The organism is Micromonospora qiuiae (genome assembly GCF_016863555.1).
GTDB lineage: Bacteria > Actinomycetota > Actinomycetes > Mycobacteriales > Micromonosporaceae > Micromonospora > Micromonospora qiuiae.
In genome coordinates this window covers 1-49895 of record NZ_BOPC01000010.1, presented here as the reverse complement: position 1 = coordinate 49895, position 49895 = coordinate 1, and the positions used below count along the sequence as shown (strand labels likewise).

Genomic DNA, 49895 nt, shown 5'->3' with positions numbered 1-49895 from the left:
CCCCTACTGCCGGACTCACTCAGTACCGGTCGATACCGCGACAGTGTCTTCTACAGCGTCATCGACTCCGAATGGCCCACCCGTCCGCGACAAGCTGATCGCCGTCATCCAGTAACCCGGCGTACCGTGAAGCCCACCACCGGGACCCGCGTAGGCGCCGCCACCAGGGCCGGCAATGCTCGTCCGCGTCGGCCCGCCTCATCGCGTTGCCTCGCCGCGAACTGAACCTGCCGTGCCGCGCCCACCAGTACGAACGACGGCCTGGAGATCAGTTCTCCGGGCGGTGACTCACCGTGTGGTGATCAGGCGGCGGATGCCGTAGGCGGCAGCGCCGGCAGCCAGGACCGCGGCGCCGGAGACCACTGAGGAGATCGGCAGGGCGAAGGCGAGCGTCAGGCAGCCGGCCAGCCCGACGATGGGGATGATCCGGGGTGGGGGGTTCTCCGCCCGCGTGAGGGTCCAGGCCGAGGCGTTCGCGATGGCGTAGTACGCGAGGACGCCGAAGGAGGAGAAGCCGATGGCCGACTGTAGGTCAGTGGTCAGCGCCAACACCGCGACCACGGCTCCGACCAGCAGTTCGGCACGGTGGGGCACCTTGAACCGAGGGTGCACGGCCGCCAAGGCGTGGGGCAGGTGCCGGTCGCGGGCCATGGCCAGGGCGGTGCGCGACACGCCGAGGACGAGCGCCAGCAGAGAGCCCAGCGCGGCCATGGCGGCACCGGCGCGTACCAGCGGCGCAAGCCATTGCACGCCTGCGGCGTCGACGGCGTCGGACAGTGGTGCCGCCGCGGCCGCCAGCTGTTGTGGCCCGAGCACCAGCAGCGCCGCGACGGCCACGATGCCGTAGACGCCAAGGGTGATGCCCAGCGCCAGCGGGATGGCGCGAGGAATCGTGCGGGCCGGGTCACGAACCTCCTCGCCGAGCGTGGCGATGCGCGCGTACCCGGCGAAGGCGAAGAACAACAGGCCCGCCGCTTGCAGGATTCCGACGATGCTCGCGTCCGCGCCGGCATTCAGCCGAGTGATGTCCGTTTCGCCCAGGCCGAGGGTAGCGATCACCACCACGGCCAGCACCGCCAGGACAGTTGCGACGATCACCCGCGTCAGCAGGGCGGATTTCTCGATACCGACGTAGTTCACCGCTGTCAACGCCACCACGGCGGCCACCGCCACCGCATGCGCCCGGTCGGGCCAGACGTAGAGGCCGACGGTGAGCGCGATCGCCGCACAGGAGGCGATCTTGCCGACCACGAACCCCCAGCCCGCCAGATAGCCCCAGAAGTCCCCGAGCCGTTGCCGGCCGTAGACGTAGGTGCCACCCGAAGCCGGATAACGCGCGGCCAACCGTGCGGACGATGTGGCGTTGCAGTACGCGACCACCGCCGCGAGTGCGAGGCCGACCAGGAGGCCGGGACCGGCCGCCCGCGCTGCCGGAGCCAGAGCGGAGAAGATGCCCGCGCCGATCATCGCCCCGAGCCCGATCACCACCGCATCGGACATCCCCAGCCGCCGCCGCAGTTCTTCGTGATGGGGCTGCGACTCGGACATCACCGACCACCTATCAGAGTATTCAATCAAATTGGTTTGATGTATTCTGCGATCATGGCGTCGTCGAGTCAAATCCCCCCGGCGTTCGTACGCTTGGCCGCCCATCCGCTGCGGTGGCGGCTGCTGACCGAGCTCGCGGAGAGCGACTACCGGGTCCGGGAGCTCGTGACACGGGTGGGTGAGCCGCAGAGCCTGCTCTCCTACCACCTGCGGCTACTCCGAGACGGTGGACTGGTCACCGCCACCCGCAGCAGCTTCGACGGCCGCGACACCTACTACCACCTGGACCTGGACCGCTGCGCGGACGCACTGGCCGATGCCGGAGCCGCACTGCACCCGGCGCTGCGCAGGGGGCCGGCACCATGTGCACCTCCCGTTGACCCAGGGCGATCCCCTCGCGTCCGCGTGCTGTTCGTGTGCACGGGCAACAGTGCTCGTTCGCCGATCGCTGAGGCCCTGCTACGCCACCGCACCGGCGGCCGGGCCGAGTCGGTCAGCGCTGGCAGCCGCCCCAAGCCCCGCCTTCATCCCAACGCCGTCCGGGTCCTCCACGACGATTTCGGCATCGACATCGCCGGCCAACGCCCCCGGCACTTCGAGACGGTGGCCGGTCGCCGCTTCGACTACGTGATCAGCCTGTGCGACAGGGCCCGCGAGGTCGTTCCTGACTTCCCGGAGCATCCCCGGCGCGCGCACTGGAGCATTCCCGACCCCGCCGCTGCCGGCGACACCGACCAGGCCAGCTACCCCGCCTTCCACCACGCCGCAGCCGACATCGACACCCGCATCAGGCACCTGCTGCCCGTCCTCAGCGCCAACCGCTCATGAAGGAGACTCAGCCGTGACCGCATCCGAGCAGTACGCCAGCGTTCGCTATCTCGTTGATGACGTCCAAGCCGCCGTCGACTTCTACACCGCCCATCTCGGCTTCACCCTGAACACCAGCGCCGCGCCCGCCTTCGCCGACGTGGTACGCGGCCCGCTGCGACTGCTGCTGTCCGGGCCGGCCAGCTCCGGTGCTCGTGCCACCCCCACCGATGCCACCACCGTCGGCCGTAACAGAATCCACCTGACCGTCGACGACCTCGACGCCGAAATCCACCGACTGCGCGCCGCCGGGCTAGCATTCCGCAGCGGCCTGATCACCGGCCCTGGTGGGCGCCAAATCCTGCTCACCGATCCCGCCGGCAACCTCATCGAACTGTTCCAACCCGCCCACCGGCCTCAGTGAGTGCCGAGCTGAGAGCCGCTGTCGTTTTCGTCCAAGACTGCCGCCGTGGCCCTGATCTAGCGTGAACCCAACAGCCTGTCCGAGCACGAGGAGACAGCAGATGCGTAACCTGGTCTACACCGGTTTCATGTCGCTCGACGGTGTCGTGGACTCGCCCGGCGGCGGTCCGCAGGAGGAGCACCGCAGCGGCGGGTGGGTGTTCAAGGACCTTGAGTTCGTCCCGGAAGCCTGGTCGCTCAAGGGCGAGGAGCTCGCCGACACGACGGCCCTGATGTTCGGCCGCCGCAGCTACGAAGCGTTCGCGCCGGTCTGGCCCGGTTCGGAGGACCATGCCGCCTACAAGGAGTTGCCCAAGTACGTGGTGTCGACCACGCTGTCTGAGGACGCCCTCGTCGACGGGTGGGGGCCGACGACGATCCTGCGCTCGACCGAGGACGTCGCCGCCCTCAAGGAGGGCGAGGGCGGCGCGATTTTCATCCACGGGAGCGCGGAGCTGGCCCGACGGCTGTCGGATGCGGGCCTGATCGACCAGTACAACCTGCTCGTCTTTCCCGTGCTGCTCGGTGCCGGAAAGAGCCTGTTCGGTCGGGCTGACCGGGACAAGCACCTGCTGACGCTGCGGGAGTCGGAGAGCTACTCGAACGGGATCCTGAAGCTGATCTACGACGTCAAGCGCTGATCCAGGTCGAGGGCGATCGCGCCGCCGACGCCCTCGCGCAACTGCCTGACGGTGCGTCCGACGTAGCAGCGCAGCGCCCGGGCCAGGTGCGGCTCGTCGAAGTAGTCGAGCTTGGCGACGACGTCGGCGGCCGGTTCGCCGGCAGCCAGCAGCTCCGCTGCCGTGCGGGCCCGCTCGATCTGCCGGACCGCGCCCTGCGTGAGTCCGGTCGCGGCACGGAACCGGCGTTCGACGGTACGCCCCGAGACGTCCGGTCGGTGACCCCGCAGCACCTCGGTGACGAGCGGGTCACGGACCACGGTTCCGGCCCGGACGAGACTGTCGACCAGGGCTTCGGCGTCGTCGGGGCCGGGTGTCTCCCAGCGCGCGTCGTCCAGCCGGAACGTCCGACGCGTGGTGTCGGGAAGCCTGATGCCGCCGTCGACCAGCACCGGCGTGGGCACGGCCCGTAACGAGGTGCCCACGGCGAACTCGATGCCGGTAAAGGTCGCGCCTTCCGGCACCGGCACCGTGTCGGTCCGGGTCTCGGGGCCGGTGATGCCCGCGTACGCCCGGCCAGCCTGCTCCCAGAACACCAGGCCCCAATGCACCCCCGCGACGGACGTCATCGCAGTGACCTGCTCGCTCGTGCATGTCCACACGGTGTCGACCCACGGCGAGTCGGACCGACGCACCTCGAACCGCAGCCTCACCGGGTGCCGCCAACGGTCGGGGCAGCGGAGATCTCCAGGAGCGCGCCGAGGTGCTGGAACGCCTCGGGCTTCACCCTGTACCACACCCAGGTGCCGCGGCGCTCCGAGTGGACCAGGCCAGCCTCGCGCAACACCTTGAGGTGGTGGGAGATGGTCGGCCCGGACAGGTCGAACGCCGGGGTCAGGTCACAGACGCAGATCTCCGCCACCGACGCGATCATCGACATCAGCCGCAGCCGCACCGGGTCACCGAGGGCTTTGAACATCGGTGCGACCGCCGCCGCCTGATCGGCGTCCATCGGGCGGACGGCGATCGGGGAGCAGCAGGCGACCGCGTTGGAGCTCACCACCGGCGGCTCTTGTTTCGACATTTCTCTAGGTTGACAGATGTCAAAACAGGGTGCAACAGTGGGGTCGCTGCTTCGAAAGCCATCTAGGCAAGGGCGTCGAGGCTCACCAACCACATCCGTCGAACCGCCCGGAGGAGATCATGTCTCGCGTCCAACTCGCCCTGCGCGTGTCCGACCTCGAAGGCTCCGTCGCCTTCTACTCGAAGCTGTTCGGCGTCGAGCCGGCCAAGCGTCGCCCCGGGTACGCGAACTTCGCCGTCGAGAACCCACCGCTGAAACTCGTGCTCATCGAGGGTGACGCCGACCAGCCCACTGTGCTGGACCACCTGGGCGTGGAGGTGTTCAGCACCGACGACGTCGACGCCGCCACCAAGCGCCTCACCGAATCCGGCCTCATCACCCTGGAGGAGAACGACACCGAGTGCTGCTACGCCCTCCAGGACAAGGTCTGGGTGCGCGGCCCCGGCAACGAGCCCTGGGAGGTCTACACCGTCAAGGCCGACGCCGACACCCTCACCAAGACGGCTGAGGGCGCGTGCCGCTGCGGTGAACCGAACGACGCCGGGCAGGAGAAGGAACCGGCGGCCAGCGGAACCGCAGCACGCTGCTGCTGAACGCGGAAGTGCGCGCCGGGCGGCAGTGAGCGGATCGTCCGACGAAGACCGGCGGGTGTCACGGCACCTGGTCGAAGGTTTCCGGCACGGTCAGCCAGGTGGTGTGGCGCAACGGCCAGAACAGTACGAAGGCTCGCCCGACCACGGAGTCCAGCGGGATCGTGGCTGCCTCGATGTTCTGGCCGTGGCTGTTGTAGTTGGCCAGCGAGTCGCCGGAGGCCTCCCGGTGGTCGCCCATCACCCACAGCCGTCCTCTCGGGACCGTGATGTCGAACTTCTCCGGGGCCATCTTGTTGCCCGGGTACACATACGGTTCGTCCAGTGGGTGGCTGTTGACCTGGATCCGGCCCTGCGGGTCGCAGCAGACGACGCGGTCGCCGGGCACTCCGATCACCCGCTTGATGAGGTCATCTCCGTCCGGGAGGCTCGGCCAGCTCTCGGGATTCTTGAAGACGATGATCTCGCCCCGTTCGGGTGCCCGGAGGCCGTAGACGAGCTTGTTGACCAGGACCCGGTCGTCGCGCTCCAAGGTGTGCTCCATCGACCCGGAGGGGATGAAGAAGCTCTGCACCACGAACTGCCGCACCAGGATCGCCACGACGATGGCCACGGTCAGCAGGATCGGCAGCTCCCGCCAGAACGAACCCTTGCTGCTCTTGGTCTGCTCGTCAGTCACGCGCACAAGCTACCCAACGATGCTGAGTGTTCATCGATAGAAGACCTCCTCGGCCATCGTGACGCCGCCGCGAACATGGGCACACGCCCCAGCATGCGCAAGCGCATATCCGGGGAACACACATGCGGATCAGGGGGTCGGGTTCGTCAGCGGGTTCCGGCGCCGCTCGGCCATGCCGGCCCCTTCCACGTCAACAGCAAGATCGTTCGATCCGCCCAGGACAGGCAGGCCGGGGCCAGCCAGCACCGGGGTGGACGGGCGGGCGGCTCGGACGGGAGGGGAAGGTGGGCTACGCGGAGGTCAACGGTGTCCGGCTGTGGTACGAGACGCACGGTTCGGGACGGCCGCTGGTGCTGCTGCACGGCGGGTTCGGCGCCGTCGAGACGTTCGCCGCGATCCGGCCCGCGCTCGCCGAGCGGCGGCGGGTGATCGGCGTCGACCTGCAGGGCCATGGGCGCACCGCGGACGTCGACCGGCCGTTGCGGTACGAGTCGATGGCCGACGACATCGCCGCGCTGATCGCCAACCTCGGTCTGGCCGAGGCCGACGTGTTGGGCTTCTCCCTCGGCGCCGGGGTGGCCCTGCGGCTGGCGATCCAGCACCGGGAACTGCTCCGCAGGCTGGTGGTGGTCTCCGCGCCGTGCCGCCGGCAGGGCTGGTTTCCCGAGGTGCTCGCCGGGATGCCGGAGCCCGACGAGGCGGCCGGTGAGCGGATGCGAGGCATCCCGTCGCATCAGCTCTACCAGCGCCTCGCGCCCCGCCCACAGGACTGGCCGAGGCTCTGGGCCAAGACCGGCGAGCTGCTGCGCCGCGAGTACGACTGGTCGCGGGAGGTGGCCGCGATGACCACCTCCACCATGCTGGTCTACGCCGACGCCGACTCGGTGCGCCCGGCGCACATGGTGGAGTTCTTCGGCCTGCTGGGCGGCGGGCACCGGGATGCCGGCTGGGACGGCCGGGACCGCCCCGCCGCCCGGCTCGCCGTGCTGCCCGGCCTGACCCACTACGACATCGTCGACTCGCCGGCCCTCCCCGCAGCGGTCCTACCCTTCCTGACCCACTCCTCCACCCCACCCACCTGACAATCTCGCAGGTCAGCGGCACTTTGAAGATCAACCACTGCGGCTGACCCCATGACCGCCGGAGTGGGATGGGCGCGGGCGGGGGTCAGAGGGGCAGGCGTTCGGCCAGCCAATTGAGCACCGCCTCGGACTGGGCTCGCTGGAATGCCCGGACGGTGGGGATGCCCGGCGGCGATGGCCGGCGGGCCCGATCAGTGAAGAAGCCGGCCAGACCGGCGTAGAGACCGGTGATCGCGTCCGGGTCGGCGTCCGCGATGACCGGCAACCGGCGCAGCAGGGCCTCGGTGTCGTGTCCGCCATGCAGGCGTACGTCCACCAGCAGCATCGCGGTGTCCAGCCAGGCAGGCCCACGGGACGCCCACGGCCAGTCGACCACGGTGACCCGGCCGGCCGCGTCGACCAGCAGGTTGTCGGCGCGGACGTCGACGTGGCAGAGGGTGTCGCCGGCCAGCGCGGCGAGGCCGTGCTCCGCCGCCGCGACGAGATCGTCCAGGTGCGCCCGGGCCCACGGATGCAGGTCGCGCGGCGGATCCTCGGCGATCCGACGCCAGCCGGCGAAATCCCCGGCCAGGTGCTCGGCGATGGTCGGTACGTCCGGCACCGGTGCGGGGGTCAGCGCCGCGGCCATCGACTCCAGCGCCGCCAGCACGGCGGCCAACTCGTCGGCCTGCCACGGGGTGGCCGGGTGTCGCCCGTCGACATCGGTGAGCACCAGGGCCACCCAGTAACCGTCGTCGTGGCAGCCGAGCAGCCGAGGAGTCGGTGCGTACGCCGGCAGCGCGGCGGTGATGCGTGCCTCGGCGCGATGCATCACCGGGGTGTCCGGGTTCTGCGCCGGGCTGGCCGCCTTGACGAAGGCCCGCCGGCCACCGGCGGTGCGGACCCGGTCGGCGGTGCCGGGGGAGTAGCCGCCCGGCTGCGACACGGCCGCCACCACCCGGTCTCCGAGGATCTTCTCGACGGCGGACCGGACATCCCGGGGCAGTTGCCACCAGCGGAGACGATTCTTCGTACCCACCTGCACACCGTCAACGGTGCCGACACCGGTGGCCCACGGCAACCGATTCCTGCCCGGACGTCCGGTTCCGGACAGCCCTTGACACCAGCCGGGACAGCTCCGGCACGGCCGGGCGGAGGAGTGTTCGTGGCCGCAGCGGGGAAGCACCGGGGCGGACACACCTGGGGAGGTACGACGGATGACGCGTGCCGGACTGACCATCGGCGTGCTCGGCTCGTACGGTGGGCGCAACCTCGGTGACGAGGCGATCCTCACCGGACTGCTGACCGACCTGCGGCAGCAGGAGCCGACCGCCCGGATCATCGTCTTCTCCCGCAACCCGGAGCACACCCGGCAGGAACACCCGGATGTGGAGGCGGTGCCGTGGGAGGGGGTCAGTCGCAGCGACTCCGCCGCCGTACTGTCTCAGCTGGATCTGCTCATCCTCGGCGGCGGCGGCATCCTCTACGACAAGGAGGCACGCCGTTACCTGCGGGTCGTCCGCGTCGCGCAGGAGCGCGGCCTGCCGTTGCTGACGTACGCGGTCGGCGTCGGGCCGCTCAGCGAAGCGGTGGACACCGGCATGGTGCGGGAGACCCTCGGCGGGGCCACCGAGGTGACCGTACGCGACCAGGAGTCGCGGATGGTGCTGGAGGAGGCCGGCCTGCTCAATCCGATCACCGTCACCGCCGACCCGGCGTTCCTGCTGCAACCGGAGGAGTTTCCGGCGAATCTGCTGCGCGAGGAGGGCGTACCGGACGGCAAACGGCTGGTGGGGATGAGCGTACGGGAACCGGGCCGGGCCGCCGAACGGCTCGACGTGGACGGCTATCACCGGCTGCTGGCCCAGATCGGCGACTTCCTGGTGCACCGGATCGACGCCCATGTGCTGTTCGTGCCGATGGAGCGCGACGACATCCGGCACTCGCACGGCGTGCTGTCACACATGATCGCGGCGGAGCGGGGGCGGATCCTGCACGGCACCTACTCGCCACAGCAGGTGCTGGGGCTGATGAGCCACTTCGACCTGGCGGTCGGCATGCGGCTGCACTTCCTGATCTTCGCCGCGATGATGGGTACGCCGTTCCTGCCCCTGCCGTACGCCGGAAAGGTCTTCGACCTGGCCCAGCGGTTGGGGGTGCCGGCGCTGCGAGGCGTGGAGCGGGAGGTCGAGGGTCCGCTGCTGGCCGAGGTGGACCAGCTGTGGGACGAGCGCGAGCAGCGGGCCGAGTACACCGCGCAGCGGGTGGCGCAGGTGTGCGAGGAGGCCCGGAGCACCTCGCGGGTGACCGGGGCGGTGCTGGAGAGCCTCCGCGGTCGTTCCCTCGCCGAGGTCGGCGCCTGACCGGGTGCGGGAGCGTGCCAGCAGTGGCCCGCCCCGGATTCAGCCCGCCTGCCCGCGCCAGCAGTAGCGCCACCGCTGCCGTTCGGTGTCGATCGACTCCAGTTCGTAGATCTCCGCCTCCGCCAGGCCCTGCGCGCCCGGCCGATGGTGAGTCAGCGGGGGCCGGCCGTTCGGGTCCAACCCGACGGTGACGAGCTGCCCGTCCGCCGAACCACCCACCAGCGGGATCTCAACCGTTCCTGCCATGCGCTCATCCTGCCCCGCCCGCCGCCGTCGCGCAGCGGATGTGGCGGTGCGCCGGGCACTGGGCGTCAGGGCGCAGGGAGGAGCCCCGGTGGGTACTCCATGCCGTCGTGGGTGCAGGCCGCCGCGGCTACCCGGGCGGCGTACCCGGCGGCTTCCCGCCACGTCGCCCCGCGCAACCGGGCTGCGATGACCCCGGCGACGAACGCGTCCCCCGCTCCGTTGGTGTCGATCACCGGGCCGGGTGGCGTGGCCGCCGGCACCCGACTGACCTCGCCACCCAGATGCAGGTCAGCGCCGTCGGCGCCGTGGGTCACCAGCACGGGCCGCGGCGCCAGCGCGGCGGCCAGCGCGCCCGCCCGGTCGCCCAGCGCGGCGCCGCTGACCAGCACCAGCTCGGCGAGATCGGCAAAGGGGCGATGGTACGGGTTCTCTCCGTCCCAGTCGTGCAGGTCGGTGGAGGTGCCCACCCCTTCGCCCAGCACCTCACGCAGGGCGGGCAGCAGGCCCCGGACCCAACCCATGATCGACAGGTGGACGTGGGCCGAGTCGTGGGACAGCGCCGCCAGTTGCGCGGTCGGGAACGGCGCGGGCCCGCCACCGGCCCGGGGATCGTACAGCGACATCCGGCGGCCGGCGGGGTCGACCAGGTTCACCGATCGCCGGGTGCCGGCCGGGTCCTCGGCCAGCACGGGGGTGATCCCGGTGCGGGCCAGCGCCGCCCGGACCACATCACCGGCCGGGTCCGTGCCGATCGCGTCGACCACCGCCACGCGCAGCCCCAGCGCGTGCGCGGCGAGCGCCACACCGGCACCGGTGTTGCCGATCCGCAGGTCGATCGGTTCGACGGTGACGGAGTCGACCACCGGCAGCGGCAGACCGGGCACGCGTACCCGTACGTCCACCCCGAGGCCGCCGATCACCAACAGGTCGCACATGGCGCCGACCGTAGCCGGTCGCCGCCGCCTATCCTGGCCCGAGTGTTAACAGGGGGCCCTTCCTCTACCTCAGGCGTTAAAAGGGGGCCCTTCCTTACGGTTGGGGGGCGCGTGCTGGTCGTGCACGGGATGTGGTTGGCCGGGCGCGGGCTGGCCGTCTGGGCCGAGGACAGCACCCGGCCGCCGCAGGCTCCACGCCGGCCCGGCCGGGCGCCCCGGGAACGTCCGCACCCGTTCGCCGCCGAGCACGCCACGCTGGTCGCCGCGCTGGCCGGGGCCGCCGAACCGACGGACCTCGGTACGGCGTTGCTCACCCTGCCCACCCGCGCCGGCTCGCCGCTGGACTCGCCGGAACTGGTCCGCACCACCGAGGTGGCGTCGGCCCGCGGCCCGGTCACCCTGGCCGGCTGGCGGGTGCCCATCCTGGGGTACGCCCCGGACGTCGCGTTGCCGCTGCTGCGAGCCCTCGACGGGCTGACCGTCGCGTCCGGCGCGAGCCTGCGGCATTTGGCCGAACTCGGTGCTTTCGCCGTCGACCTGGCCACCCGTGGCCGGGTCCTGCCCGGCCTCGCCGACCCACCCGACCCGCCGCACCCCGCCGCCGGATCCGGACCGGCGCCCGGTGCTGTACCGGCACGCCGCGCTGTCTCGGCCGGACCGGCGCGTCGCGCTGTCTCGGCCGGACCGGCGCGCCGTGCCGCCGAGGCGGGCGGGGACGGCGTGCCGGCGAGCGCGGTGTGGCGGCCGCTGCTCACCGGGACCGACGCCGCCTGGGCCCGGGCGCTGGCGCTGGCCCTGCCACCGGCCACCCGCGCCGTGGTCGAGGCGGAACTGTCCGGGATGCCCACCGCCGATAGCGCACCGGATGCCGCCCACCCTCGCCGGAGCGGCCGGTCCCACCGTGACCGGAGCCGCCCGGCCGGAGGCGCCTCCCGCCCCGCCGACGCACCGGGGCTGCTGGTCGCCGACGCGCTCGACGCGCTCACCGACGCGGCGGTGCGGGCGGCCCTGCCGGAGGCCACCCTGGCCCGAGGGGTGCGCAACACCGGCGCGCTGGTGCCCTGGCTGGGCGCGCTGACCGGGCTCCGCCGCGAGTTCACCGCCGACCCGGCGGCGCTGCACACCCTTCGCCAGGAGTTGGACGCCTGGCAGCGCGACGCCGCCGGCGGGTCGGTACGAGCCAGTTTCCGGCTGGTCGAGCCCGCGACCGAGGAGATCGACGGCCCGTTCACCGTGCTCCCCGCCGACCTCGGCACCGCTGTGGCAACCCCGGACACCTGGCGGGTGCAGTTCGGCCTGCGCGCGGCCGACGAGCCGGGCCTGCACGTCGACGCCAGCGAGGTGTGGCGCGGCGCGGGCCTGCCCGCCGCCGGCGACAATCCACAGGAGACGCTCCTGGCCGAGCTGGGCCGGGCCAGCCGGCTCTGGCCCGAACTGGACGCGGCGCTGCGGACCGCCACGCCGGAGGCACTGGAACTGGACACCGAGGGTGCCCACCGGTTCCTGCGCGAGGGGGCGCCGATGCTGCACGCGGCGGGCTTCACCGTGCTGCTGCCGTCCTGGTGGCGACGACCCTCGGCGCGGCTCGGCGCGCGGTTGCGGGCCAGCTCCCGTCCCGCGCCCGGCACCGTCACCGGTTCCGGCGACCGGGTCGGACTGGATGCCCTGGTCGACTACCGCTGGGAGGTGGCGCTCGGGGACCAGCCCCTGACCTCGGACGAACTGGCCCGGCTGGCGGAGCTGAAGACCCCGCTGGTGCGGCTGCGCGGCCGCTGGGTCGAGCTGGACCCGAAGCGGCTCGCCGCCGGGCTGCGCCTGCTGCGTTCCAGCGGCGAGCTGACCGTCGCCGACCTGCTGCGTATGGGGCTGACCGACGGCGAACAGCCAGACGCCCTGCCGGTGCTGGAGGTGACCGCCGACGGGGCGCTGGGCGACCTGCTCGCCGGGTCCGTGGAGCGTCGGCTCGACCCGCTGGCCGAGCCGTCCTCCTTCCACGGCACGCTGCGGCCGTACCAGCGACGAGGGCTGGCCTGGCTGGCGTTCCTCCAGTCGCTCGGCCTGGGCGGGGTGCTCGCTGACGACATGGGACTCGGCAAGACGGTGCAGCTGCTGGCCCTGCTCGCCGCCGACCCGCCGGAGGCGGGGCCGACCCTGCTGGTCTGTCCGATGTCGCTGGTCGGCAACTGGCAGCGGGAGGCCGCACGGTTCACTCCGGAGTTGCGCGTACACGTGCACCACGGCGCGCAGCGGGCACGGGGCGAGGGTTTCGCGACCGCCGTGCAGACGGCCGACCTGGTCCTCACCACCTATTCGGTGGCCGCCCGGGACGCGGCCGACCTTGCCGGCGTCGACTGGCACCGGGTGGTGCTGGACGAGGCCCAGGCCATCAAGAACGCCGCCACCCGGCAGGCCGAGGCGGTCCGCGCGCTGCCGGCCCGGCACCGGATCGCGGTGACCGGTACGCCGGTGGAGAACCGGCTGGCCGACCTCTGGTCCATCATGCAGTTCGTCAACCCGGGGCTGCTCGGCCCGGCGGCGACGTTCCGCAAGCGGTTCGCCGAGCCGATCGAGCGGCACGGCGACGCCGAGACCGCGCAGCGGTTGCGCCGGATCACCGGGCCGTTCGTGTTGCGCCGACTCAAGACCGACTCGTCGATCATCTCCGATCTTCCCGAGAAGCTGGAGATGGAGGTCTTCTGCAACCTCACCGCCGAGCAGGCGGCGCTCTACCGCGCGGTGGTCGACGACATGCTGGCGCGGATCGAGGCCAGCGACGGCATCGAGCGGCGGGGACTGGTGCTGGCCACCATGACCCGGCTCAAGCAGGTCTGCAACCATCCCGCGCAGCTGCTGCGCGACGACTCCCCGCTCGACGGTCGCTCCGGCAAGCTGGCCCGGCTGGAGGAGATCCTCGACGAGGTCCTCGCTGCGGGGGAGAAGGCCCTGCTGTTCACCCAGTACGCGGAGTTCGGCGGGATGCTGCGCGGACATCTGTCGGCCCGGTTCGGCCGGGAGGTGCTGTTCCTGCATGGTGGGGTCGCCAAGGCCGACCGCGACGACCTGGTCGCGCGGTTCCAGTCCGACGACGGACCCGCCCTGTTCGTGCTCTCCCTGAAGGCCGGCGGGACCGGGTTGAACCTGACCGCCGCCAACCACGTGGTGCACGTCGACCGGTGGTGGAACCCGGCGGTGGAGGACCAGGCCACCGACCGGGCGTTCCGGATCGGACAGCGTCGCCGGGTGCAGGTCCGCAAATTCGTCTGCGCCGGCACAGTGGAGGAGAAGGTCGCTGCGATGATCGCCGACAAGCGAGGGCTGGCCGCGTCGGTCGTCGGCACCGGCGAGCAGTGGATCACCGAGCTTTCCACCGCCCAACTGCGTGAACTGTTCACCCTGGAGGCCGGGGCGGTGGCCGAATGACCCGCCCGACCGGCGCCGGGCGTACCGGCGGTGCCGCTGGCGCCGGAAGTACCGGCCGTGCCGCTGGCGCCGGGCGTACCGGCCGTGCCGCTGGCGCCGGGCGTACCGGCCGTGCCGCCCAGGACGCCAGCGCCGCCTCGGGCGACGACGCGACGCAGTGGGGGCGGTTCGCCGACTACGGTCCGCCGCGCCGGGTCGACGGCGGGTTGCGGGCCCGCAGCGCCCGGGGCGCGATCGGGGTGTCCTGGTGGTCCCGCCGGTTCCTGGAGGTGCTGGAGTCGTTCGCGCTCGGCACCCGGCTGACCCGGGGCCGGTCGTACGCCCGCGCCGGCCAGGTGCTGCAGATCGACATCGCTCCCGGTGCGGTGAGCGCGCTCGTGCAGGGCTCGCGGGCCCAGCCGTACCGGGTCCGGATCGCCCTGTCGCCGTTCCCGGCTCGGCTGTGGAGCCGCATCGAGAAGCAACTGGCCGCCCAGGCGTTCTTCAGCGCCCGGCTGCTCGCCGGTGACCTGCCGGCGGAGTTGGAGGAGCTGTTCGTGGCCGCCGGTGCGCCGCTGTTCCCCGCCACCGTGACGGAGCTGGAGCAGCACTGCTCGTGCCCGGATTTCGCGGTGCCCTGCAAGCACCTCGCGGCCACCTTCTACCTGCTCGCCGAAGCGTTCGACGCGGACCCGTTCGCTCTGCTGCACTGGCGCGGACGGAGCCGGGCCGAGCTGCTCGACCGACTCCGCGAGCTACGCGGCGCCGGTGCACCCGCGTCGGATTCCGGCGGGCCTCAGGGTCTCGGCAGCCAGCGCCGAGGCGACTGCCCCGACGAGGGCTCCGCCGACGGCGAGCCGGTCAGCGGCACGCCGGCCGGATCGCGGTCGGCGCATCAGATGGCGCGAGCCGGGACGAGGTCGGCGCAGGCCGCGCCGGCCGGTGCGGTCCGAGCCCTCGCCGACCTGCCCGACGCACCGATCGCCGGTGCCGTCGACCGGTTCTGGCTGTCGCCGGTGCCGCTGCCGGACCGCCCACCGACGTTGGCGAGTCGCCCGGACCTGCTGCTTCGGCAGCTCGGTGCGCCCGCGCCGGCGATCGGCGGTCCAGGTCTGCTGGAGCGCCTACGGCGGGCCTACCAGCAGCTCGACCGGTGACCGGACGGGCGGTTACAGCCAGCGTCGCCGGAACCGCCACATGAGCGCCGCGTTGGTCAGCAGCACCATGGCGCAGACCGCGCCGGCCAGCCGCCCGAACAGCACGGTGGTCGCCGGCAGCGACGCCCACAGCACGATGGTCAGCAACAGCAGCCATCGGCCGTGCCGGAGCCGGGCCCGCTGGTCGAGCCGGGCGAAGAACGCCGGATCGCTTTCTCGCAGGTGGCGGGTGATCTGCTCGAATCTACGCTGATCCTCTTTGCTGAGCATGTGCCTTCCCCTCACGCGTTCAGCAACGGTGCGGCGGAATACCCGCTGGGGTCGGAGCTCACGCGCTCTTCCTGGTGCTACTTGCGCCAGGGCGAGAAAACTCCGCCGCCCCAGGTCGGGTGCGGCGGTGCGGCGGGGTTCGAGTTTGCCGGTGCGGCCGTTCGGTGCCCGTGGGCGGGAAAGCCCGTCTGCTTCGCCGGTGCGGCCGGTCGACGTCCGTGGGCGGGAAAGCCCGTCTGCGACCACCGGTCGGTGCCCGTGGGCGGGCAAGCCTGTCTGCGGCCGTCGTTCGACGCCCTGGGCGGGAAGGTCGTCGGCGCGCTGCGGCGGCCGTCGAACGCCTGATAGCGCGGTCCGTACCCGGACCGGCCCTTGTCCGCCGGGGTCCGCTTCCGGCAGCCGGGTCACCTGGCCCGGGTCACCTGGCTCGACGGGGCAGCGGCAGGTGACCCGGGACCAGCGCGGGGGCCAGCGCGATCCCGGCATCGCGCAGGGCGTCGATCAGGGTGGTCTGCACCAGATAGGAATCCGGTAGTTGCCAGCGGGCCTGTTCCGGCGCCACCGCCCAGCGGACCTGCCCCTCGGGCAGTCGGGTGGGCGGCGCGGCGACCCACGAACCGGGGCCGTGCCGCACCACGTGCAGGCAGTGTTCCAGCTCGGGGCGCAGCGGGTCACCCGGACGGACCAGGAACATCCAGCGGGCCGTCGGCGTGACCAGCACCGGCCCGCGTACGCCCGGACCGACGGGATGCGTGCGCACCGCCTCCAGCACCCGCTGCCCAAGGTGGGCGGGCACCTCCAGCACGTCGAAGGAGTGGCCGGTGGGCAGCAGTACGCCGTGCGGGCGGGACCGCCACCAGGTGGCCACCCGGGCGGGATCGGCGCTGGCGGCGTGCTCCCAGTCCTCCAACGCGGGATGGCAGCCGACGGTCGGGCAGCCGGCTCGGCCGCAGACGAACCGGCTGCGTGCCAGGCAGGCACCGGGCGTCACCGGCCAGCCGTGCATCGCGTACCGCACCGCGACCCGGCGCAGCCGTACCCGCTCCAAAGGTGACAGCGGTGCTACACGCGGCCCGACGTTTGCCCACATTGGCGCCATCTCCCCTCGCCGAGCCGCCCTGGTGCGGCTCGCATGTCGAACACCGTCACTGCCCCGGTCCGCGATCGTTCATTTGGGCAAGGTGACCAATGCAACTTGCATGAAGGTATGAGCATCAGCCGTACGGCTGACGCACAACCTGTGCGACCAGTGAAAACACGAGATACGGACGGATCGACGCGCCCGCTGAACGGCCCCCATGCGCCTGGCCGAGGCGGCGGCAGGGGAGGACTGACGAGATGGACGAACTGCCCATCGGACGGCGGGTGGCCTACTGGCGGGGCCGGCGGAAGATGTCGCAGCAGGTCTTCGCCGACCGACTGGGCAAGTCGAAGAGCTGGGTTGACAAGATCGAACGAGGCGTACGGCGGCTGGACAAGTTCTCCGTGCTCTACGAGATCGCCGACATCCTCCAGGTGGACGTGCAACTGCTGCTCGGCAAAGACCCGGAGCGGCGCACCGACACGCTCAACTGCATCGACCAGTTCGAGGTCGAGGAGATCCGGGCGGCCCTGGAGACGTACGACTCCGTCAGCGCGTACTTCAGCACGGCACCGTGTCCGCCACCGCTGGCGGACACCGACAAGGCGGTCACCCACGCCTGGCTGACCTACCAGTACGGCCGCTACGGGATGCTCACCCGAGCGCTGCCCAAGCTGCTGCGCGACGCCCAGGCGGCCGACGTCGCCTACGCCGGCGGTGACCAGGCACAGCGCGCCGCCCACCTGCTCGGGCAGGTCTACCAGATCGCCTCCTCGGTGCTCCGCAAGCTCGGCGAGTGCGAGCTGGCCTGGCTCGCCGCCGACCGCTCCATCGCGGTCGCCCAGCGCGCCGACGACCAGTTGCTCGCTGGCGTCGCCACCACCCGGGTCTGCAACGCCCTGGTCGCGATGGGCCGTGCCCGGCCGGCGCTGGAGCTGAACGTAAACATCGCGAACCGGCTCGCCCCCGGTGGCGCCAACGACAGCCGTCCGGAGCGCCTCTCGGTCTACGGGATACTCCTGTTGCAGGGAGCCATGGCCGCTGCCCGCATCGGTGACACCTCCACCGTCGACGACCTGCTCGGCGAGGCCCATGCGGCGGCGGCCGAGCTCGGCAGCGACCAGAACCACTACTGGACCTCGTTCGGGCCCACCAACGTGGAATTGCACCGCGCGGCGGCGGCCGTCGAGCTGGGCGACGGTGGGCGGGCGATCGAGGTGCACCGGCAACGGATCGAGGAGGCACGGCTCGACGCGCTGCTGCCCGAGCGCCGGGCGCACCACCTGCTCGACCTGGCCCGAGGCTTCGCCCAGATCGGTGACGTGGCCAACGCCGGCGAGATGCTGCTGCGCGGCGACCGGCTGGCTCCGTCCGAGATCCGCTGTCGACCGATCGCCCACGAGGTGATGTCGGACATCCTGCGTCGCACACGTGGTGCGCCGCCTTCACTGATTGCAGAGTTAGCTGAGCACATGGGAGTAGGAGTATGACCATGGGACCGGTCTGATGACCGGTTCGCACCGCCATGACGGGCACCGCGAAGTGCTTTACATCATCGCCTGCGGCTCGCCGCTGGCCCGAGACGTCGGCCGGCTCGTCGAGCTGGCCCAGCAGGACGGTTGGGACGTCTGCGTGGTCACCACGCCCGACGGCGCCAAGTTCGTCGACCGGACCGCGGTGGCCCGCCAGACCGGCCACCCGGTGCGTACGCACTACAAGAACCCCGGTGACCCGGACGTGCTGCCACCGGCCGACGCGATGATCGTCTGCCCGGCCACCGTCAACACGATCAACAAGTGGGCGGCCGGCATCACCGACACCCTCGCCCTCGGACTGCTGGTCGAGGCACAGGGCCGAGGGGTCCCCCTGGTCGCCGTGCCGTACACCAACGAGGCGATGGCCGCCCACCCCGCCCTGCTGGCCGGCATCGCCCGCCTCACCGAATGGGGGGTGCAGGTGCTCTTCGGCGACGACGTCGTCCCGTTGCACCCGCCCGGCACCGGCGAGCGGCACCAGCACACCTTCCCCTGGGCCCTCGCCCTCACCGCCCTCGCCGGGTGCAAGGAAGGGCACCTTATTAACGCCTCGGGTATCAAAAGGGCCCCCTCCTAACACCTCGGCACGCGGATCGCGCGCTCCCCGGCAGGCTGCCGCGGAGACCCGGGTGCACCGAGGCCGGCCAGGTGACGTCCCGTGATGCCGCCAACGCCGGTAAGCTGGCCCGCCGTGAGCACAACCACGGCCGTACCGAGCGTCGCCGACGTCGTGGCCGAGCTGGAGCGGCGCTACCCGCCGGCCTGGGCCGAGGAGTGGGACCGCGTCGGGCTGGTGCTCGGCGAGCCGTGCGCCGCCGTACGCCGGGTCCTCTGTGTCGTCGACGTGGTCCCCGAGACGGTCGCGGAGGCGCTCGACGCCGACGTCGACATGATCGTCGCGCACCACCCGCTGCTGCTGCGTGGGGTCTCCTCGGTGGCGCCGACGACGTACAAGGGCCGGATCATCCACCAGCTGATCAAGGCCGACATCGCGCTGTACGTCGCGCACACCAACGCCGACGTGGCCGCGCCCGGGGTCTCCGACGCGCTCGCCAACCGGCTCGGGCTGGTCGACCTGCGCCCGCTGCAACCGTCCCGGCCGGGCACGCCCGCTGCCGGGTCGGGACGCGGCACCGGCCGCATCGGCCGGCTGCCGCAGCCGATGACCCTGGCCGAGTTGGCGCGGCACGCCGCCGCCGTGCTACCGGCCACCGCCGTCGGCGTACGCGCCGCCGGGGACCCGGACCGGGCCGTGCGTACCCTGGCGGTCTGTGGCGGTGCGGGAGACAGCTTCCTGGCCGACGCGACCGCCGCCGGAGTGGACGCCTACCTCACCTCCGACCTGCGCCATCACCCGGCCGGCGAGCACCTCGCCACCGACGGGCCGGCGCTGCTCGACGCCACCCACTGGGCCACCGAGCGGCCCTGGCTGGACGACCTGGCCACGGTGCTGCGGGCCGCACCGGGCGTCGAGACACTGGTGTCCGACCTGGACACCGGTCCGTGGACCGTGCACGCCACCGCACCCTCAGCGAGCGAACCCCATAGCGGACGACAAAGGAGCCCTGACCGTGAAGGCTGACCCCCAGGTCCAGCGTCGCCTGCTCGACCTCCAGGCGATCGACACCGCCCTCGCCCAGCTCGCTCACCGCCGGCGGACACTGCCCGAACGGGCCCAGCTGGAGGCCCTGGCACGGGAGCTGTCCGCCCTGGAGGACGAGCGGGTCCGTGCTCAGGTGGCCGTCGACGACCTGGACCGGGACATCGCCCGCATGGAGAAGGACGTCGACCAGGTGCGGGCGCGCAAGGCCAAGAACGAAGCCCGGCTGACCGCCGGCACCGGCCCGGCCCGCGAGCTGGAGGCGCTCCAGCACGAGCTGGTCTCGCTCAACCGCCGGCAGAACGACCTGGAGGATGCCGAGCTGGAGCTGATGGAGCAGCGGGAGACCGCCCAGTCCGTGCTGGAGGGGGTGGAACAGCGGCTTGCCGAGGCGCGCGAGCGGCGGGCCGCCACCGAGCAACGCCGCGACGAGAGCCTTGCCGAGATCGGCCGCGAGGAGGAGTTCAAGCGCTCCGCCCGGCAGCCCCTCGCCAACGACCTCCCCGCCGACCTGGTGCAGCTCTACGAACGGATCCGCACCGACACCGGCCTCGGCGCGGCCCTGCTGGCCGCCGGTCGCTGCGGTGGATGCCGGCTGGACCTCTCCGGCGCCGACCTGGGCCGGATCCGCAAGGCCGACCCGGACGAGGTGATCCGCTGCGAGGAGTGCCGCCGGATCCTGGTCCGCACCAACGAGTCCGGACTGTAGCCGATGGCACCGCGTACGCTCCTGGTCGAGGCCGACGGCGGCGCCCGGGGCAACCCGGGCCCGGCCGGCTACGGGGCGGTGATCCGCGACCCGGCCACCGGCGCGGTGCTGGCCGAGCGCAGCGAAGCCATCGGCACCGCCACCAACAACGTCGCCGAATACCGGGGACTGATCGCCGGCCTGACCGCCGCCGCCGAACTCGCCGCCGACGAGGTGGAGGTCCGGATGGACTCCAAGCTGGTGGTCGAGCAGATGAGCGGCCGCTGGCAGATCAAGCACCCGGGGCTGCGTCCCTTGGCGGCCGAGGCCGCCCGGCTGGTCGGCCGGTTCACCGCCGTCCGGTTCGAGTGGATCCCCCGGGACCGCAACACCCACGCCGACGCTCTCGCCAACGCCGCCATGGACGCCGCCGCGGCAGCCGGCACCACCGCACCCGCCGTCGAACCGCCACGCATGGTCGAGCCACCGCGTACGCTGAGCGGCCCACAACCGGCCGGCGGCGGCGCGGCAGAGATCGCCGCCCGGGCCGAGGCGCCGGGCGCCGATCTGACCACCGCCCCGGTCTCCTGGGAGCCGCGACCCAGCTTCACCGCGACCCGGCTGATCCTGGTCCGGCACGGCGAGACCGAGTACACCGAGCAGGGCCGCTACTCCGGCCGCGGCGACGTCGCGCTCTCACCGAAAGGCCAGGCCCAGGTGCGGGCCACGGCCGCCCGAGTGGCCGCGCTCGCCCCGGACGCCGCGGCCGTGGTCAGTTCACCGCTGTCGAGGTGTACGGCCACCGCGGAGGCGATCGCCGCCGCCATCGGCGAGGTGCCGGTACGCCGCGACGACGACCTGATCGAGTGCGACTTCGGCGCATGGGAGGGGCGCACCTTCGCTGAGGTACGCGAACAATGGGCCGGCGAACTCGACGCCTGGCTCGCCTCCACCCGGGTCGCCCCACCCGACGGCGAGTCGTTCGCCGAGGTTGCCGTGCGGTGCGCGCGGGTGACCGAACGGCTCTGTGCGGCGTACCCCGGTCAGACCGTCGTGCTGGTCTCCCACGTCTCGCCGATCAAGCTGATGCTGCGCGACGCGCTCGCCGCCAGTGACGCCTTCCTGCACCGCCTCTACCTCGACGCGGCCGGCATCTCGATCTTCGACCGTTGGCCCGACGGCGGCCTCGCCGTCCGCTCCGTCAACGACACCGCCCACCTCGCCGAGGTGTAAGGAAGGGCACCTTATTAACGCCTCGTGTAGAGGAAGGGCCCCTTCTTAACACCCGCACACCCCGCACACCCCGCACACTCCCGCACGGCGGCGGCTCAGGCGAAGGCGTGCCAGAGCAGGTAACCACCGATGACGGTGCCGAAGACCACGATGACGGTCTTGAGCACCACCGGCGGCAGCCGGCGGACCAGCCGGGCTCCGGCGTACCCACCGACCAGCGCCGCCGGCGCGACCAGCGCGACCCCCGCCCAGTTCACCGGGCCGGCGAGGCTGAAGACGAGCACCGTGGTCATGCCGACGAGGACGGAGAGCAGATTCTTGATCGCGCTCACCCGGGCCAGCGTCGCGTCCAGCACCAAGGCCAGGCCGGCGACCAGCATCACCCCGACCGCCGCGCCGAAGTACCCGCCGTAGAACGCCGCCAGCGCCACCACGACCTGGACGGTCACCGCCCGCCGGCGCGGCGTCAGGTCGCGCGGGTGGCCGACCAGCCGGCGCAGCGGATCCTGGAAGGCCAGCATCGCGGTCGCGGCGAGCACCAGGAAGGGTACGACCACCTCGAACGCCCGAGCCGGCGTGACCAGCAGCAGCGACGCCCCGGCGAGCGCACCGACGACCGCAGTGGGCACCAGGCTGACCAGCAGCCGCCCGCGCGGCAGGTCCATCCAGCTGCCCGCCACGGCGGCACCGTAACCGGGGGCGACCGCCACCGAGTTGGTGACGTTCGCCGGCACCGGCGGCAGCCCGACCGCGAGCAGCGCCGGAAACGTGATGAGCGAGCCACCCCCGGCCACCGCGTTGACGGTGCCAGCGACCAGCCCGGCCGCGAGCAGCAACGCGGCGTCGGCAAGATCCATGACCCCATGAGGCTAACCCAGCCGCCCTGCTCCGGTGTCTCCTGCCCAGGCCGCTGGCGCTCCGGGTGCCTGCCGCGCAACTTCGGGGAGCTGTCGCGCAACTTCGGGGAGCTGCCGCGCAACTTCGGGGAAAGTGCTGGATCCCCGCGCGTTGGAGGCCGCAACAGCCTGAAGTTGCGCACGCCCGGCGGTGCGGGGCGGAAATCAGGGGGGCTGGCGCGTCGTTAGGATGGGTACGCGACGGACGAGTCGGCCGGGCGGTCGCGTCGGTGGGCAGCAAACCCGCCGCCGAGGAACGTCCGGACTCCACAGGGCAGGGTGGTTGCTAACGGCAACCCGGGGTGACCCGCGGGACAGTGCCACAGAAAACAGACCGCCGCCCCAAGCTGGGACGGTAAGGGTGAAACGGTGGGGTAAGAGCCCACCAGCACCCCGGGTGACCGGGGTGGCTCGGTAAACCCCACCCGGAGCAAGGCCAAGAAAGGGCCGTCACCGCAAGCTGACGACCCGCGCAGACGCTTGAGGGCTGCCCGCCCGATGTCTGCGGGTAGGCCGCATGAGCCTGCCGGCAACGGTAGGCCGAGATGGATGGCCGCCGCCGGCGCCAAGACCTCTTCTGAGGTACGCGCCGCGCACAGAATCCGGCGTACAGGTCGACTCGTCCGTCGCCCACCAGCTCAGAGCCGTCATCAAGGCTCTGAGCTGGTTCTATGCCCGGGTGTCGATGGTCGCTCAGGGTCAACATTGGCCGACGTTTGACGGCCCACCGACGGCCCAGACGGCCCAGGGACGGCCCGGGAACGCCTGACTCGTCGATCAGCTGAATCTCGCCTGCGGCGGCGGTTGATGGTTCGGTGGCGGCCTGGTCGTCGTCGACGGCGGGCGACTGTGGGGGAGTGGGTCGGGCACGTCCTGGCGGTCGAGCTGGTGCCGCGACCCGGTGACACGGTGGCAAGCCAGTCCCGGGGTTGGACTGGCGCGGCAGCCGGAAGCCCTGACCACGTAACCAGGTCGAGCCGCTGGCTTCCGTCACGGCCTCGCTGGGCCTCGCTCCTGACGTGCTGGGGGCGGTGTCCCGGCGGCTGTCGGTGGCTGACCGCCCCGGCGCCGTAGGCGGCCGGGGCGGCTTGCCGCCGGCCGGGCTTGCCGCCCCGCACCGCGCGGAGCGCGGTGCCTTGATCTAGAACAGAGTAAATCGGCAGTTCCGCCGGGGGCTCCGGGGGCTCCGGGGCGGGTTCATTCTCGGGCAGCGTCCTGCGTCTCTTCTTCTCAGCCTGATATATCGAGGGCTGGGCGAAAAGCTGGATGGACGACGAATCCGGTAACTTTTCGGATGTTCCCAAGGAGATCGGGGAAGGTTGCGTCGTCGTAGCTGTAGACTGCCGGACTATCGGAACCGTCATGGCTTGTTGTGATGCAGCCGATGAAGCCGATATTGTGTAGCAGGCGAATGAGGGGTTGATAACTTACTGCAAATTCGTCTGCGCTTGATCCAGACCAGAGGGGTTCGCTCAGCTCTGTCATCCATACCGCACCCGGAAAGTCGGCTTCCGCAGCAAGTAAGGCACAGTCATCCAACCGCTTGCGCATTTCTTCAGGGGTGAGGGTGTTGCGGGCTCCAGTGAATACCCTGAAGATTCTTTCGATCCCTGGAAAGGTTGGCTTCCATTCGTCCCGCAGCGCCAGCAGCCGATTTACCGAGTATGCGGCTTCTCCGGCATGAATGTTCACCCATGTGAGCCGCTCGCGTCCGCCAATCAAGGAAAAGCATTCATTGAAGAAGTTAATGGCGTCTCGTGGGCGCATGAGCGTGCGATTCAAGATGTAGTCGAGGGCGGAGCCGCGAGTGCGGTTGGTTTGAGGTAGAACATCTGAGATCGAGGTTACATCCCCAAATCCAGCCTTCCGGGCGGCTAGCGAAACTCTCGAACTTAGAAGCTCTTTCAGGTCACTCTTGGTCCAGGACATTCGTACTATTAAGGAGCGAAATTTCTCTTCTTGGCCACCCGTTCGTCCAAAATCGAGCGATTCGAAAATGTTCGTACGGAGCGCGACAAGAATCTTGAGGTGCTGAACCTTATTAAGGTCGTGAACGGCCCTAAAAAGGCATCTAATCAGATCATTGGTGATCTTCTGATCCGCCCAATCCCGATCTAGGTCGTCGATTACGACATAAGTAAAGTTCTGATCGTCCAGGATATCATCCTTGAGAACAGTGATCATTTTATTCAGGCGGGGCAGCTGTGTCTCATTGACGATACGCTGAAACCGACTGACTAGCTCGGTTCTTTCGGCATTTGAGCTGGCCTTAGAGCTGCCGACGCTCAACGAAAAATCGGGAATGCTGGTTGGAATACTGGCCTCGGCGGTGATCTGGCGCTCGAAATTTCGTGTAATTTCTTTCAGTCTTTCGTTGGTCTCAATCCAGAACTTGCCTTCAAACTCCTCTAAGTAATCGAGCGCCGCCCTTTTGCTCCTGTCGCGCTTGACTTTTTCTTTGAGCATGTCCATAACGCTTTGTTTCTTGGCTTGAGAGTCAACCTTGTAACGATGTTTGATGACCTCAATCAAGAGCACGTGCTTCCAGAGTGCTATAAAGAATGGGTCAAGGTGGACCTCTAGCGACGATAGGTATCGAACGACTCCAAGGTCGGTAATGTAGGGAAGTGAAAGGTCTTCTGGGTCTATGCGGATCACATGTTCCGCGTACTGTTGTTCAAGAGTCTGAAGGCACGCAGATTTCCCGCTGCCAGTTCGGCCAACTAAGAAGTTCTTTTTCTGCAAACGGGATGTCATGACCTGATAAATGGCGGTCTCGTAGAATGCCTCGTTCAGCAACCAGTCCGCTTCGGCTTGCTCACCACCCAAGCTGAAATCGCTGCGAAGCTTGCGCTTAGAATGGCTCGCCATAGGGCGACCTCCTCCGGGCGGGCGGCTCTAGGTCCGCAACCCTAGCGAGCGCGGATGGGCGAGGCTAGACCATCAGGGGATCGGGTCAAGGGGTGCCGTCCTCGTTCCGGCGAAATGACAGCGTTGTTCGATGTGATATGTACGATTCACTCGGATTAGCTCGCCGCCTTTGTCGCATGGCCGACACCGCTGGTCGTCATCTGGTCTGCCGTCGATTCGCCCGGGGCCTGTCCGCTTGGCCCATATGTCAAACCGATTTGATGGGAATTTGGTGCCTTGCTTCGACATTCACCAGGGGTGATGCAGGTGGAGCGCTTGCTGCGACCGGCTTATGGTCTGTGCCGGCCGATTAGTCTAGGACCTATCCTGGGGAAGTGTGGTAAGTGAGCTATTGGTGGCGAAGAGGCGCGTTGTGTAGATGATAACTCCTGATCACCTTATCGACTTGCTCTTCCCGTCGAATGACAGTCTCTCGCTCGATTATTGCTGTTCCGACCTCAACCTTGAACAGGGTCGCTAGGTGCGCATCTGCGGGTATTTCCCGCTGCCTGATTCCTGAATCATCTGTCGGCTTCGGTGTTTGTCGAGTCGCGTACGTGCCTCTGCCGTGCTCGGTGGCGACATGACCTTCCTCCCGTAGCGCGGCTAGCGCCTTGCGGATCGTGCCGCGTGCTACCCGAAACTCGGCGGTGAGGACGCTTTCGGCTGGCAGCAGGGCGCCCGGCGGGATAGTGCCGCTCTCGATCCGCTTTCGCAACTCGTCGGCGATGACCCGGTAGCGCGGCTGTCCGTAGTGCGGGGTGGGCACCTGCTCACCGTACCTGGCACTTGTCTTACCAAGTGCCAAGCGGAAGTGTCGTTTTGCTGTGTAGACAAGTCGTCCACTCGTAGGTACGTTTCCGAGTGTGCGGCTGAGGTGACGGCGTGTATCAGGGGTGGTGCTGCGTCGGCCTGGTCGCGCGTGAGGCGCGGCGTCCTGGTGGGCCGGTTGCGGTGGCCGCGCGTACAAGGTGGCTCGGCGATACCCGACCCGTCCGGTGTCGGACGGTGCGCCGTGCCTTCTGTCGGGTCGGCGGCCGATTGGTCCCCCTGGTCGGTCGCCGGCTCCCTACGTGTGGAGGTGCGATGCCTGGCTCTCATCGTCGACGTTCCTGATTCTCGTTTTGGCGCTCACGTCGACGGGCAGATCGAATCATTCCTGCGGCAGGCAGCCGTCCTATCGAGGCCAATCCCGCCGGCTACCGGACTTCGTCGCGCTGGTCGCCAGAGTGGACCCGAGAGCTCCCGGCGCTGCGTCCGCCGCTCTTCATGACCCTGAGGCAGGCGTACCGGGGTAACGGTGGGAGGTGGCTGCAGTGAGTACGCCACGCCGGCCGGCGAGGCCGCCTGTGCATCCGGACTGGTGCGCGTCGGATCGGTGCGGGCATTTGATCCCGCCGGTGATGTCGTACATGCAGCGTCGTCACCGGGGCGCGTCGCTAAAGGTCGGTGACGCCTGGGCGTCCGGATCGGTCGTGTCCTACCTGGTCGGCTCCGATGGCCAGGCTCCGCGAGTCATGGTGCACGTTTCCTGCCGGGTAGGCGCTCCCTGGGCGGAACTCCCTCTGTCCCAGGTCAGGCAGTTGGTAGAGCAGTTGCGGTCGTTACTGGCCCAGGCCGGACCCGAAGGGGGCGAGCATGACGACTGACGAGCCCACCGGCGCGCGGCCGGCTAGGGCAGCGAAGGACGCCGAGTGTCCCGACTGGTGTCGGGGCTGTGGGCCGAACGACCCGATGCATCGGGGGCTGCTCGCCACGATCGGCAGCGAGCGTAGCGGCTGGGTGAGCGTGCAACTGCTCCTCGACCGGTTCCGCCGCCGGGAGCCGGTCGTCAAGGTCGACGCGACCCGCTCCGGCGGGACGGAATCCGTGCTGCTCTCGCGCGTGCAGCTCGACCGGCTGATCTACGAACTGACCTACGTCCGGTGGCGAGTGATGACCAAGGGACGACCGTTGGAGGGCAACGATGACCGCGACTGATCGCCGCAGCACCCGCCGTGCTCCTGCCGCTGCGCATCGTCCGCGTTTGCCGGCCGTGGCGGTGGATCCGGTGCCGGAGCGGCCGGCGGGTGGGACCACCTGGCAGTCGTTGGAACGTCTAGGGGGTACGGTGACCGGTGTGCATGGCCGGGACTGGCGCCCTCGTTACCTGCAACTCGCTGAAGAGTTGCGGGTCAAGATCACGAGCGGGGAACTCGCCCCCGGCACCCTGATGCCGTCCGAAACCGAGTTGGCCGACACGTCGGGCCTGTCACGCACCAGCGTCCGCAACGCCATCCGCCAGCTCCGCGAGTGGGGCCTGGTCCGCGCGGAGCAGGGGCGCGGAACCTACGTACGGGCACCCCGCCAGCGGGTACGGCGTCGTAACGCGGAGCGGTACCAGTGGGAGAAGGACCGGGTCCTGCTCGACGAGGAGGAGCGGGTCAAGACCGGCGCGACCGAGCATGACACCGGCCTGACCGTCGATGATCTCAAGTTTCACGCCGAGTTCACCCGCGTGAAAGCGGACGCGGACATGGCGGCGGCGTTGCAAGTGGAGCCGGGTGCGCCGCTGCTGCGCCGGGTGTACTGGACCTCGTCGCGGCATGAGAACGCGCCGCTGACCATGTCGTACTCATACCTGCCCTATGACCTGGTGGCCGCGAACCCGGACCTGCTTGACGCCAGCAAGGAGCCGTGGCCCGGCGGCTCACAGCACCAGCTCTACACGGTCGGCGTCGAGCTGGACCGCATTGACGAGGAGGTTCGGGCGCGTCCGCCGTCGCCGGATGAGGCCGAACTCCTCGACATCGACCCCGGCGTCTCCGTTCTGACCGTGCGCAAGACCTCCATCGACACCACCGGTCGCGTCGTCGAGGTGGCCGATGTGGTGATGCCGGGCGACCGGACGGAACTGGTCTACTCCCACAAACTGCAACGGTGGAAAACTTGACGCACCTCGTCTCGGTCATCACCCCGGTCCACGCGCCCAGCGTCGAGTACCTGGCCGGGGCGTATGACTCGTTGGTCAAGCAGGACATGCCCGACGGGTGGGGCTGGCAGTGGCTCGTCCAGGAGGACGGGCAGACCGGAACAGTGGCTCAGGTGCTGCCGGACGACCCTCGCATCAGCATCGGCGGCGGTCGTCCCGGCGGGCCCGGGGTTGCCCGTACCCTCGCTCTGTCCCGCGTCGCTGGCGACCTGGTCAAGGTGCTCGACGCCGATGACCAACTCACGGCCGGCGCCCTCGCCCGCGACATCGCCGCCTTCGACGCTCATCCGCAGATCGGTTGGACGACTTCCCGCGTCCTGGACCTGATGCCCGACGGGTCAACCGTCGGATGGGACCAGGACCCCGACGGCGGACCCATCAGCCGCGGTGCCGTCCTCGCCTTCTGGCAAGCCAACGGCTACCGCGCTCAGGTTCACCCCGCGACACTGTGCATCCGCCGGGATCTGCTCCTGGCGCTCGGCGGCTGGATGGCGCTGCCGGCCTCCGAGGACACCGGCCTACTCCTCGCGGCGAGCGCGGTCAGCGAGGGCTACTTCACCCGCGAACACGGCCTGCTCTACCGCAAGTGGCCCGGTCAGGTCACCAGCCAGGCCGCCCACCGCGAACCCATCGAGTACGAAGGCCGGATGAAAATTATCGAGGCCAGAGCCGTAGCCCTGGCCTCGATGCTCCCGAACGGACTGCCCGTCACTCCTGCGGCGTAGCCTCATGCCCCGGGATCCCATGGGTACGCCGACGCTCCTTCATCTCTGCCTCATAGATGTACCGCCGACCGCCGGCTAGGGTCTCTCGGGCGTAACGCTCGACCTCCTGAGACGCCGCGTAGTAAGCGTCGTCGGACTTCTCCATGATCTGCGGCCAGGTAGGACGTTGTACCTATACCCGCCTGTTGCAGTCGGAAGCTAGCGCGAGGGCCCACGCCACCACCATGGGCACCTATAGAGAGGGCGAGTGCTTGTCAAGTGACCGTCGGGGCGTGTCGCCAATCTTGCGAAGATCCAATTGAGATGCGCCGAAATTGGGAGGCGTGACTTGCAATTTCTCCCGCGTTGAGCGCTAGGATTCATTCTGGGTCAACTCGACCAGCCACGCGATGCACGACACAGGACGTCGCTAGAGGGTTAGCGGCGAATTCTTCGCGTCGTGAGAGGTGGAGTGTTGACCAAGTATCACCGGCGGGCCAAGCTTCGGTTGCGCGGCATGGCCCGCATGAACTGTCCTCGTCTACTCCGCTGGATGAGGCCTGTGGGGGGCTGGTTCGTCAGGCTCGTCTCGGCCATCGTAGCGGCGCTGATCGTGGCAATGTTCAAAGATTGGGTAGGGCTCGGCTCACGTCAAGAGTGAGCCGAGCCCCGTGGACGGGCTCCCGCCTTCGCTTTGGCCGGCACGGCGGGGGCTCGTTCGTCGTTGGCGGCCTGCATGGATGTGGCTTGTCCAGTCGAGGCCACGTGCGCTAAGCGCCTAGCGCGCACTTCAACTACTGAGGTTTCGTAGCAAGTTGTCATAGCAAGTTCTTGTACCAAGTTCTTGTACCAAGTTCTCGTACCAAGTTCTCGTACCAAGTTCTCGTACCAAGTTCTCGTACCAAGTTCTCGTACCAAGTTCTCGTACCAAGTTGTCTGCACTCTACACGTCGGATCTCGAGTGCAGTATCTACTGCGTTACTGAATTCTGCGATCGGAACCGACTCGAGAAACCGCTGAGTGGTTCGCACGTCCGTAGCGGCCCTGGCTCGCGTCACCCTGGTGGGCGCGCCTGCCAGTCGGTCAGTCGGCGGCCTGACCTCGACTGAACCCCGAGCTTTGAGTGCTTCCCTGCGCTGACTTCCAACCACTTGTTGACTTGTCTGCCAAGTGCCGTCTACCTTGGACCGCAACTTGGCAGACAAGTTAACAACCTGGAGGGTGAGCGATGGCTCTGCGTGGCGGGACGAGGTTCGCCGTGCGGTTCGAGGACGTGTTCCCGGCGGGGTGCGCGTTGGTGCCCGAGTCGCTGGGTGAGGTCGAGGACTACGACGAGAAGACCGGCCGGCGGTCCCCGGCTAAGGACAAGGTGACCGGTCAGCGGGTGTGGCAGGTCCGGGTGATGGACCTTGACCCTGAGCTGGGGAAGCGGTCGCGGGAGACGACGGTGAAGATCTCGGCTGACTACCAGCCGGTGCCGCCTACGGGTGCGCCGTTCGAGGCGGTGGAGTTCGACGGGATGACGGTGACGCCGTACGTGGCGAACAACGGTCGGATGGCGTACTCGCTGCGGGCGACCGGGCTGCGGGCTCCGGTGGTCGGCGGCAAGAAGGCGGCGGCGTAGCCGCATCTGGTGGGGGCGGGGCTGTCTGGTCTTGGCGGACGGCAGCCCCGCCCCTGGTGTCTCTTCCCCTGCTCTGTCGAGAGAGGTCGTGACGTGTCCAAGGGTAGGCGTCGGGCTGGCCGTGGCTGGCCCAGGTGTGGCGTGTGTCGGGTTCGGTCTTTGCGGGGTGCCTGGTGATCGGGCGGCCTCGCGGTGAAGTGGTGATGACCTCGGCCGGGGATCTGATGGTGATCCGGCCGAAGCGCTTCGAGTTGCCGCTCTGGGCGGTGCTGCTCGGCCTGGTGCTGCGCTGGTCCGGGCGGGCGGTGTGGTGGTGCCTGCGGCATCCGGTGGCCACCGGCTCGGCGCTGCTGGCGCTGTGGCTGTACGTCGAGTTCGGCTGGTCCGGGCTGGTGGTGCCGCTGGTGCTCGGATCGGCGGCCTCGGCGGTGTGGCGTTGGCGGGATGAGTCGTCCTGGTGGACCTGGTTAGCCGGTCCGCTGCTCGGCTCGTTCCGGCGGGTGTTCGTCTACCGGCGGGTGTGGCGGGAGGCCATGACGCTGTGCCGGCTCGCCGACACGTACGACCATCGGCCGGTCCTGCCGCAACTGCTGCGGGTGCGTTCGGATCAGGCGCTCGATGTGCTGACTGTCCGCATGGTCCGGGGCCAGACACCGGAACAGTTCCAGGCGGTCAGCGCCAACCTTGCATACGCCTTCGGCCGGCGATACGTCCGGGTCTACTCGGAACGCCCCGGCGACCCGCCGACCCGCACCGGACACGCGGCGTGGCTGCTGCGGCTGGTCGACCGGGTGCGGTACCGAGATCGGCCGACGCTGGTCTACCTGGCGGTGGTGCGTACCGATGCGCTGCGCACGATGGTGAAGCCGTTCGACGTGCCGGCGGTGCCGGACTTCACCGCGCTGCCCCTGGCCCGGCGAGAAGACCTGCGTACCTGGTCGCTGCACCTCCTCGCCACGCATGTTCTCGTCGGTGGGGCGACCCGCTCCGGCAAGGGGTCGGTGTTGTGGTCGCTGGTGCGGGTGCTCGGCGGCGGGATCGCCTCCGGCCTCGTCCGGCTCTGGGTGATCGACCCCAAGGGCGGGATGGAATTCGCGCTCGGCCGTCCGATGTTCGCCCGCTTCGCCTGCAAGTCGTTCGAGGCCATGGCCGATCTCCTTGACGAGGCCGTCACCGTGCTGCGGGAACGGCAGACCCGGCTTGCCGGCACGGTACGGGTGCACACGCCGACCGAGGCTGACCCCCTGGTCGTGGTCGTCGTCGACGAGATGGCCGCACTGACCGCCTACCTGCAAGATGTCGAGCTGCGCAAGCGCATCGCGTCGTCGCTGGGCCTGCTGCTGTCCCAAGGGGCCGGCGTCGGCGTCCTCGTGGTGGCCGCGTTGCAGGACCCGCGCAAGGACGTGCTGCCGTTCCGGGACCTGTTCCCGACCCGCATCGCGCTCGGCCTCACCGAGGCGTCACAGGTCGACATGGTCCTCGGCGACGGCGCCCGCAACCGGGGCGCACTGGCTGACCAAATGCCCCGGTGGGCCAAGGGCGTCGGGTACGTGATCCTCGACGGCACTCCCGATCCGATGCGGGTCCGCTTTTCGTACGTCTCCGACGACGACATCCGCGACATGGCGCGGCAGTACCCGGCGCCGGTCGACGCGGCGGACATCCTCGCCCAGGTCGGCCGGGAAACCGCCACCGAACCGGCCCGGCCACCGCTGCCGCGCAAACCGTCCGGCCCGCTGCTGCCCGAATCGCTGCGCAACCTCCTCGACCGCGACACCGGCGGTGACGGCCGATGACCGCGACCGGTCGCCGTTTCTACCGGCTGCGTACCCCCGACCCGGTCACCGCCGTGTCCGTCCGCGTCGACCCGGATCGGCCCGACCCGTACCCGGTCTATCTCGCGGTCGGCGCGGGCCGGCGACGCATGTCCCTGACCCCCGACGAGGCGTGGGCGCTGTGGCGCTGCCTCTCCGAAGCGGTCGCCTCCCTCGGCGCCCCTCCCGACTACATCCGCACCGACATTCGACCGGCCCGGAGGTAACCGCCGTGAACCCCCTCACCCGCATCGTCAACCGGCTCCGGCGTCCGCTGCGCATCCGGCTCGTCGGCCCCTCCCACCAGACCGCCGCCGCACTGCACGGCCTGGCGCACATGGTCAACCGCCGCGACGACATGAACGGCCGGCGCATCCGCATCGACCTGACCATCCGCGAGAAGCCGTTGGAGGAGTGGCGATGAACGCGCGCACGGAATCCGCGGTACGCCTGGTGATCCTGCTCGCCATCGGCACCATGGCCGGCGCTGCCGCCTTCACTCACGTTCACGACCTGTCCGTTGCCCACGGTCAGCCGCACTGGATCGGCTGGGCCAACGCCGTAGCCGTCGAGCTGATGGCGATATACCTCGGCCTGGACCTACGCGCCCGCCGTCGCGCCGGTCGTCCCGTCGGCCTGGTCGCCTTGCTCCTGGTGGCGTTCGCGCTGCTGTCCCTCGCCGCCCAGGTCGCGGAAGCCGAACCGTCGGTATGGGGCTGGACCGTGGCGGCGGTGCCGTCGCTGGCCTTCCTCGCCCTGGTCAAAGTCGTCCTCTCGAACGCCCCGATCACCCCGCCGGCCGTCAAGCCGCAGCAACCGGCCGCGTCCCGGACAGAGGAACCCGCCCCGGCCACCGATGTCGAACCGGTCCGCCCGGCCGCGCCCGCTCCGCCGGCTGTCCCGGCTGCGTTGACCGTGCTGCCTCCACGTGTCCAGCCCAACCGGCCGCACGTCGTCGGGATCATCCGATGACCGCTGCCACCCTGCCCGGCCTCGAACCCGCCCCGACCCCGGCTGCACCACCTCGGCCGGGGTCGCGGGCGGCCCGCATGGCCCTACCCCGCTCGGTCGACGTGCTCAAGGAAATCGCCGCCGAATACGGCGTCTGCGTCCGCCCTCTCGCGATGCGTCGCACCGACCTGAACACCGGCCTGACCGAGGTCATCGACCTGCCCTGCGGCGCCACCCGCGAAGACAAGTGCGCGCCCTGCGCGAAGAAAAACCGCCGGCTGCGGCAGGCCCAGATCCGGGAAGGCTGGCACCGCGACGACGAGCCGCTACCGCCACCGGACCCGGCGACCGAGGAACAGAAGGCGCTGATCCTGCTACGCGGGCACCTGGAGTTCTCCCGTGACGAGGCATCCCGGGCAAGCCAGTGGGACCAGGTCGAAGACCTCGACGAGGCAATCCGCGAAGTGGAAGAGGCAATCGCGGCCGAAGGGCTCCGGGGCCGGATCGCTCCGCCGCGCTCGACCGGCGATGACGACCAGGCCGACGACGACACCGGCCGGCGCCGCAAGCGTTCCACCCGCCGTCGCCAGGATGCCCCCGACCTGCCTCGGCGCAAGGTCGAGCGCCGCACCGTCGGCAAGACCTACACCGCCCCGGACGGCACCACCTACCGGCCGTCGATGTGGCTCACGCTCACCCTCGACTCCTACGGCCCGGTTCGCCCCGACGGCACTCCGCTCAACCCCGACCGGTACGACTACCGCCGCGCCGCTTGGGACGCCGTGCACTTCCCTCGGTTGTTGGACCGCTTCTGGCAGAACCTGCGCCGCTGTGAGGGCTGGAATGTCCAGTACGCCGGTTGCGTCGAGCCGCAACGCCGTCTCGCTCCACACGCGCACTTCGCCATCCGGGGCACCATTCCTCGCGACGTGTTGCGCACCGTGGCGGCGGCCACCTATCACCAGGTGTGGTGGCCGGCGGTGGATGTGCAGCGGTACACCCTCGACCGGCTACCCGTTTGGGACGAACAGACCTCGGCATGGGTCGACCCGACACCCGCGCGCCGCTGACCACCTGGACGGAAGCCCTCGACGCCATCGACGACGACCCGGACGCCGAACCGGTGCACGTCGTGCGCTTCGGCTCCCAAGTCGACGCACGGGGCGTCATGCCCGGCACCGAAGACGCCGAACGGACGATCCGCTACATCACGAAATACATCACCAAACACACCGGCGACGCCCACAAGATCACCACCGACCGGCAACGGGCGCACCTCGACCGGCTCTGGCAGGCACTCCAGATCACCCCGTGCACCGACCGTTGCGCGAACTGGCTGCTCTACGGCATCCAACCGAAGCGGGCACACGCAAAGCTCAAGCCGGGCCGCTGCAAGGGCAAAGTGCACCAACGGGACACCCTCGGCATCGGCGGCCGGCGCATCCTCATCTCCCGCGACTGGTCCGGCAAGACGCTGAGCGACCACAAGCACGACGTACGGGCCTGGGTACGGGCGCTGCTCGGCGTCAGCGTCGGCCTGGATGGCGTCGACGACCAGGGCGCCACCGTCGAACCGGTCCGGCACGCCTGGGAACTCGCCCGTCCCGACGATCCCGACGTGGGACCCATGTCCCATCGGCTGCTACGGGCGATCGGGGAACGTGCCCGCTGGCGCCGCGAACTCCTCGCCGCCAAGGACCGCGCCGCCCAGCTCCGCGACACCGCACCGACAGGAACGGACGGCACGACGGGGGAGGGGCTGTGACGGTGGCGAACGATGGGCTCTGGACGATTCGGGACGTGGCGGCGTACCTGCGGGTACCAACCGAAACGCTGTACCGCTGGCGCAAGGTCAAGTACGGTCCGCCGGCGGCCCGGGTCGGCCGACACCTGCGGTACGAGCCAGAAGCGGTCCGGTCCTGGGTACGTGAGCAGGCGGCGGCCTGATGGGACACGTAGAGGATCGCTGGTACAAGACGCTGCGCCACCCCGGTGGGCAGCGGGAGCGGGTCAAGACGGAACTGTTCGGCAAGGGCCTGCGCTACCGAGTGCGGTACATCGGCCCGGACGGCAAGGAGCGCAAGAAGTCGTTCCCGGACCGGGCCAAGCGTGAGGCTGAGGCATTCCTCGTCTCGACCGAGTCGGACAAGCTACGCGGCTCGTACGTCGACCCGGTCGCCGGTCGAATGACCTTCGCGGAGTACGCGGAGACCTGGCTACGGACGCGTTCGTTCGATGAGTCGACCCGGGAGAGCACGGAGTTCCGGGTACGCAAGCATTTGCTGCCGTTCTTCGGTACCAAGAAGCTGGCCGAAATTAAGCCGGGCCATATCCGGGAGTGGGACGCGAGCATGGTCGGCAAGCTGGCTCCGGCGACTCGGGCCGTTGTCTTCGCTCACCTGCGGACCATCCTCGGCGCGGCGGTCGATGACGAGCGGATTGCCAAGAATCCGTGTTCGGCAAAGTCGGTCAAGCCACCGCGACCGGTGCAACGCCGGGTGGTGCCGTGGCGGTATGAACAAGTTTCGGCAATCCGCGGTGGCCTCGCCCAGCGATACCGCCCCATGGTCGACCTCGGGGCCGGCTGCGGTCTGCGGCAGGGGGAGATCCTTGGCCTCGGGGTCGACGACATCGACCTTGACGCGGGGTGGGTGCACGTCTGCCGTCAGGTCAAGCTTGTCCGCTCCCGGCTCGTCTTCGGGTTGCCCAAGAATGACCGGGACCGCCGGATACCGTTGCCCGACTCCGTCGCCCAGGTGCTGCGGCAGCACATCGACGACTTCGCCCCGGTGTCGCTCACCCTGCCGTGGGAGGACCCGGCCACCGACGAGCGGGTCACTCCCGCTGCTGTTCACCACCACCCGACGTGGTGCGATCAACCGGCGCACCTTCGACAACAAGAGTTGGCGTCCCGCTGTCGTGGCGGCCGGCATCACGCCGACCCGCGCCACCGGGATGCACGCGCTACGCCACTTCTACGCCTCGTCGCTGCTCGACGCGGGGGAGAGCATCAAGGCCCTGGCGTCGTACCTCGGCCACGCCGACCCCGGCTTCACCCTCCGCGTCTACACGCACCTGATGCCGGCCAGCGAGGAACGCACCCGCAACGCGATCGACAACCTGTTCAGCCCCGACGAAAAGCCCTGACGCCCTGGCGACGCCCTGAGCGGGTGCATGACGAACAGAACGCCTGCTCAGGGCGCGTCTCGCGTTCATAATCCGGCGTACAGGTCGACTCGTCCGTCGCCCACCAGCTCAAGCTTGCCTTGGGCCGGGTGGGCTGCGCCGTCCTGGGGACCTTTTCGGATCGGCGCTGGGTGGTTCCAGAGTGGGGCCGGCGACTGTGTGAAGGGCTGAGCTGTCCTGGATGTGGAGCGGGTGCCGCGATTCGGTGACTCGTTGGTAAGCCAGTCCCGGGCTTGGACTGGCGCGGCAGCTGAAACCCTGACCACACGACCAGGCCGACCGCCGGTCTTACCTTGGACGCGGTCGTCGCCACACGGCTGTTACCGCCCCGGTCTGGCGAACTCCCGCTACTCCTGAAGCTGAAGCCTTTGCCTTCTTGCTTTGAAGTGCGTTCAACTCGTCTTGTAGATCTCGAAGCCAGGTCTTCGTATCCTGGAAGTCATACTTCTCTAGGCCAAGCAGATCGAGGTCATGGCGCAGGGATTGGAGAGATAGGTTGCGAAACGCATACAGCTCCTCTGGCCTCCGGCCTTGGGCATGCCATTTGTTGCACAGGATTCGTAGGCCCAATATGGCTCCTCTGGTGGTAGAACTGGCACACATTCCACCCGCAGAATAGATCCATTTGTTCAGATTTGTGGCGACACTCAAGGCTCCATTTGCCGTAATCGGCTCGGCTGCGCCGTGGGAAAGTGGGGCCATCGCATCGAATGCGGCTGGATAACAGTCCAAGCGCAGCTTATACAACTCAAGGCTCCACGCCATCTTTGTCTCGAAGAGCCACTTGCTCTTTTCCCGCCGAAACTGGAGCCACGCTAACAAGCTGCTGACAATTCCTATTGTTAGCGCAACCACGCCAGAGATCGCGGCGGCGGTGACAGAGACCTGCATGACTCGACAAGAGCCCATAACATGCTGCCCCGTCAACTTGTATGTCAGGTTCCCGCCGCAATGACCGCTCATTGTGCTCGACCCGAGTAAGGAACGGCAGACCAACGCGATGAGCAACCAGCCGGGCACCGCTTCGCGTAACAGGCGCCATGCCCGAAACCGAGCCGCGTGACGAGCGCCGACGTGGTGATGCCGGGGCGAGTCTGTCTCCTCCCACAAACTGCAACGGTGAAGGACGCGACGCACCTCGTCTCGGTCATCACTCCGGTTCACGCGCCGAGAGGCGAGTACCTGGCCGGGGCGTATGACTCGTTGGTCAAGCAGGAACTGCCCGACGGTTGGGGCTGGCAGTGGCTTGTCCAGGAGGACGGGCAGACCGGCGTGTTGACCGGGGTGCTGCCGGACGACTCTCGCATCAGCATCGGCGGTGGTCGTCCCGGCGGGCCGGGTGTGGCTCGTACTCTCGCTCTGTCCCGCGTGGCCGGCGACCTGGTCAAGGTGCTCGACGCGGACGACCAACTCACGGCTGGCGCCCTCGCTCGGGACATCGCCGCCTTCGACGCTCACCCGCAGATCGGATGGACGACGTCCCGTGTGCTGGACCTGTTGCCCGACGGGTCAACGGTGGGATGGGACAGGGACCCGGACGGCGGACTGATCGGCCGTGGTGCCGTGCTGGCCTTCTGGCAGGCCAACGGCTACCGCGCCCAGGTCCACCCCGCCACCCTCTGCATCCGCCGGGACCTGCTCCTGGCCCTCGGTGGCTGGATGGCCCTGCCGGCTTCCGAGGACACCGGGCTGCTTCTGGCCGCCAGCGCGGTCAGCGAGGGCTACTTCACCCGCGAACACGGCCTGCTCTACCGCAAATGGCCCGGCCAGGTCACCAGCCAAGCAGCCCACCGCGAACCCGTCGAGTACGAAGGCCGCATGAAGATCATCGAGGCCAGAGCCCTGGCTCTGGCCTCGATGCTTCCGAACGGGTTGCCGCTCGCCGTCCGCCCCTGGTGGTCGACGATTGCTGCTGGCTCCTACCCTTCGGACCATGTCCGATGATCCGCTCAGTTCGCGCCCGCCACTCGGACGAGCGTCACGGACGTTGATCGTCGCGCTGCTGGTGTTCGGGGTGGTGGTGCCGTCCATCATCATCCGTGAGCTGATCGAGGGCAGGATGGGAGCTGGCCCGCTCGCGGATTTAGGCTGGATCGTGGTTCCGATGGTGGCCACGGCCTGGCTTGCGCCGCACGTTTCCTACCGCCGTCGCGACGCACTGTGGTGGTTCATTGGCCCTTTCGGCCTCTACCTCTACCTGGTGATCGCGTGGCGGCTGGCCTTTCTGCCCTACCGTGACTGGCCGCCCCGACCCGATGAGACACCACGGGTTCGCTGGCTGCGAGACCGTGAACAGGCCGGGTTGTGGTTCCTGTCCCGGGTGATGACGAAGTAGGGCCGGCCGAGTCCGTCGCCCGGCACCTACCTTGCCTGGGCTGTGGTGAGCGCGCGCACCTCGTCCAGGTATGACGTGGCCGCTGGCTCCTTCGGGTAGCGCTCGCGTAGCAGCGTTGCCAGTTCCCGGGAACACATCAGCATCGACGGCAGCGACTTGCGCTCCCCGTGCAGCGCCCGCCGGCCATGGGTGACCGCAGCTTCGAGGTCGCCCGCTCGGGCCGCCACGACGCCGAGGGTGAGTCGTGCTTCGGCGATCCGCATCGGCTTGCGTTCGGTCCCGTCGGGGGCGGTCGACGAGCGGATGACCTGTCCGGCGTACATCTTGGCGAGCCGGTCCTCGCCGGCGAGCCGGTAGCAGTCCATGGCGTAGAAGTCGAACTTCGCCGGATCCACTACGAAGTGATGGTCGGTGTTTTCCGGGTACGGTAACGATTCCAGCAGGGTCCGGCCCCGGTCCAGAGTTTTCTCCACCTGCCGCCGGTCGCCGAGCCGGGCCCACGCCTTGGCCTTCTGTCCGGCGAGTTGCACGGCGGCGCTGCTGCCGGTCGTGATCGCTTCGCCGGCCTCCGCCGCCGCGACCACGCCCAGGTAGTCGCCCTGGGTGAGCGCGTACCAGGCGCGCAGCTCGTAGGCCCAGCCCGTGACGGCGGCGTCACCCGCCTCTTCGCCGAGGGTCAGCGCCGCCTTGCGGGTGCCCTCGGCGATGCGGCGTAGCCCAAGGTCGTACTCGACGCAGCCGATGAGCAACGCGACCCAGCCCGCGAGGCTCAGCACTTCTCGATGTTGGGCGAGCGTGAGCCGGCGCTCCAGCAGCGTGGTGATACGACGCAGCCAGGAACGGCCCTCGATCCGGAGTTGTTCGGCAGACATGTACGGGTATTCGCAGCAGAGACGGTCTGCCGTGATTCGAAGCGCTTGCAGGGTGGCGTCGGAGACATCAGAACTTCTCAGCCGGGCGAGGATCTCCACGGTTTCCATCCCCGTGGCGGCGATGACTTCCGCCTCGGCGTCGCGCGGTGCCGCCGGTGGAAAGAAGGCCGCCGTCACGGTGCCGAAGGTCTTGGCGATCAACGCTTTGTAAAAGCCGTCAGGCTTGGAACTGCCGGCTTCCCACCTTTTCCAGTTCCGCAGCAGCGTGCTGTCGGCGGGCAGTCGCTCAGCGGCGTGCGCCCGCATCGCCTGGACAGCCTTGCCCTGAGACCAGCCTCGAGCAGAGCGCTCGGCCCTGAGCCTTCGTGCCCAGACGGGTAGATCGAAATCGCTGGCCTCCTCAGCCATGTCATCAGTATCGGTCCTTGGCTGGGGACATGGCGAGGGGACTTCGGCCTGTCACCAGGGTGACACCTGGTGCGGGCAGGCGGCCCGAGGCGATCGTTGCGGATGTCGGCCGAGACCGGAAGCCCGCCGGCCTGTCCAGGAGGTACGCATGCGTCAACGTCACGCGCCGCTGCGCCCGATCTGGATCTGTACCGGCTGCGCCCACCCGTGGCCCTGCGGCCCGGCTCGGGTGGAACTGCTCGCCGATTACGCCGGCCAGCGTCGGAACTTGGCCGTCGACCTGGCCGGCCTGCTTCGGGAGGCGACGGCCGACCTGACCCGAATCTGCCCCGAGCCTCCCGACCCAGTGGCCGCGTACGCCAGGTTCCTGGGATGGCTGCGTCGCGTGCCGCGCGTTTGATCGAGCACAGCCCTGGTGTCCGCTTCACCCGGCCTGGTCGCCTTATTATCATACAATCTGTTTGTCTATTTTTAGCGTTGTGAGTGGACTTCAAGTGGGCGAGGGGATGCATGGACCTGCTGAAGTCGCTGCTCGGCGTCGGCGCGGAGGAACTCAACCTCGGCCAGATGGCACTTCGCGCGGTGTTGACCTTCGTGGTGGCGGTGGCGATCGTCCGGCTGGGGCACAAACGCCTGTTCGGCAAGGCGACGGCGTTCGACCTGGTTGTGGCGATCATGTTCGGCTCGGTCATGAGCCGCGCCATCACCAACACCCTGGGGCTGGTCGCGGTCTGGTTCGCCGGCTTCGTGCTCATCATGCTGCACCGGCTGGTAGCGGCGCTGTCCTATCACTTCGACTGGTTCGGTCCCATCGTCAAGGACCGGCCGGTCCTGCTGGTGGCGGACGGGCATGCCGACCGCGCCGCGATGCGGAAGAGCCACGTCTCGTGGCGGGACCTCGACGAGGCTCTTCGTGGCGCGGGAATCGAAGCGGATCTGTCGCGCGTACGCCTCGCCCATCTCGAGCGTGATGGCAGCATCAGCGTGGTCACCCGCAGCGAGGGGCCTCGAATTCTGGAGGTCGCTGTGGCCGAGAATGTGCAGACCGTACGAATCGCGGTGGAGTAGCAGCGGACGGCTCCCGTTCAGAGAGCATCGACAGGACTGCCCGGACCGCCACCTCAACCGGTTTGCGCCGCGGGGTTGGGCTTCCGTCGGCGCAGTAGGGCCGCGACGGGAAAGAGCAGTGCGAAGCCCACCAGCGAGGTCACGATCACCATCACCACTGCGGCGTTGTCCACGAAGCCCTGCGTCGCCATCACGGTCGCCGCCGCGATGTTCCGCTGCGAGGTGGCGAGCCCCAGTACCTCGCGGGCGTTGCGGTCTCTTCCGCCGAGCAGATAGCCGATCACGAACGCGCCTGCGACCACCAGGGCGGCCGGCACGATCGCCCACTCCACGAACAGGGCGACGATCGTCCGGAGGTTCGCCAGTGCGGTGGCCAGGACGATCACCACCAGAGCGAGGGTCGAGGCGCGGCGAGCGACCGGCCCCCACCGCCGGGCCGGGGCCGGCCAGCGGGAGCTGACCAGCAGACCGGCGGCGAGAGGAAGAAGCATGGTCAGGAACAGCGGTACGGCGAGGGCACCGGCGGAGACGTCCGCTTCGGGAAGCACCCGGGGCACGGCGATCGGCGCGTACACGACGGTGACGGGCAGCAGGAGCACCAGCAGGGTGGCGCTGAGAGCGACCTCGGCCTGTGCCACCTCGGCCAGCTTGATCAGGAATGGTGCGCCGGCGGACATCGCGACCAGGATCAGTCCGGCCTGCAGGGGTCGGTCGAGTGGCCAGACCCAGATGATGCCGAGTGCGAGGAGGGGAACCAGTACGAAGTTGGCCAGCAGTGCCCGGGCCAGGGCCCACAGGTTGCGCAGCGGGCCGAGGATCTCCTTGGCGGAGTGGGCGAACCCGACCGAGAGCATCGACGTCACGGCGAACACCAGGACCGCGAGGTCCGCGACGGTGGCGAGGAGACCGCGCATCGTTACCGCACCGCCTTCACTAGTCCGGCTCACTGGTGGCGGGTTTCGCCGTTGACGGTTTCGGTGCGCCCGGATGACTCGGCGGATAGGGCAGCAGCTCGGCCTCGATCCGTGCCCAGGTCGCTTTCATTTCCGCCATCAGTTGGGGATGGTGGTCGGCGATGTTCGCCTGCTCCCGGCCATCGACGGTCACGTCGTACAGAAGATGGAAGGGGCCGTGCCGGCGCGGCCAGTTGCCCAGCACCGACCGGTCGCGGCGGTCGTACAGGTACTTGAACCGGCCGCGACGCAACGCCCCCTGATTCGACGTGCGCCAGAACAGGTCGTGCTCGGGGAAGTCGGCGCCTTCGATCAGCCACGGCAGCAGGTTCACCCCGTCCAGTGGGCTGCCCTCGTCCGGGGCCGTCCCGCCTGCGTCGATCAGTGTCGCGGTCAGGTCCAGGGTGTTGATCGGGTGGTCGGTGACCTGACCGGCGGCCATGGCGGCGGGCCAGCGCAGGATCAGTGGGACCCGGATGCCGCCCTCGGTCAGATCGCCCTTCTCGCCCACCAACGGCCAGTTATCCGACCATCGCTCACCGCCGTTGTCGGAGGTGAAGACGACGATGGTGTGGTCTGTGCGGCCAGCCGCGGACAGCGCGGCGAGCACCTTCCCGATGCTGGCGTCCATCTCCTCGACCAGTTCGGCGTACTTCTCCAGCGAGCCCCCGTCAGGGTGGATCAACGGGGTGGGCACCGGCTCCTGGCTGAACCTGCGCCGGATTTCCGCACCGACCTCCCGGTCGCCCGGCCCCTCCCAGGGCCAGTGCGGCGCGGTGTAGTTGAGCTGCACGTAGAAGGGATTGTCGCGGTCCGCGGCGACGAACTCGGCCGCGCGCTCGGTGATCAGCGACGTGTAGTAGCCAACCTCCTCCACCGGCGTTTCCCCCTCGTACAGATCGGCTTCGCCCACCGTGTCGACGTGTTCGAAGTAGTCGATCGCCCCGTCGAGGTTGCCGAAGAAGGTCTGGAAGCCGCTGCGTAGCGGGCTGTACCAGGGCAGCCACCCGCAGTGCCACTTGCCGAACATCGCCGTCTCGTAACCGGCGCTCAGGAGCAACGACGACAGGGTCGGATGGTCGGCGGGGATCCCGTTGCCCTCGGCATGGGTGGTCAACGGCTCCTCCAGGCCCGCCGGCAACCGGGTCGGATAGCGCCCGGTGTACAACCCGATGCGGGTCGGCGAGCACCACGGCGTGCACGCGTAGCCGTGGCGGAACAGCATCCCCTCTCCGGCCAGCCGATCGAGATTCGGCGTGCGAATCGTCGACGAGCCGTAACAGCCCAGATCCGCCCAGCCCAGATCGTCGGCGAGGATGAACAGGATGTTGGGTCGCCTACCCGGCCGGCCGCCACCTGGTTGTCCTGCCCGCGCCGGCACCCCTCCGGCTGAATCTGTCGTAGCCACGCACCGCCCTACCCGCTCGTCGGGGGGCCTAACCTCGCCGGCTTCGTGGACTGGGGGGACCTCAGACCGGCGGCTGGGCGGTGAGGTCGGCGAGGACCCGGCGCTGGAACGCGCGGGCCTGCGAACCGATCGGCGGGGTGCCGCCGGTACGGGCCGCGATCGACTGCTCGACCAGGTCGATGGCGGCGGCGTCGACCAGGGGTCCGCCGTCAGCCAGCAGCCGCCGGCCGGCGGCCATCTTGGGCAGCCACACCCCGCGGTGCAGGCGTACCCAGGAACGGCAGGCGCCGAGCACGGCATCCTCCGCGCCGGGCGCCGGTACGTCGCCGGGTGGGACCGGCCGATCGAGCCACCAGCGCAGCGCGGCCACGATCAGGCGGCGCAAATCGTCCCGGGCCAGGTCGGCGAAGACGTCGGCGGCGGGCGGGCCGAGCAGAGCCTGCCCGCTCTGATGCAGGATGCTGCGGTCCAGGCCGTACCAGAACAGGCCGTCGGCGGCGGGGCGTTCCTCCGGGCCGTACGAGACCCGGAAGTCCATCCCCGCGCCGGTGTTCAGCTCGACCTCGAACCCCGGCTCGGGGAGCCGGAGGCGGCCACCTCCCGTTGATACACGACCAGCTCCAGACCGCGCGCCGGGCAGGGCAGCGCCTCGTGCCGCAGCCGCGCCACCAGCTCCCGCGCCACCGCCCGGTCCAGCGCGCCGGCGCAGACCAGCGCCACGTCCACGTCGCTGCGTCCGGGCTGGTACGCCGCCAGCCCCACCGAACCCGCCGCGTACGCCCCGCACAGCTTCTCGCCGAGCACCTCACCGGCGGCCGCGACCAGGTCGGTCAGGTACCGCCGCAGCGGCTCACTCATCCCCGAACTCCCCGCTCACCACAACCCATCGCCGGTGACCCTAGCCGGCCACCGGTCGCCGCCGGCACAACCGTCTCAGCGGAGGCTGATCTGGCGACGCACCCGCTCGTACTCCCTGGCCAGCTCGGCGTCGATGCGTTCCGCGCGAGCCTCGGTGAGGACCACCAACGGGTCGTGCCAGTCCCGGCTGGCCAGCATCTGCCGCCGCAGTCCGGTCGGCGGATGTGAGGCGAACAAGGACGCCTCCTCGCGTACGGAGAGTTGCCGGAGCTGCGGCAGCCGATCTGCGGCGGCGGCGAGCGACTCGGCCACTGCGGCCCGCCACCGGTCGGGGCCGTGCCCGGCCAGCGACTCCCGGCGTACGGCGAGCGCCATCGACTCCAGGCGCAGCGTGCTGTCCAGCAGGCGGGCCGTCCCGTCGGAGCCGGCGACCTTCGCGGACATCTCGTCGGCGAGGTACTCGGCGCGTTGGCTCTCCCGCAGGGCCAGGCAGACGAGGACCAGGTGACCGGCGGCGAACAGCCGGGACAGGGTGCCGAGCAGGACCCTCCCCAGTGCGGCGCCGAGCCGCTCCAGGAGGCTGCCAGAGAACAGCATGCCAAGTACCGGCTTGACGCCCGGCCGGACGAGGTGCCCGGTGTCCATCGGGCGGAGCAGGTCGGCGGCGTCGCCCAGCGTCCGGAACGCGGGCTGGGTGAGCACCATCCGCCGCGGGTCGCCGTTGACGAAGTGGCCCAACTCGTGGCCGAGCAACGCCACCCGCTCCTGCGGGCCGAGCGAGCCCCAGTACGGCAGCCCGAGACAGAGCACCCGCCGCTGCCGTAGGCCGATCTGACCCGCGTACGCGTTGAGTTCGCCGTCCACACCGATCACCTGCGGCGCCGGCGCGCCCAGTGCCGTGGCGACCTCGTCGACCAGCGCGAACAGCTCAGGAGCCCGCTGCCGGGACAGTACCTCCAGCTCCGGGTCGAGCCGGCCGAACCGTGGCCGCAACACGTAGGCGACGCCGAGCAGGGCAAGCCCGGGCAGCAGGGTCAGGCTCGGGAACGACCGCACGGCCAACCAGGCGCCGGTGACCGCGAGCGCGGCCACCCCGCTGAGCAGCAGCACGGAGGCCGCGATGGTCAGCGCCCTCGCCGCCCCGGCTCCGGTCGCGCCGATCGGCCGCTTCACCAGCCGGTCGAAGTGCTCCCGCGTCATCCGGTACGCCAGCCGGTGCGCCCGGCGGTCGACCCAGCCCCAACCGAACACCGGCCGGCTCCGGCCGGCGTCGTACGCCTCCAGGTTCCATTCGCACGACGGGCACCAGGCCGTCGCGTCGAGCTGGGAGACGGTCGGTGTGCCGCAGCGCGGGCACTCGGTGGCGGCCGAGATGGTGGTCACGGGCGTCAATTTTGGCGGGCACCTGATGCCGTCCGACAGCGGCCTTTCGGGTGACGAGCCGTCGTCGACGGCGGCCTGGTGGTGATCGGGTCGGCCGCCGCGCCAGCCGACGGAGGCCGCAATCTCCGGATCTCACCGTTTCGCACCTGCCGGGCGACCTGCACGTCTACTGTGGAAGAGCCTGGTGACTTGCGGTGTTCCGGTGGCGGGCGGTCGGTTCCCGGTGCACAGTGAAACGCATGAGCGACAGCGGACGTGGACGCTACTACTGGTGTACGCGACACCACCGGGTCGAGAGCGACGCCGACGTGTGCCCCGCGCGGCACGTTCTCGGGCCGTACGCCTCGGTCGCCGACGCGGAGAACGCCCTGCAACAGGTGCAGGAGCGCAACGAAGCGTGGGAGGCCGAGGACGCCCGTTGGGCCGGGGAGGAGAGATAGACGACGCGGGGATGCTTCCGCGTCGAGAGCGTGTGCTCCCGCGAGGGCGGTGGCACATTCCCAAGGAGGGAATCGAGATGGCCGAAGCACAGCAGGCCACCCCCCGCCCGGCCGCGAAGCGTACGCCCGCGAGGAAGACCGCCGCGACGGAACGCAGCGCAGGCGTCACCCGTACCCCGTCCACCCGCCGGGCCACCGGCACCGCGCCGGCGGCCCGAAGCACGCCTGCTGCCGGCCGGACCTCGCCGGCGAAGCGCACCACGCCCGCGAAAAAGACCGCGCCTGCGAAGTCGGCAGCGGCGAAGAAGTCCGCGCCTGCGAAGAAGACCGCGCCTGCGAAGAAGACCGCGCCTGCGAAGAAGGCGGCGCCTGCGAAGAAGACGCCGACCGCTCGCCCGGCGGCTGCGGCGCGCAAGATCGCTCCCGCCAAGAAGGCCACGGCCGCGACGACGACCGCCCGCAAGACCACTGCTACCAAGGCACCCGCGAAGAGAGCCGCCGCCGCGAAGAAGGCGACGCCGACGCGGCCCTCGGTCGGCGCTCGGAAGACGACGGCGCCGGCCCGCAAGGCCACGACCCGGGCAGGTACCACCGCGAAGAAGACGCCGGCCAAGAAGACGCCGGCCAAGAAGACGGCGGCCAAGAAGACGGCGGCCAAGAAGACGCCGGCCAAGAAGACGGCGGCCAAGAAGACGCCGGCCAAGAGAACAACTGCCGCGAAGACAGCCGCGAGAACGACGGCGGCCAGGAAGGCCACCACCGAGGCGACCGCCCGGAAGAGCGGGCCCGCGGCGAAGGCGCCGGCGCGGAGAACGACCTCGGCGGCGAGCCGGACACCGACCCGCAGGACCGCGGCGTAGCGGACGCCGGTGAACAAGAGACACCGGCAGTGCCCGGTGGCGGCGAGGCGGGTCCTGACCCGTGCGGTGACCAACCGGTGACATCGCGGACCAGGTGCCGCTTGCACCCAGCACCGTCGCACAGGATGCTGCTCGTCGCGGTCTGCCGCATGGGATGCTGCTCGTCGCGGTCTGCCGCACGGGATGCCGCAACTCGCGGCTTCTGCGGGTCCGGATACCCCGACATGCCGCAACTCGTGCCGCTCACCGGACGGGATGCCGCGACATGCCGCAACCTGCGCACACCCGATCGGCCCGGACACCCCGACATGCCGCATCCCGCGCCGCCCACCATTGGCACAGCATGACCAGGCCTGGATTCCCTCGCCGCCACCACCCTGTTGCCGGATTCGAGGCACCGGGCAGCCTTCCCCGCCATCGTCGCGCCCGACTGGGCGAAGCTCTCCCCGGGACCGTGCCGGGCGGCCAGGTAACGGCAGGCCACTCGCGCGGGCCGGCCGTCCGGTGATCTCGCCGGAGTTCACGCCTTGCGGCGCAGGCGGCCAGCGTGCGGAAGACCGCTCCCGGCAGGGAGGCACGGCAACGGTGATTCCGACCGGACGCCCCGGTGCCGCGCGTCGGCTGGCCCGGCGTACGCCCGGCGGTCTATGGCCGGCACGACCGCGGTGGGTACCGGGCGGACGGCGCGTTGCCCGGGTTGACCCCGCGGCCCGAACGGCAGCGGGGTTTGTCACAGCGCGGGTCGCTGCTGCCCGGCGGGTGGATTTGCGAGGATGGCGAGCATGGCATACGACGCGAGCGACCTTCCCGACGTCTCCGGGCTCACGGTCGGCATCATCGGCGGCACCGGCGACCAGGGCCGAGGGCTTGCTTACAGGTTCGCCCGCGCCGGTCAGCGGGTGCTGATCGGTTCCCGCTCGGCGGAGCGGGCCGCCCAGTCGGCCGAGGAGATCGCCGCGCTGCCCGGCGTGCCGGCCGGCGGCGTGACCGGGGCGGACAACGACGAGGTGGCCCGGCGCAGCGATGTGGTGATCGTTGCGGTGCCCTGGGACGGGCACGCCGCCACCGTCGGGGCGCTTGCCGAGCCGCTCGCCGGAAAGATAGTCATCGACTGCGTCAACCCGCTCGGCTTCGACAAGCAGGGCCCGTACGCACTGCCCGTGCCCGAGGGCAGCGCCGTCCAGCAGGCCGCCGCGCTGCTGCCGGACTCCCGGGTCTGCGCGGCGTTCAATCACGTCAGCGCGCCGCTGTTGGCCGACCCCGAGATCGACCGGATCGACCTCGACGTGCTGATCTGCACCGAGGAGCGGGAATTGGTCGGCATCGTCGGCGCGCTCGCCGCGCGTATTCCCGGCATGCGGGGCATCTACGCCGGACGGCTGCGCAATGCCCACCAGATCGAAGCGTTCACCGCCAACCTGATCGCCATCAACCGGCGCTACAAGGCCCACGCCGGCATCCGCGTCACCGACGTCTGACGCCGCTGACGGGCCGCGCTTCGGTGGGCCGTCGGCGAGGAGTGGCAGATTGTCGTACGTATGTTCTAGCGTGGCGGTGTGCTGGAAGAGCTGGAGCGGGCCGAGGCAGCGACGCGGCCGTGCGTCGACGTCGCAGCCTGGGCCATGCCCGAGGGGCACCTCGTCGATGCCCTCGACATGGTGCACCGGCTGGAGCAGCGGCTCGCCGCAGTGAAGTTGGTCCTCGTTCGTGAGCTGGATGGCCGTGCGCTGGCGGCGGCGCAGGGGGCCTCGTCCACCGCGGTCTGGCTCCGCGACCGGCTATGGCTCGGTGTGCCGGCCGCTCGCCGTCTGGTCGAACTCGCCGGTGCGCTGGACGCCGGGCCCGACCAGGTCCGACTCGCCCTCGGCGGTGGCCAACTCGACGAGGAGCAGGCGCGGGTGATCATCGACATTGTGGCGCAGGTGTCGCGGGAGGCAGGCACCGAGGCGGCTGAGCAGGCCGCCGGTCTCCTGGTGGAGTGGGCCGGGCAGTTCGATCCGACGGTGCTGCGTCGCCTTGGCGCGCGCATCCTCGACCACGTGGCCCCACAGGTCGCCGAGGCAGCCGCCGCCAAAGCCCTCGAAGCCGAGGCCGCCCGCGCCGCCCGGGAGCGACAGCTCACTCTCTCCGATCTGCGCGACGGCCGGACCCGACTGGCCGGCAGCCTCGACGCTGAAACCGCCGCGCTGCTGCGGGCCGCCATCGAGCCGCTGACCGCGCCCAGCGGGCCGGACGACTCGCGCTCGCCCGGGCAGCGCCGGCACGACGCGCTCGGTGACGTCTGTCGACTCGCCCTGCGCGCCGATGAGCTGCCCGAGCATGGCGGCGACGCCGCTCAGGTCGTCGTCACCGCCGCGTACGACGTCCTCGCCGGGCGCCTCGGACCGGGCACGTTGGACAGCGGCCAAACCCTGACGCCCGCGGCGGTGCGCCGACTGGCCTGCGACGCGGCGGTGCTGCCGGCCGTGCTCGGCGGCGCGAGCCAGGTGCTCGACGTGGGCCGGCAGCGTCGACTCTTCACCGGACCACTGCGCCGGGCACTGGTGCTTCGCGACGGCGGCTGCGCCTTCCCCGGCTGCGACCGCCCACCCCGCTGGTGCGAGGGCCACCATGTGCGCCACTGGTCCGATGGTGGCCCCACCAGCCTCGCCAATGCAGTGCTGCTCTGCCGCCACCACCACCGCCAGGTGCACCACCACGGCTGGCAGGTCCGCCTCGCCCGCGGCGACGGGCATCCGGAGTTCGTTCCGCCCCGCTGGCTCGATCCCGAGCATCGTCCTCGTCGTAACCACCTGCACCGGGTTCCGGTGACGCCCTCCGGCAGGGGGCCGAGCCTCCCCGATCCCCGCGCACCAGGCCGCATCGGCTCTCCGACTACTGAGCAACGACGAGCCGC

At 69.9% G+C, this 49895-nt stretch carries 49 protein-coding genes, 1 other RNA gene and 2 pseudogenes; 34 read left to right on the top strand and 18 right to left on the bottom strand.

What is annotated here, in order from left to right; genetic code table 11:
• Positions 1-288: 288 nt before the first annotated feature.
• A complete protein-coding gene (locus Vqi01_RS03590; RefSeq protein ID WP_204032942.1) occupies positions 289-1548 on the bottom strand; it encodes an APC family permease in 1260 nt (419 codons plus the stop codon).
• Between the two features lie 54 nt (positions 1549-1602).
• On the opposite strand from Vqi01_RS03590, the gene Vqi01_RS03585 reads away from it, so the two are divergent.
• The 3 genes from Vqi01_RS03585 to Vqi01_RS03575 all read left to right on the top strand — a co-directional run bounded on the left by Vqi01_RS03585 (position 1603) and on the right by Vqi01_RS03575 (position 3458).
• On the top strand, positions 1603-2376 hold the full coding sequence (locus Vqi01_RS03585; protein WP_204032941.1) for an arsenate reductase/protein-tyrosine-phosphatase family protein: 774 nt from the start codon (positions 1603-1605) through the stop codon (positions 2374-2376).
• Between the two features lie 13 nt (positions 2377-2389).
• On the top strand, positions 2390-2779 hold the full coding sequence (locus Vqi01_RS03580) for a VOC family protein (RefSeq protein WP_204032940.1): 390 nt from the start codon (positions 2390-2392) through the stop codon (positions 2777-2779).
• A 100-nt stretch (positions 2780-2879) separates the two neighbouring features.
• Positions 2880-3458, top strand: coding sequence for a dihydrofolate reductase family protein (locus Vqi01_RS03575; RefSeq protein ID WP_204032939.1), 579 nt, complete (start codon positions 2880-2882; stop codon positions 3456-3458).
• On the opposite strand, the gene Vqi01_RS03570 is transcribed toward Vqi01_RS03575, so the two are convergent.
• Positions 3440-4150, bottom strand: a complete 711-nt coding sequence (locus Vqi01_RS03570; RefSeq protein ID WP_204032937.1) for a helix-turn-helix domain-containing protein — start codon at positions 4148-4150, stop codon at positions 3440-3442. The two genes, Vqi01_RS03575 and Vqi01_RS03570, sit on opposite strands and share 19 nt — an antisense overlap.
• Positions 4147-4521: an ArsR/SmtB family transcription factor gene (locus Vqi01_RS03565; protein ID WP_204032936.1), complete on the bottom strand. Its 375-nt coding sequence runs from the start codon at positions 4519-4521 to the stop codon at positions 4147-4149. The genes Vqi01_RS03570 and Vqi01_RS03565 overlap by 4 nt, the downstream gene beginning before the upstream one ends.
• A 119-nt stretch (positions 4522-4640) precedes the next feature.
• Here Vqi01_RS03565 and Vqi01_RS03560 point away from each other — a divergent pair, with 119 nt between their 5' ends.
• Positions 4641-5114 (top strand): ArsI/CadI family heavy metal resistance metalloenzyme, encoded by a 474-nt coding sequence (locus Vqi01_RS03560; protein WP_204032934.1) that lies wholly within the window; start codon positions 4641-4643, stop codon positions 5112-5114.
• 58 nt (positions 5115-5172) lie between these two features.
• Here the strand turns inward: Vqi01_RS03560 and lepB are convergent, their stop codons facing one another.
• Positions 5173-5790: a signal peptidase I gene (lepB, locus tag Vqi01_RS03555; protein WP_204032932.1), complete on the bottom strand. Its 618-nt coding sequence runs from the start codon at positions 5788-5790 to the stop codon at positions 5173-5175.
• Positions 5791-6074: 284 nt separating this feature from the next.
• Between lepB and Vqi01_RS03550 the strand changes: the two genes are divergently transcribed.
• Positions 6075-6872, top strand: a complete 798-nt coding sequence (locus tag Vqi01_RS03550; RefSeq protein ID WP_204032931.1) for an alpha/beta fold hydrolase — start codon at positions 6075-6077, stop codon at positions 6870-6872.
• Between the two features lie 85 nt (positions 6873-6957).
• Here the strand turns inward: Vqi01_RS03550 and Vqi01_RS03545 are convergent, their stop codons facing one another.
• Entirely contained in the window at positions 6958-7896 is a 939-nt protein-coding gene (locus Vqi01_RS03545; RefSeq protein ID WP_204032929.1) for a phosphotransferase, read from the bottom strand.
• A gap of 172 nt (positions 7897-8068) precedes the next feature.
• On the opposite strand from Vqi01_RS03545, the gene Vqi01_RS03540 reads away from it, so the two are divergent.
• A complete protein-coding gene (locus Vqi01_RS03540; protein WP_204032927.1) occupies positions 8069-9214 on the top strand; it encodes a polysaccharide pyruvyl transferase family protein in 1146 nt (381 codons plus the stop codon).
• A gap of 39 nt (positions 9215-9253) precedes the next feature.
• Here Vqi01_RS03540 and Vqi01_RS03535 read toward each other — a convergent pair whose 3' ends face one another.
• Together Vqi01_RS03535 and Vqi01_RS03530 are read right to left on the bottom strand one after the other, a co-directional pair.
• Entirely contained in the window at positions 9254-9460 is a 207-nt protein-coding gene (locus Vqi01_RS03535) for a DUF8847 domain-containing protein (protein WP_204032925.1), read from the bottom strand.
• 65 nt (positions 9461-9525) lie between these two features.
• Positions 9526-10395: a carbohydrate kinase family protein gene (locus Vqi01_RS03530; RefSeq protein WP_204032924.1), complete on the bottom strand. Its 870-nt coding sequence runs from the start codon at positions 10393-10395 to the stop codon at positions 9526-9528.
• A 111-nt stretch (positions 10396-10506) separates the two neighbouring features.
• On the opposite strand from Vqi01_RS03530, the gene Vqi01_RS03525 reads away from it, so the two are divergent.
• Both Vqi01_RS03525 and Vqi01_RS03520 read left to right on the top strand, forming a co-directional pair.
• Positions 10507-13815, top strand: coding sequence for a DEAD/DEAH box helicase (locus Vqi01_RS03525; RefSeq protein ID WP_204032922.1), 3309 nt, complete (start codon positions 10507-10509; stop codon positions 13813-13815).
• The gene (locus tag Vqi01_RS03520) at positions 13812-14951 is read left to right on the top strand and encodes an SWIM zinc finger family protein (RefSeq protein ID WP_204032920.1); all 1140 of its coding nucleotides are present in this window, start codon (positions 13812-13814) and stop codon (positions 14949-14951) included. The genes Vqi01_RS03525 and Vqi01_RS03520 overlap by 4 nt, the downstream gene beginning before the upstream one ends.
• A 12-nt stretch (positions 14952-14963) precedes the next feature.
• On the opposite strand, the gene Vqi01_RS03515 is transcribed toward Vqi01_RS03520, so the two are convergent.
• Together Vqi01_RS03515 and Vqi01_RS03510 are read right to left on the bottom strand one after the other, a co-directional pair.
• A complete protein-coding gene (locus tag Vqi01_RS03515; RefSeq protein ID WP_204032919.1) occupies positions 14964-15221 on the bottom strand; it encodes a DUF3040 domain-containing protein in 258 nt (85 codons plus the stop codon).
• 418 nt (positions 15222-15639) lie between these two features.
• A complete protein-coding gene (locus Vqi01_RS03510) occupies positions 15640-16311 on the bottom strand; it encodes a bifunctional DNA primase/polymerase (RefSeq protein WP_204032917.1) in 672 nt (223 codons plus the stop codon).
• 248 nt (positions 16312-16559) lie between these two features.
• On the opposite strand from Vqi01_RS03510, the gene Vqi01_RS03505 reads away from it, so the two are divergent.
• The 5 genes from Vqi01_RS03505 to Vqi01_RS03485 all read left to right on the top strand — a co-directional run bounded on the left by Vqi01_RS03505 (position 16560) and on the right by Vqi01_RS03485 (position 21358).
• Positions 16560-17792: a helix-turn-helix domain-containing protein gene (locus Vqi01_RS03505; protein WP_204032916.1), complete on the top strand. Its 1233-nt coding sequence runs from the start codon at positions 16560-16562 to the stop codon at positions 17790-17792.
• A gap of 16 nt (positions 17793-17808) precedes the next feature.
• Positions 17809-18414 (top strand): flavoprotein, encoded by a 606-nt coding sequence (locus Vqi01_RS03500; RefSeq protein ID WP_204032914.1) that lies wholly within the window; start codon positions 17809-17811, stop codon positions 18412-18414.
• 114 nt (positions 18415-18528) lie between these two features.
• On the top strand, positions 18529-19419 hold the full coding sequence (locus Vqi01_RS03495) for a Nif3-like dinuclear metal center hexameric protein (RefSeq protein WP_239098150.1): 891 nt from the start codon (positions 18529-18531) through the stop codon (positions 19417-19419).
• Entirely contained in the window at positions 19409-20146 is a 738-nt protein-coding gene (locus tag Vqi01_RS03490; protein WP_204032913.1) for a zinc ribbon domain-containing protein, read from the top strand. Before Vqi01_RS03495 ends, Vqi01_RS03490 begins: the two co-directional genes overlap by 11 nt.
• A gap of 3 nt (positions 20147-20149) precedes the next feature.
• Entirely contained in the window at positions 20150-21358 is a 1209-nt protein-coding gene (locus Vqi01_RS03485; RefSeq protein WP_204032911.1) for a bifunctional RNase H/acid phosphatase, read from the top strand.
• A 95-nt stretch (positions 21359-21453) separates the two neighbouring features.
• Here Vqi01_RS03485 and Vqi01_RS03480 read toward each other — a convergent pair whose 3' ends face one another.
• Positions 21454-22215 carry a sulfite exporter TauE/SafE family protein gene (locus Vqi01_RS03480; RefSeq protein WP_204032909.1) on the bottom strand — a complete coding sequence of 254 codons (762 nt, stop codon included), beginning with the start codon at positions 22213-22215 and terminating at the stop codon, positions 21454-21456.
• A gap of 245 nt (positions 22216-22460) precedes the next feature.
• On the opposite strand from Vqi01_RS03480, the gene rnpB reads away from it, so the two are divergent.
• Positions 22461-22880: RNase P RNA component class A (gene rnpB, locus Vqi01_RS03475), an RNA gene on the top strand.
• A 604-nt stretch (positions 22881-23484) separates the two neighbouring features.
• Here rnpB and Vqi01_RS03470 read toward each other — a convergent pair.
• On the bottom strand, positions 23485-25125 hold the full coding sequence (locus Vqi01_RS03470) for a P-loop ATPase, Sll1717 family (protein ID WP_204032908.1): 1641 nt from the start codon (positions 25123-25125) through the stop codon (positions 23485-23487).
• A gap of 388 nt (positions 25126-25513) precedes the next feature.
• The gene (locus Vqi01_RS03465; protein ID WP_204032906.1) at positions 25514-25933 is read right to left on the bottom strand and encodes a GntR family transcriptional regulator; all 420 of its coding nucleotides are present in this window, start codon (positions 25931-25933) and stop codon (positions 25514-25516) included.
• An 869-nt stretch (positions 25934-26802) separates the two neighbouring features.
• Here Vqi01_RS03465 and Vqi01_RS30535 point away from each other — a divergent pair.
• From Vqi01_RS30535 to Vqi01_RS03395, 14 genes and pseudogenes are all read left to right on the top strand, one after another.
• Positions 26803-27144 (top strand): hypothetical protein, encoded by a 342-nt coding sequence (locus tag Vqi01_RS30535; RefSeq protein WP_239098149.1) that lies wholly within the window; start codon positions 26803-26805, stop codon positions 27142-27144.
• Between the two features lie 130 nt (positions 27145-27274).
• Positions 27275-28096, top strand: a complete 822-nt coding sequence (locus Vqi01_RS03455; protein WP_204032905.1) for a GntR family transcriptional regulator — start codon at positions 27275-27277, stop codon at positions 28094-28096.
• Complete coding sequence (locus Vqi01_RS03450; RefSeq protein WP_239098148.1) at positions 28084-28860, top strand: glycosyltransferase family 2 protein; 777 nt, start codon at positions 28084-28086, stop codon at positions 28858-28860. Before Vqi01_RS03455 ends, Vqi01_RS03450 begins: the two co-directional genes overlap by 13 nt.
• Before the next feature lie 1207 nt (positions 28861-30067).
• The gene (locus tag Vqi01_RS03445) at positions 30068-30463 is read left to right on the top strand and encodes a transcriptional regulator (RefSeq protein WP_131052056.1); all 396 of its coding nucleotides are present in this window, start codon (positions 30068-30070) and stop codon (positions 30461-30463) included.
• Between the two features lie 203 nt (positions 30464-30666).
• Positions 30667-32259, top strand: coding sequence for an FtsK/SpoIIIE domain-containing protein (locus Vqi01_RS03440; RefSeq protein WP_204032903.1), 1593 nt, complete (start codon positions 30667-30669; stop codon positions 32257-32259).
• Positions 32256-32504 (top strand): hypothetical protein, encoded by a 249-nt coding sequence (locus tag Vqi01_RS03435; protein ID WP_204032901.1) that lies wholly within the window; start codon positions 32256-32258, stop codon positions 32502-32504. The genes Vqi01_RS03440 and Vqi01_RS03435 overlap by 4 nt, the downstream gene beginning before the upstream one ends.
• 5 nt (positions 32505-32509) lie before the next feature.
• Positions 32510-32701, top strand: coding sequence for a hypothetical protein (locus tag Vqi01_RS03430; RefSeq protein WP_204032900.1), 192 nt, complete (start codon positions 32510-32512; stop codon positions 32699-32701).
• Positions 32698-33249, top strand: coding sequence for a DUF2637 domain-containing protein (locus Vqi01_RS03425; RefSeq protein ID WP_204032896.1), 552 nt, complete (start codon positions 32698-32700; stop codon positions 33247-33249). Before Vqi01_RS03430 ends, Vqi01_RS03425 begins: the two co-directional genes overlap by 4 nt.
• Positions 33246-34993 (top strand): annotated as a pseudogene (locus Vqi01_RS03420) (replication initiator). The gene Vqi01_RS03425 and the pseudogene Vqi01_RS03420 overlap by 4 nt, the downstream one beginning before the upstream one ends.
• Positions 34994-34995: 2 nt before the next feature.
• Positions 34996-35175 carry a helix-turn-helix transcriptional regulator gene (locus Vqi01_RS03415; protein ID WP_131052065.1) on the top strand — a complete coding sequence of 60 codons (180 nt, stop codon included), beginning with the start codon at positions 34996-34998 and terminating at the stop codon, positions 35173-35175.
• Positions 35175-35948 (top strand): annotated as a pseudogene (locus Vqi01_RS31235) (site-specific integrase); the annotation flags it as partial. The gene Vqi01_RS03415 and the pseudogene Vqi01_RS31235, both read left to right, overlap by 1 nt.
• On the top strand, positions 35941-36375 hold the full coding sequence (locus Vqi01_RS31230) for a tyrosine-type recombinase/integrase (protein ID WP_275408699.1): 435 nt from the start codon (positions 35941-35943) through the stop codon (positions 36373-36375). The pseudogene Vqi01_RS31235 and the gene Vqi01_RS31230, both read left to right, overlap by 8 nt.
• Before the next feature lie 1158 nt (positions 36376-37533).
• A complete protein-coding gene (locus Vqi01_RS03400; RefSeq protein WP_239098147.1) occupies positions 37534-38358 on the top strand; it encodes a glycosyltransferase family 2 protein in 825 nt (274 codons plus the stop codon).
• Positions 38348-38749, top strand: a complete 402-nt coding sequence (locus Vqi01_RS03395) for a hypothetical protein (RefSeq protein WP_204032894.1) — start codon at positions 38348-38350, stop codon at positions 38747-38749. The genes Vqi01_RS03400 and Vqi01_RS03395 overlap by 11 nt, the downstream gene beginning before the upstream one ends.
• Positions 38750-38775: 26 nt before the next feature.
• Here the strand turns inward: Vqi01_RS03395 and Vqi01_RS03390 are convergent, their stop codons facing one another.
• Complete coding sequence (locus Vqi01_RS03390; RefSeq protein ID WP_204032893.1) at positions 38776-39927, bottom strand: NsdA family TPR-like regulatory protein; 1152 nt, start codon at positions 39925-39927, stop codon at positions 38776-38778.
• A 250-nt stretch (positions 39928-40177) separates the two neighbouring features.
• Here Vqi01_RS03390 and Vqi01_RS03385 point away from each other — a divergent pair, with 250 nt between their 5' ends.
• Positions 40178-40429, top strand: a complete 252-nt coding sequence (locus Vqi01_RS03385) for a flavin reductase (RefSeq protein WP_204032891.1) — start codon at positions 40178-40180, stop codon at positions 40427-40429.
• 110 nt (positions 40430-40539) lie between these two features.
• Positions 40540-41097 carry a DUF421 domain-containing protein gene (locus Vqi01_RS03380; RefSeq protein ID WP_204032889.1) on the top strand — a complete coding sequence of 186 codons (558 nt, stop codon included), beginning with the start codon at positions 40540-40542 and terminating at the stop codon, positions 41095-41097.
• Between the two features lie 53 nt (positions 41098-41150).
• Here Vqi01_RS03380 and Vqi01_RS03375 read toward each other — a convergent pair whose 3' ends face one another.
• The 5 genes from Vqi01_RS03375 to Vqi01_RS03360 form a co-directional block, all read right to left on the bottom strand.
• On the bottom strand, positions 41151-42011 hold the full coding sequence (locus Vqi01_RS03375) for a bile acid:sodium symporter family protein (RefSeq protein ID WP_204032888.1): 861 nt from the start codon (positions 42009-42011) through the stop codon (positions 41151-41153).
• 19 nt (positions 42012-42030) lie between these two features.
• Positions 42031-43431 carry a sulfatase family protein gene (locus Vqi01_RS03370; protein WP_204032886.1) on the bottom strand — a complete coding sequence of 467 codons (1401 nt, stop codon included), beginning with the start codon at positions 43429-43431 and terminating at the stop codon, positions 42031-42033.
• 88 nt (positions 43432-43519) lie between these two features.
• The gene (locus Vqi01_RS30520) at positions 43520-43996 is read right to left on the bottom strand and encodes a hypothetical protein (protein WP_239098146.1); all 477 of its coding nucleotides are present in this window, start codon (positions 43994-43996) and stop codon (positions 43520-43522) included.
• Between the two features lie 14 nt (positions 43997-44010).
• Entirely contained in the window at positions 44011-44316 is a 306-nt protein-coding gene (locus tag Vqi01_RS30515; RefSeq protein ID WP_239098145.1) for a hypothetical protein, read from the bottom strand.
• A 75-nt stretch (positions 44317-44391) separates the two neighbouring features.
• On the bottom strand, positions 44392-45699 hold the full coding sequence (locus tag Vqi01_RS03360) for a M48 family metallopeptidase (RefSeq protein WP_204032884.1): 1308 nt from the start codon (positions 45697-45699) through the stop codon (positions 44392-44394).
• Between the two features lie 239 nt (positions 45700-45938).
• Between Vqi01_RS03360 and Vqi01_RS03355 the strand changes: the two genes are divergently transcribed.
• The 4 genes from Vqi01_RS03355 to Vqi01_RS03340 form a co-directional block, all read left to right on the top strand.
• Positions 45939-46139, top strand: coding sequence for a hypothetical protein (locus tag Vqi01_RS03355; protein WP_204032879.1), 201 nt, complete (start codon positions 45939-45941; stop codon positions 46137-46139).
• A 77-nt stretch (positions 46140-46216) separates the two neighbouring features.
• The gene (locus Vqi01_RS03350; RefSeq protein ID WP_204032877.1) at positions 46217-46999 is read left to right on the top strand and encodes a histone; all 783 of its coding nucleotides are present in this window, start codon (positions 46217-46219) and stop codon (positions 46997-46999) included.
• A gap of 782 nt (positions 47000-47781) precedes the next feature.
• The gene (gene npdG, locus Vqi01_RS03345; RefSeq protein WP_204032875.1) at positions 47782-48477 is read left to right on the top strand and encodes an NADPH-dependent F420 reductase; all 696 of its coding nucleotides are present in this window, start codon (positions 47782-47784) and stop codon (positions 48475-48477) included.
• Between the two features lie 78 nt (positions 48478-48555).
• Positions 48556-49895 (top strand): HNH endonuclease signature motif containing protein (locus tag Vqi01_RS03340; RefSeq protein WP_204032872.1); only part of this gene is annotated, 1340 nt, incomplete at its 3' end.

Coding starts and splice junctions, on each gene's coding strand:
- Vqi01_RS03590 (WP_204032942.1), bottom strand. CDS start 1,548: ATGTCCGAGTCGCAGCCCCATCACGAAGAACTGCGGCGGCGGCTGGGG.
- Vqi01_RS03585 (WP_204032941.1), top strand. CDS start 1,603: ATGGCGTCGTCGAGTCAAATCCCCCCGGCGTTCGTACGCTTGGCCGCC.
- Vqi01_RS03575 (WP_204032939.1), top strand. CDS start 2,880: ATGCGTAACCTGGTCTACACCGGTTTCATGTCGCTCGACGGTGTCGTG.
- Vqi01_RS03565 (WP_204032936.1), bottom strand. CDS start 4,521: ATGTCGAAACAAGAGCCGCCGGTGGTGAGCTCCAACGCGGTCGCCTGC.
- Vqi01_RS03560 (WP_204032934.1), top strand. CDS start 4,641: ATGTCTCGCGTCCAACTCGCCCTGCGCGTGTCCGACCTCGAAGGCTCC.
- Vqi01_RS03540 (WP_204032927.1), top strand. CDS start 8,069: ATGACGCGTGCCGGACTGACCATCGGCGTGCTCGGCTCGTACGGTGGG.
- Vqi01_RS03535 (WP_204032925.1), bottom strand. CDS start 9,460: ATGGCAGGAACGGTTGAGATCCCGCTGGTGGGTGGTTCGGCGGACGGG.
- Vqi01_RS03530 (WP_204032924.1), bottom strand. CDS start 10,395: ATGTGCGACCTGTTGGTGATCGGCGGCCTCGGGGTGGACGTACGGGTA.
- Vqi01_RS03520 (WP_204032920.1), top strand. CDS start 13,812: ATGACCCGCCCGACCGGCGCCGGGCGTACCGGCGGTGCCGCTGGCGCC.
- Vqi01_RS03515 (WP_204032919.1), bottom strand. CDS start 15,221: ATGCTCAGCAAAGAGGATCAGCGTAGATTCGAGCAGATCACCCGCCAC.
- Vqi01_RS03510 (WP_204032917.1), bottom strand. CDS start 16,311: ATGTGGGCAAACGTCGGGCCGCGTGTAGCACCGCTGTCACCTTTGGAG.
- Vqi01_RS03505 (WP_204032916.1), top strand. CDS start 16,560: ATGGACGAACTGCCCATCGGACGGCGGGTGGCCTACTGGCGGGGCCGG.
- Vqi01_RS03500 (WP_204032914.1), top strand. CDS start 17,809: ATGACCGGTTCGCACCGCCATGACGGGCACCGCGAAGTGCTTTACATC.
- Vqi01_RS03485 (WP_204032911.1), top strand. CDS start 20,150: ATGGCACCGCGTACGCTCCTGGTCGAGGCCGACGGCGGCGCCCGGGGC.
- Vqi01_RS03480 (WP_204032909.1), bottom strand. CDS start 22,215: ATGGATCTTGCCGACGCCGCGTTGCTGCTCGCGGCCGGGCTGGTCGCT.
- Vqi01_RS03470 (WP_204032908.1), bottom strand. CDS start 25,125: ATGGCGAGCCATTCTAAGCGCAAGCTTCGCAGCGATTTCAGCTTGGGT.
- Vqi01_RS30535 (WP_239098149.1), top strand. CDS start 26,803: ATGACGACTGACGAGCCCACCGGCGCGCGGCCGGCTAGGGCAGCGAAG.
- Vqi01_RS03445 (WP_131052056.1), top strand. CDS start 30,068: ATGGCTCTGCGTGGCGGGACGAGGTTCGCCGTGCGGTTCGAGGACGTG.
- Vqi01_RS03440 (WP_204032903.1), top strand. CDS start 30,667: ATGACCTCGGCCGGGGATCTGATGGTGATCCGGCCGAAGCGCTTCGAG.
- Vqi01_RS03435 (WP_204032901.1), top strand. CDS start 32,256: ATGACCGCGACCGGTCGCCGTTTCTACCGGCTGCGTACCCCCGACCCG.
- Vqi01_RS03425 (WP_204032896.1), top strand. CDS start 32,698: ATGAACGCGCGCACGGAATCCGCGGTACGCCTGGTGATCCTGCTCGCC.
- Vqi01_RS31230 (WP_275408699.1), top strand. CDS start 35,941: ATGACCGGGACCGCCGGATACCGTTGCCCGACTCCGTCGCCCAGGTGC.
- Vqi01_RS03395 (WP_204032894.1), top strand. CDS start 38,348: ATGTCCGATGATCCGCTCAGTTCGCGCCCGCCACTCGGACGAGCGTCA.
- Vqi01_RS03390 (WP_204032893.1), bottom strand. CDS start 39,927: ATGCGGGCGCACGCCGCTGAGCGACTGCCCGCCGACAGCACGCTGCTG.
- Vqi01_RS03385 (WP_204032891.1), top strand. CDS start 40,178: ATGCGTCAACGTCACGCGCCGCTGCGCCCGATCTGGATCTGTACCGGC.
- Vqi01_RS03380 (WP_204032889.1), top strand. CDS start 40,540: ATGGACCTGCTGAAGTCGCTGCTCGGCGTCGGCGCGGAGGAACTCAAC.
- Vqi01_RS03375 (WP_204032888.1), bottom strand. CDS start 42,011: ATGCGCGGTCTCCTCGCCACCGTCGCGGACCTCGCGGTCCTGGTGTTC.
- Vqi01_RS30520 (WP_239098146.1), bottom strand. CDS start 43,996: ATGGACTTCCGGGTCTCGTACGGCCCGGAGGAACGCCCCGCCGCCGAC.
- Vqi01_RS30515 (WP_239098145.1), bottom strand. CDS start 44,316: ATGAGTGAGCCGCTGCGGCGGTACCTGACCGACCTGGTCGCGGCCGCC.
- Vqi01_RS03355 (WP_204032879.1), top strand. CDS start 45,939: ATGAGCGACAGCGGACGTGGACGCTACTACTGGTGTACGCGACACCAC.
- Vqi01_RS03350 (WP_204032877.1), top strand. CDS start 46,217: ATGGCCGAAGCACAGCAGGCCACCCCCCGCCCGGCCGCGAAGCGTACG.
- npdG (WP_204032875.1), top strand. CDS start 47,782: ATGGCATACGACGCGAGCGACCTTCCCGACGTCTCCGGGCTCACGGTC.